This window comes from Ruegeria sp. G7 (genome assembly GCF_056535465.1).
The window spans coordinates 1,180,125-1,237,795 of the sequence record NZ_JBQFIL010000001.1; the positions used below are offsets into that span (position 1 = coordinate 1,180,125).

Below are 57,671 nucleotides of genomic sequence, written 5' to 3' on the forward strand. Positions count from 1 at the left end.
AGGTCTTGCAGCGTCGCGCCATAGGTTAGGATACAGGCGCGCAGCCCGTCCTTCTCCAGCTCAATGCGATAGACCTGAGCGCCGTTTGGCATCTGCCCGAAGGAGCTGACATTGGGGTGGTGCAACATGATCGGTCAAACCTGGTCGGGCGGGTTGGGGACCGCCAGATAGCGCTGGGCTGGGATGTGCACCATCCCTTGCAGCCCGAGCGCTGTTCGATCAGATGTCTGTAGCTGCTGAATGGCTGTCTGGACTGCGGCAAAGATCGCCTGCGCGTCATTGCCCTTGCCTGTGATCAGGGGCAGGCCCGGTGTGGGCGCGGTCCAGTCCAGAACACGCAGGCCCGAGGCCCAGTCTTCATGGGTGCGGATCAACCGCCATGACACCGCATCCAGCGCAGCGATATCCGCGCGCCCGTCGGTCACCTGGCGCGCCGAGGTCACATGCCCGCCAGTCTGGACACGGTTGCGGAACCAGAACCCTTTCGGTTCGAGATGCCAGTAGGGCGCGGCATAACCGGATTGCGAGAAGGTTTGGTTATAGGCGAACACCGCCTCTTGAAACGCGCTCAGATTATCGCGCGGATCGTCGGCCCGGATGACAAATGCGCTGCGGTAGTACCCCGGCGCGCAGCCCTCAAGTCCGTAGTCCGGGGTGCCGACCAGTGCCACCTTGTGGTGCAACCATGTGCGATAGGGCATGCCGCAGGTCTGGCTGAGCACCAGATCAGGCGCCTCCCAGACCGAGAATTCGTCTGCTTGCTGGGACAGACGCGCAGGGCTGTCGATCCCGGCGCGGTTCAGGTTTTCGCGGATCAGATCCCAATACCGGTCATGCGCGCCCTCAAGCTGGGGTCGGGCGTACATCATCAGGCTTGCGATCATTGCATTTGCCCGAACAATTCGTACAGCTCGATGGTGGTTTTCACCCCAACCTTCTGCTGAATCCGACCGCGATGGATTTCCACGGTGCGCGGGCTGATACCCAGCTCAACCGCGATCTCTTTGCTTGAGGTGCGGGCAGGATGGGTCAGGATATGATGCAGCACCTGCTCTTCCCGTTCGGTCAGCAGGGCGCGCTTGTCCGCCAATTCCTGCCGCCGGGCTTTTTCGGCACGTAGCCGGGCGCCGACTTCGGATGCGGCTTCGATGCGTTCGATCAGAACGGTCAGGTCAAAGGGCTTTTCCAGAAAATCAATCGCGCCCGCCTTGGTCGCCCGCACCGATTCCGGGATACCCCCATGGCCCGAGATAAAGATGATCGGCAGGGTCGAGTTTTGCCGAACCAGATGATCCTGCAGTTCAAGCCCGTCCATGCCGGGCATGCCATAGTCCAGAATCAGACAGCCCGCAGCATCGTCTTCAACCTTGTCCAGAAAGCTTTGGGCATCCGGAAAGTGGATCACTGACATGCCCCGCTTGCCAAGCGAGCGCGACAGGGCGATGCGAACATCGTCATCGTCATCGACAATATAGACGGTCAACGCGGTCATGACGTCCCCTCGGTGTTCTGGTCGCTGCGGCGCAGGGTGAAACAGAACCGTGCGCCCGCGCCCTCGGACGGGTCATGCCAGATCTGTCCTCCGTTGGCTTTCACGATGGTACGGCATATCGACAGGCCCAGCCCCATCCCATCGGTCTTTTGGGTGTCAAAAGTATTGAACAGGGTGACAGCGGGATCGACACCGGGGCCGTTATCCTCGACCCGGATCTCGACCATGTCCGGGGTGATCTGGGTTGAAATGGTGACCCGGCCTGTTTCCGATGGATGACGTGCCAGCGCGTCGATGGCATTGCGCAGCAGGTTGACCAGCACCTGCGCAATCTGCGTCCGGTTCCCGATAACAGGGGGCAGGGTGGCCTCGGCGTATTGCAGTTTGATGTCATGCAGCTTGGCCTCGGCCTCCATCAGGGTGACGGTTTGCCGGATCAAGCCGTTCAACTCGAACGGTGTCTGGCGCCCACGATCTTTGCGGACCACCTCGCGCAGGGCCCGGATGATATCCCCTGCACGACGCGATTGGCGGTCGATGTCACTGAGGATCTGGTTCAGCTCCGGGTCGGGATCGCCGATTTCCTCAAGCGTGATCTTGGCCGCATCCACATTGTAGGAAATCGCGCTGAGCGGCTGATTCAGCTCATGCGCCAGCCCCGAGGCCATCTCGCCCATCAGGTTCACCCGCGCCACATGCGACAGATCACGGCTGAGGCGGCTGGCCTCGTCCTCGGCCTGTTTGCGGTCGCTGACATCATCCACAATCGCAACAGCGTGGTCCGGCACACCGTTTTCATCGCGGATCAGGATCGCATTCACCCGCAACCAGATGGTCGAGCCATCCTTGCGGACAAACGGAGTTTCGGCGATGAACTCGGAATCCTGCAGCAGCGTTTCGCGGAACTTCACCGCGATTTGCTGGCCATCATCGGGCAGCGTGTCTGCCAGCGTCATTTGTTCCAGCTCACCGGGCTGATAGCCCATAATATCGCAAAGCTGTTCGTTGACCCTCTGGAACTTCCCGGTCTCGGGCGAGATCTGCGCCATCCCGCGCGAGGCAAGATCAAATGTACGCCCATAGGCGGTTTCGAACCGTTGCCTTTGCCGCACCTCCTGCGCCATCGCGGCACCGCTGTCCTCAAGCTCGCGATAGGGGTTGTGAACGCCTTCGTCAGGGGTGATCTCGCCGCTGGACAGGCGCTGTGTCTGGCTGGCGAAGTTGCGTACCGGGGCATAAATGCGGTCGGCCAGTGCCAGACCTATAGCGCCGGTCAGGATCGCGATCGACAGTGCAATCCAGATGCCCTGCACCCGGTTTTTCTTGATCTCGCCGATGAAATTGTCCTCGGCGGCGTAAAGTCCGATCAGCCAGTTCAGGCCGGGTTCCGACACGTCGATCAGCATTGCGACATAGTCCTGCCCGTCCAGTTCGAAATCCGTGTGAACCGGGCCGTCGACACCGGCGTTGTCTTCCCGCACTAACGTGCCAAAGGCCTGACGTGCCAAAGCGTCGTTGATCTGGTCCACCATCGGCAGTTCCGGATTGTCGAAATCCGCATCCTGATCGATCAGCACCAATGTCGGATGCGCCAGAACCGAGCCATCCTCGTTCAGCACCAGTGCCGCGCCACGCCGTTCCGACCAGATGTCCAGCAGAAAGCCCGACAGCGCATCGATCTGGATGTCGATGCCCAGAATGGCGCGGATTTCGCCCGCGTCGTCCAGCACCGGCACGCCATAGGTAATCCCCGGTTGGCGGGTCGTGTAGAAGATATAGGGCTGCGTCCAGATCGGGGCTTTCGCGGCATCGACCATCGTAAACCAAGGACGGGTGCGGGCCTCATAGGTGTCGGTCTGGGTCTCGGCGGTTTCCAACAGGGTAAAACGGTCGTTGCGCCATTGGAAATCCGCCGGGTGTTCGGTGATCTCGGGCGCAAAGGGCGGGATTGTCTTGGTGCGGTAACGGCCGGGTTCTTCGGTGCGCATGACGTAAACAAAACGCCCGGTGTCATCGGCCAGATAAATCCCGGCCAGCTGTGGGGCCACCTGCAATTGCTGAAAGAAATGGCTCTCCAGCGCGGCGGTATCGTTGATGTCCAGCACATCGTTTTCCGCCAGCCGCCGCGTGGCATCCAGCACCTGCCGCGCCGGGTTCAGAAAATTCTTAACCTGACCGATAACATTGACGCTGACCTCGTTCAGCGAAATGCGCGATTGCCGCAACAGCGCGTTTTCCGAACTGACAAAGGTCGACAATGTCACCGACAGCACCGCCACAAACTGCAGCCCCGCCAGACAAAGGGCCAGTGTAGCCCGCAGCGACCTGCGTCTGCGGGCGGGTTCGGCCTGATCCCGACGGAATTCCTGTTGCGCTGTGGTGTCCAATCTTCGGTCCAGATGGTGGTTGCGGATAGGCTCGGGTCATGATGCCCGCGTCCAGGCCCCCAAGCCTATACGTAATCTACCGTATAGACACGCGCCGATTGGTTTCGCTTTCATCTTTTGCATCTGGGTGGCTGATTCCAAAACCATGTTTTGGGTCGATCAGGCATTCCCATAAGGATCAAAAAAGACTGACAACAGGAGTGTCAAAGTGCTCAATAAATCTTCAATCACAGCGGCTGTAACCGCCGCCTTTCTCGCGCCGGCTGTTTATGCTGAGGAGTTTATTACGATTGGGACGGGTGGTGTGACGGGTGTTTACTATCCGACCGGTGGTGCGATTTGCCGTTTGGTGAACAAGGGGCGCAAGGAACATGGGGTTCGGTGTTCTGTGGAATCGACGGGTGGGTCGGTTTACAACATCAACACCATTCGCGAGGGCGAGCTGGAGTTTGGTGTGGCGCAGTCTGACTGGCAGTACCATGCGTATAACGGCACCTCGAAGTTCGAAGACGCGGGCGCGTTCGAGAATCTGCGGGCGGTGTTCTCGGTGCATCCCGAGCCGTTCACGGTTGTGGCGCGCGCCGATGCGGGGATTTCCAGCTTTGAGGACCTCAAAGGCAAGCGCGTGAACATCGGCAACCCCGGTTCCGGTCAGCGCGGCACGATGGATGTTGTGCTGGAAGCGATGGGCTGGACCATTGATGACTTTGAACTGGCATCCGAGCTGAAAGCGGCCGAGCAGTCGGCGGCGCTGTGTGACAACCAGTTGGACGCGATGATCTACACCGTGGGTCACCCGTCGGGCTCGATTCAGGAAGCCACCACCGCGTGCGACTCGGTTCTGGTGAACGTGACCGGCGATGCGATCCAGGGTCTGATCGACAACAACTCGTACTACCGCACCGCGACCATTCCGGGTGGCATGTATCGCGGCTCGGACGGCGACACCACGACCTTTGGCGTGGGCGCGACCTTCGTGACCTCGGCAGACGTGTCGGATGATGCGGTCTATGCGGTTGTCAGCTCGGTCTTTGAAAACTTCGACGACTTCAAAAAGCTGCACCCGGCGTTTGCCAACCTGCAGCCGGAAGAGATGATTGCGGATGGCCTGTCGGCACCGCTGCATCCGGGTGCCGAGAAGTACTACAAGGAAAAGGCTGGCTGCAGTAAGCCGGACCTGATGCGGGGCGCGCCTGTGACGGGCGCGCCCCATTCGCACCCGGGGTGCCGGGTGACAATGAGGCCGAAACGGCCCGCCAAGATCGCAGAGCGACGGGGAGACGCCAGATGAGTTCCGACACCCAATCCAACCGCCCGCTATCCGAAGAAGAGCTTCAGGATCTGGTGGCCTCGTCCGATGCGGGCGCGCGCAATCCGGCGGGCAATGTGGGGATCTTTCTGGCCATTGTCGCGGTCATGTGGTCGGTCTTTCAGGTGGTGCTGGCCTCGCCCCTGTCGAACGCCATTCTGCCGGGCAGCGTGGTGAACAACTCGCGCCAGATCCATCTGGCTTTTGCAATCTTTCTGGCCTTTGCAGCCTATCCGGCGCTGAAATCCAGCCCGCGCAATTATATCCCCATTCAGGACTGGATCATGGGCGTGGTGGGCGCGGGGATCGCGCTTTACGGCTATATTTTCTATGAAAACTGGTCGACAATGGCCTGCTGGCCGATGATGTCGACAAATGGGTGGCGCTGTTTGGCCTGCTGTTGCTGTTTGAGGCCGCGCGCCGTGCGCTTGGCCCCGCGATGGCGATCATTGCGACGATCTTCCTGGCTTACGTGTTCTTTGGCTCGTCCGACTGGGTGCCCGAGGTGATCCAGTGGAAGGGCGCCAGCCTGAAAAAGGCCATGAGCCATATGTGGATCACGTCCGAGGGTGTGTTTGGCATCGCGTTGGGTGTCTCGACCAAGTTTGTCTTCCTGTTCGTGCTGTTCGGCGCGCTTTTGGATAAGGCGGGTGCGGGCAATTACTTCATCAAGATGGCCTTTGGCGCGCTGGGGCATCTGCGCGGCGGCCCGGCCAAGGCGGCTGTGGTGGGCTCGGCGGCGACCGGCCTGATCTCGGGCTCGTCGATTGCGAACGTGGTGACCACCGGTACCTTTACCATTCCGCTGATGAAGCGGGTGGGCTTTAGCAGCGAACAGGCGGGCTCGGTCGAGGTTGCCAGTTCGGTGAACGGTCAGATCATGCCGCCGGTGATGGGCGCTGCGGCCTTCCTGATGGTGGAATATGTGGGTATTTCCTATGTCGAGGTGATCACCCACGCCTTCCTGCCTGCCGCGATTTCCTACATCGCGCTGGTCTATATCGTGCATCTGGAGGCGGTGAAGCGGAACATGCCGACGCTGGGTGACCGCGTGGTCTCGATGGGGCGCACGATTGGCGGCATGGCGGTGTTCTTCGTGGGCTTTGCCGGGCTCTGCTATGGCATCCAGTATCCGATCAAGGGCATCATTGCGCTGATCCCGGATGCCTCGGGTCTGGTGCTGTCGGGCCTGATCGTGCTGGCCTATCTGTTCCTGCTGAAACTGGCCTCGGGCGTCGAGGATCTGGTTCCCGATGATCCCAACGCCAAAGAGGTCGAGCTGCCGGTGATTGCCGATATCTACAAGGCCGGTCTGCATTACCTGCTGCCGATCATCGTGCTGGTCTACTTCCTGATGATCGAGCAGAAATCGCCGGGCCTGTCGGCCTTCTGGGCGACCTCGCTGCTGTTCGTGATCCTGTTGACGCAGAAGCCGATGAAGTCGATCTTCCGCGGCGAGAACAACACCGCAAACGCGTTCCGCGACGGGGTTGTTGACCTGTGGAACGGTCTGATCGACGGCGCGCGCAACATGATCGGCATCGCGCTGGCCACGGCCACCGCAGGCGTGATCGTGGGCACCGTGACGCTGACCGGTGTGGGTCAGGTGATGGCCGATCTGGTCGAGTTCCTGTCGGGCGGCAACCTGATCGCCATGCTGGCGCTGGTCGGCCTGCTCAGCCTCATTCTGGGCATGGGCCTGCCGACAACCGCGAACTATATCGTCGTCAGCTCGCTGATGGCCGGTGTGGTTGTCGAACTGGGCGCGCAGGACGGTCTGATCGTGCCGCTGATCGCAGTGCATCTGTTTGTGTTCTACTTCGGCATCATGGCCGATGTTACGCCACCCGTGGGTCTGGCGAGCTTTGCCGCTGCCGCCGTGTCGGGCGGCGACGCAATCAAGACGGGCTTCACAGCCTTCTTCTACAGCTTGCGCACTGTGGCGCTGCCGTTCGTGTTCATCTTCAACACCGATCTCTTGCTGATCGATGTGGGCTGGGTGCAGGGCATTCTGGTGGCGGTATCGGCGACCATCGCGATCCTGATCTTCACCGCCGGCACCATGGGCTGGTTCCTGACCCGCAACCGCATCTATGAAAGCGTGGCGCTGATCCTGATCGCCTTTGCGCTGTTCCGCCCGGACTTCTTCATGAACCGTATCGCACCGCCCTTTGCGCAGATCGACCCCGCACAGCTAGAGCAAGCCGTGGGCGAGGCCGCCCCGGGCAGTTCCCTGCGCATCGAGGTCGCAGGCCCGGACTTTGACACCGGCAACATGACCGAGACCACAGTGGTGCTGACCATCGGCGACGAGGCTGACGGCGCCGCCCGCATCGACGCCCTGGGCCTGATCCCGCTGGAAGAAGACGGCCTGGTCAAGCTTGACGAGCCACTGTTCGGCACCCCGGTCTCGGACGAGCTGTCGAACTTCGACTACTACGCCGACGAACCTGTCCGCATCACCACCGTGCAAGCGCCCCAGAACCAGCCCCCCAAAGAGCTGATGTTCATCCCCGCGCTCATCCTCCTCGGCCTCATCGCCTTCCTCCAACGCTCCCGCGCCGCACGCACCACACAACAAGAGGTAACACCATGACCAAATCCGTCCTTTGTGCCGTGGATGCCGGAAAACCCGAAACCGACGCCGAAGTTTTGCGGCAGGCTGGGCGTCTGGCCGAGCTGGACGGGGCCCAACTGGATGTTGTCACGGTATTGCCCGACTATGGTGAATCATTCGTTGGAAGTTTTTTTGAACCCGAACATCATGAACAGGCCGTCGCCAAGGCGCAGGCCGCGCTTGAGGCACTGGGCAAGTCGGTTCTGGGCGAATCGCGCAACGCCAAGGTCCGTCATGTGGTGGCGACCGGCACCGCCTATCAGGAAATCCTGCACACGGCACAGGAAGCAGGCAGCGATCTGATTGTCATCGGCGCGCATCGGCCGGACCTCAAGGACTATCTTTTGGGTCCCAACGCAGCCCGTGTGGTCCGGCATTCCGAGGTATCGGTTTACGTGGTGCGCGCGGCCAAAGCGGGGGCATAGCACGAGCCCGACCAGGGAACAGAAAACCAAAAGAGCAGAACGAACAGGAAACCCGTCAATCATCACCCGGAGGATTTAATGATGAGGACATTTCTAAGAACCGGCGCCGCGCTGGCCCTGGGGGTTGTCGCTGGCACAGCCAGCGCGCAAGACCCCGCGCCGGAATATGGCTACGGATGGGAGGACAAGGATTCGGTCACCGGCACCGAGTTCATGGTCTCAGCCGCCAACCCAATTGCCGCCAAAGCAGGCTACGACGTGCTGGCCGCCGGTGGTACGGCCGCAGATGCGATGATCGCCGTTCAGCTGATGTTGAATCTGGTCGAGCCGCAGTCGTCCGGCATCGGTGGCGGCGCGTTCCTGCTGTATTGGGATGCGGAATCCGAAACCCTGAACACGTTTGACGCGCGCGAGAAAGCCCCCGCCAAAGCCACGCCCGAACGGTTCCTGAATGCCGAAGGTGAGAAGATCCCGTTTGCCGAGGCGATCTCGGGCGGGCAGGCCGTGGGTGTGCCCGGCATCCTGCGTCTGATGGAAGTGACCCATAACCTCTATGGCAAGAAAGACTGGGCGTCGCTGTTCCAGTCGACCATCGAACAGGCTGAAAACGGGTTTGAGGTTTCGCCGCGCATGGCGAACTCGATCCAGTCGACCATCGACCGCGAACGTTATCTGGACGTCTTCCCCGGTGCCAAGGAATACTTCTTCAACGAAGATGGCAGCCCGCTGGCCGAAGGCACCCTGCTGAAGAACCCCGCCTTTGCCGAGACTCTGCGTATTCTGGCCGATCAGGGCGCGAATGCGTTCTATCACGGCCCGATTGCCGAGGATATCGTGGCTGCGGTGGATTCCACGTCGAAGGTTGAGAACAACATCACGCTGGAAGACATGGCCGCCTATCGCGTCAAGGTCCGTCCCGCCGTCTGCGCCGATTATCGCGGCTATGACGTCTGCGGCATGGGCCCGCCGACCTCGGGTGGTCTGACCGTGGGTCAGATTCTGGGTATCCTGAACAACTTCGACCTCAAGAGCACTGGCTGGAACGCCGAGCTGGCGCACCTGTATGCCGAGGCCGCCAAGCTGGCTTATGCCGACCGCGCGCTCTACATGGCCGACAGTGATTTCGTTGACGTTCCGGTCAAAGGTCTGCTGGACAAGGACTACCTGAAACTGCGGTCCGAAATGATCGATCCGGCAGCGGCCAGCGAAAAGCGCTCGGCCGGTGAGCCGCCGCGCGATCACACCGCGCTGTTCGCGCCGTCGCAGAACCCGGATCGTCCCGGCACCAGCCATATCGTGATCCGCGATCAGTATGGCAACGCGCTGTCGATGACCACGACGATTGAGACCTTCTTTGGCAGCCGTGTCTTTGTTCGGGGCTTCCTGCTGAACAACGAACTGACCGACTTTGACCGCGCGCCCAAAGATGGTGACCGTCTGGTGGCCAACCGGGTCGAGGGCGGCAAGCGTCCGCGCAGCTCGATGTCGCCGACCATCGTGATGAAAGATGGTGAGCCCTATCTGCTGATCGGCTCGCCCGGTGGCAGCCGCATCATCAACTATGTGGCCAAGACCATCATTGCGATCCTCGACTGGGACATGGACCCGCAGGACGCCATCGAGACTGGCCACTTCGTGCACCGCAACGGATCAAGCATGGAGGTGGAACAGGAAACCGCTGCCGCCGATTTCCTCGATGCGCTTGCCGCGAAAGGGCATGAGGTCAAGGCGGCCGACCTGAACTCGGGTCTGCACGCGATCCTGATCAAGGATGGTCAGCTGATCGGGGCTGCGGATCCGCGCCGTGAAGGTGTAGCGCTGGGGCAGTAGCAACGGGAACCGATTTCATAGAATGAAATCGGGCCGGAAACTTTCAAATTTTCCGGCTCCCGAGGCAGACAAACGCTCCATGCAGCAACACATATAAATCTGGGAAGGGCCGCGTGGGACATTCGGGATGTCCTAAGCGGCCCTTTTCACTTGCTTTACATATCCGCCCGTCCGATAGGGCGATATGTTCAAGAACCGCGCCATCGCCTTTATTCTGATCACTCTGATGATCGATGCCATCGGCATCGGCATCGTGTTCCCGATCATGCCGGACCTGATGGACCGGGTTGGCGCTGGCGATACCGGGCAGGGCGCTTTCTGGGGCGGGCTGCTGATGGCGGCCTATGCCGGGGCGTTGTTCCTGTGCGGCCCTATCGTCGGCAGCATCTCGGATGCCATTGGCCGCAGGCCCATCCTGATTGCCGCCTTGGTCATGCTGGCGCTGGACTATGTGATCATGGCGCTGGCGGACAGCTTCTGGTTGCTTTTGCTCGGGCGAACGCTGGCGGGTCTGGCAGGGGCGACCTATATCACCGCGACGGCCTATATTGCCGACATCTCGTCACCAACCGAGAAAGCCAAGAACTTCGGGTTGATCGGCGCGGCCTTCGGGATCGGGTTTGTCCTCGGACCTGCGATCGGAGGGCTTGCGGCCGAGATCAGTATCGCCGCACCGTTCTGGATTGCAGCCGCGTTGTCGGCGGCCAATGCTCTGTTCGGCGTGTTTGTCCTGCCCGAAAGCCTGACGCCCGAGAAGCGCCGCCCCTTTGGAAAACGCGATCTGAACCCGTTCAAATCGATCTTTGACGCCTTCCGGTTTCCGGGTCTGGCGGTGCCGCTGCTGTGCATCTTCATCTTCGAGTTCGCCAACATGGTCTACCCGACCCTATGGGCGTTCTGGACGCGCGAGGTGTTCGACTGGCCCACGCTTTATATCGGCCTGTCGCTTGCGGCCTATGGCGTATTGCTGGCCATCGTTCAGGGCGGGCTGATGCCGGTCTTCATCAGGTGGATCGGCGATTACCGGACCCTGATGCTGGGTATGATTTCGGCGCTGATCGGCATGATCGGCTTTGGGTTCACGGCGACGGTCACGGCCCTTGTAGTCTTTCTGTTGCTGGCCGCTTTGTCTGATCTCGTGCCCGCACTGATGACGGCGATGGCCTCGAACCAGGCGGACGAAGACCGACAGGGCGTGGTGCAGGGCGTCATCGCGTCACTTTCATCCGTGGCCGCGGTTCTGTCGCCCCTGGTGATGACCGGCCTGTTTCAGGCATCGGTCGATGGCGAGGGGATTTACTTGCCCGGCGCACCGTTCTTTTTCTCGGCCGCTCTGGTGCTGGCGATGATGCCTTTGGTGATCCGCTTGCGCGGGCACGCATCGGTCTGAAAAGAAAAGCACCCGCAGCGGACTGCGGGTGCGTTGAATTTCAGCTATGCTGGCGCGGTTTACTGGATTTCGCCCATGCAGAGATACTTGATCTCAAGGAAATCCTCGGTCCCGTACTTCGACCCTTCACGGCCCAGGCCGGACTGTTTGACGCCACCAAATGGCGCGACCTCGGTCGAGATCAGGCCGGTGTTGATGCCCACCATGCCGGACTCCAGCCCTTCGGCTACGCGCCAGACTCGCGCCAGATCGCGGCTGTAGAAGTATGAGGCCAGACCGAATTCACTGTCATTGGCCATGGCGACCACGTCATCCTCATCCTCGAACTTGAACAGAGGCGCGACGGGGCCAAAGGTTTCATCCTTCGCCACCACCATGTCGGGGGTCACGCCAGTCAGAACGGTGGGCTCAAAGAACGTGCCGCCCAGATCCGAGCGTTTACCGCCCAAAGTGACGGTTGCGCCTTTGGACACCGCGTCTGAGATATGTTCCTCGACCTTGTCAACGGCGGCCTGATTGATCAGCGGGCCAGTGGTTACGCCGTCGCCGAACCCGTCGCCCACGTTCAGCGCTTTGGTTTTCTCGGCCAGCTTTGCGGCGAATTCGTCATAAACGCCTGCCTGCACATAGATGCGGTTGGCGCAGACGCAGGTCTGGCCATTATTGCGGAACTTGGCGATCATCGCACCGTCGACGGCGGCATCCACATCGGCGTCATCGAAGACGATGAAGGGCGCGTTGCCACCCAGTTCCAGCGACATCTTCTTGATCGTGCCCGCCGCCTGACGCATCAGGATCTGGCCCACGCGGGTCGAGCCGGTGAAGGTGATCTTGGCGACCTTGTCATTGGTGCAGAGCTCATTGCCCACGCCGGAACTGTCGGTCCCCGGAATGACGTTGAGTACACCCGCGGGGATACCCGCGCGTTCGCCCAGCACTGCCATCGCCAGCGCCGACAGCGGCGTCAGCGTTGCGGGGCGCGCCACAAAGGTACAGCCCACCGCCAGCGCCGGGCCGACTTTGCGCGCGATCATCGCGTTGGGGAAGTTCCACGGGGTGATCGAACCCACCACACCAACGGGCTGTTTCAGAACCACGATGCGCTTGTCGCGCTGGTGGCCGGGGATGACGTCGCCATAGACGCGCTTGGCCTCTTCCGAGAACCACTCGATGAAGGACGCGCCATACAGCACCTCACCCCGTGCCTCGGGCCAGGGCTTGCCCATCTCGGCAGTCAGGATGGTGGCCAGATCGTCGGCGTTTTCAACCATCAGATCGAACCATTTGCGCAGGATCGCGCCGCGTTCCTTGCCGGTCTGCGCGGCCCATTCCTTCTTCGCAGCGTAAGCGGCGTCGATGGTCTGCGCGGTCCCTTCGATGCTGACATCGGTCACGTTGGCGATCAGATCACCCGTGGCGGGGTTGTAGACGGGGAAGGTCGCCTCACCCTCGACCCATTCGCCATTGATATAGGCGCGGGTTTCCAGAAGGCTGGGATCTTTCAGCTCCAGCTTGGTCACTTTGGTATCCAGCATATTCAGGCTCCTTTGACAGCGTCGATCGAGGCTTCGAGGATATCCATCGCCTCGGCGAAGATCTCGTCCTGCACCGTCAGCGGCGCGAGGAAACGGATTACGTTCCCATATACGCCGCATGTCAGCAGGATCAATCCACGCTTGAGCGCCTCGGCGCGCACGGCGTTGGCCATGTCGGGGTTCGGGGCGCTGCCGTCGGTGGTGTTGAACTCGGCCGCGATCATGAAGCCGGGGCCGCGAATGTCGACGATTTCGGGCGTGCGGGCGCGGATCGATTCCAGACGCTGTTTTAGGCGCGAGCCCAATTCGTTGGCGCGGGCGCATAGGTCTTCTTCTTCGATCACGTCCATTACCGCATGGGCGGCGGCGATGCCCAGCGGGTTGCCGCCATAAGTGCCACCCAGACCACCGGGCTGTGCGGCGTCCATCAGATCGGCGCGACCGGTGACGGCGGCCAGCGGTAGACCGCCTGCCAGACCTTTGGCCATGGTGGTGATGTCGGCGGCCACGTCATAGGCGTCCATAGCAAACAGATTGCCGGTGCGGGCAAAGCCCGTCTGCACTTCATCGGCGATCAACACGATGCCGTGTTCGTCGCACAGCGCGCGCAGGCCGCGCATCAGTTCGGCTGGCGCGGGGTAGAAGCCGCCTTCGCCCTGAACCGGCTCGATGATGATCGCGGCCACGCGGCCCGGGTCCAGATCGGCCTTGAACAGCTTGGTCAGCGCGCCCAGCGAATCTTCGGTCGAGGTGCCGTGCAATTCGACCGGGAAGGGCACGTGATAGGTGTCGGGCATCATTGCGCCAAAGCCAGCCTTATAGGGCTGCACCTTGCCGGTCAGGGACATGCCCATAAACGTCCGGCCATGGAAACCACCGCCAAAGGCAATCACGGCAGGGCGGCCAGTTGCGGCGCGGGCGATCTTGACTGCGTTCTCAACCGCCTCGGCACCGGTGGTCACAAAGACGGTCTTCTTGGTGAAGTCGCCCGGCACCTTCTCGTTCAGGCGCTCGGCCAGACGGATGTAGTTTTCATAAGGCAGAACCTGATGGCAGGTATGGGTAAAGTTCGCGGCTTGTTTTTGCACCGCTTCCATCACCTTGGGGTGGCAATGCCCGGTATTCACAACGGCGATGCCTGCGGCGAAATCAATATAGCGCTTGCCCTCGACATCCCACACCTCGGAGTTTGCGGCACGGTCCACATAGACCTGCGTCTGCATTCCCACGCCCTGCGCGATCGAGGTGTTGCGGCGTTCAGCAATCTGAGCATTCAGCATCTTGCGTCCTTTCGGGTTATCGGGCGCGTGCCCGCAAATCTGACCGCGCGACTGTAATGCCCACAGCCTCAGGCGAAAGCCTGTTTCTTGTGAATCATAAGCCCTTGATTTACGGTCCCGGCACCCCTCAAGTGATGCGGATAGTGAACATGAAGAACGCCAATCAGGATGATCTGACCCTTGGATTACGCCTGCGGACCCTGCGCGAACGCGCGGGCCTGTCGCAGCGGGCGCTGGCTAAGAAATCGGATGTACCGAACTCGACCATTTCGCTGATCGAGTCGGGCAAGATGAACCCCTCGGTCGGGGCGTTGCGACGGATTTTGCAGGGCATTCCGATCAGCATGTCCGATTTCTTCTCCTTCGAGATCGAAAGCGAACAGACCGTGTTCTACGCCGCCGAGGACCTGACTGAGATCGGCAAGGGCGGGCTGTCGCTGCGGCAAGTGGGGTCGAACCTTTATGGCCGCGCGATGATGATCCTGCAGGAGACCTATGATCTGGGCGCGGACACGGGCCGGGTGATGTATGGGCACGAGGCCGAAGAGGGCGGCATCGTGATCTCAGGCCGCGTCGAGGTCACGGTGGGCGATCAGCGCAAGGTGTTGGGGCCGGGGGATGCTTATTACTTTGACAGCCGCACGCCGCACCGGTTCCGGCAGGTGGGCCCGGAAAAATGCCGGATTGTCAGTGCTTGTACGCCCCCGACATTCTGACCTTCAGCACAGAAATCTCAGCACTATGCATCATAGTGTTGCAATATTTGCCGAGTTGATCCACAGTATGATGCATAGTGCGGGAGTTGCCCCGCATGTTCCAACGGGTGACCCCCGCCCAATTCGGAGATTTGAGCTATGAAAAAGAAGCCTGCCACCCTGCCCCGCGGCTATCGCACCTGCACCGCATCGCTTGCCGTTGCCGATGTTCCTGCGGCACTGGCCTTTTACGAAAAAGCCTTTGACGCCAAAATTCAGGCCTATGACGCCGAAGAGGCCCCCGGCTTTGCCGCCATCAAGATCGGCAACTCGATGCTGTTTGTCACCGCCGGCTGGGGCGCGCATGTCCCCACCGTTCCCGGCACCGTCATCCCCGTTGGCCATCACATGTATGTCGAAGACGCGGATGCCGCGCTGGCGACCGCGCTGGAAAATGGCTCGACCCTGATCGCAGACGCAAACGATACCTATTGGGGTGAACGTTGCGCCACCGTTGCCGACCCGTTCGGCCATATCTGGACGCTGGCAACCCGGATCGAGAACCTGAAATCCGAGGACATCAGCGAGCGTCGCAAGGCGCTGTTCCGTGCGATTCACGATCAGGATGCCGAAGCTGTGGTCGAAAACGCCGAAGTCACCGAACAGACCGAGGCCGCGTGAGCCCGTCAGAGGTTGATCAGAAGACGGATCGTGAGGTACCGGAATGGGTGTGTTCTTTAACAGGCAAATCATGAACGACGCACCCCTTCCCACTTTCACGATCCGCCAGAACGATCTGGCCATCCTCGCCGCTGAAAACCGGATCGGGGACTACCCGGTCGCCGTGCGCACCGCGCGCGAGGTGGTTAGCGGTGGCTTTGCCAACCAGTCGGCGCATCCCAACACCTGGACGGTCTATTTTCTGGTCGATGGCCAATGGGCGCTGGTCGAATCCACGCGTGGTCTGCGCCGGGAATGGTCCAGTCTGGACCGGCTGGAAAAATGGCTGCGCAGTTGCGGGTTCCGGTTCTTCTGGGTTCGTAACGACATCGACTTTGTGGAACCGCTCGGCGAGGACGTCGCCGAGGAAGAGGCCGGATAAATCAATCGCCTGCGGATAGCGGGCTTGCGCGAACACGCGGTTTTATGTTCCGATGAAGAACGCCGGATCACCACGGCAGTCGCAATCGGCAAGAAAAAAGAGAAGAAACGAAAAATGACCCCCTTTGCGATAACCGGAATCCAGATGCACGTTGGCGCGATGCATTCGAATGTCGAGGCGATGCTGCATCGGATCGACGTGATGATGGCGCGGTTTCCCTGGACCCAGATGGCCCTGTTCAGCGAACTGGCCCCTTATGGCCCGCTTGACCGTTTTGCCCAGCCCTTCCCCAACGATGACCTGTCACGCTTTCAGGACGCCGCGCGGCGCTATGGTATCTGGCTGATCCCCGGATCGATGTTCGAAAAGCACGAGGACGGGCGGATTTTCAACACCTCGGTGGTGATCAACCCGGATGGTGAGATCGTCTCAAAATATTCCAAGATGTTCCCGTTCAAGCCCTATGAGCAGAGTATCTCGTCGGGCACCGAATTCTGCATCTTTGATGTCCCGGATGTGGGCCGGTTCGGACTGTCGATCTGTTATGACATCTGGTTCCCCGAAACCACGCGCCACCTGACCAGCCAGGGGGTCGAGGTTCTGCTGCACCCGGTCCTGACCGGTACCACCGACCGCGAGGCCGAGTTGTCGATTGCCAAGGCCACCGCCGCGCAGTTCCAGTGCTATGTGTTCGACGTCAACGGTCTGGCTGCAGGCGGCGTGGGCCGCTCGCTGGTGGTCGATCCGTCGGCCACCGTGCTGCACCAGTCGGCCGGGCAAGAGGATATCTTCCCCATCGAGATCGATCTGGATCAGGTCCGCCGCCAGCGTGAGGTCGGGCTGAAAGGTCTGGGTCAGGTCCTCAAAAGCTTCCGCGACCGCGAGGCGGATTTCCCCGTCTATGATCGCAACAGCGGTGCGGATGCGTATCTGCACACGCTGGGCCCGCTGCGCATTCCGCAGAAAGGCGACGTGGCAGGCGTTGCTGCATCCGACCCCAGAACGGCGCTGGGATATAATGAAGACGCCGCGAAGAAGCCCGATAATCTCTATCTCTACAAAGGGCGCTCAGGGACAGACTGATACCGGGGCGGCTTTTCGGTATCGGCAGAAAGGAAAGAAATTTCATGCACGGCTTATCCGACAGCGAAAAGCTCCACACCATTTCGGACTATTACAGCGCCTCACAACTGAGGGCAGACCGATGGAGCGCGCTGCGGGAAACGGCGGAATCTCTGGACCAGAACGCCAGCGACAAGGATCGGGACCGGGCACGGCAATTGCTTAGGGCGCTGGCCCCGATCGAGGTGTATTTTGCCTTTCCCGGCGGGTCGGCTTTTGATTATCTGCGCCGGTTGCTGGATCACGGTAACTTCGCTGATTTCTCGACTGCTGTGCGCCGGGTGTCGCGTGCGCTGACCTCGGGGGCGTATCGCCGGCGGTCGATCCCACTGATCGCGGATGAAACCGAAGGAGATGAGTTCGAGGATGAAGCGGCCCAAAGCCACGAGGCCCGTGCGCTGGGGCGGCCTTATTTTGAGGTGATGATCGTTGACAACGTCAACGAACATCAGGAACGGTTCCTGCAATCCAGCCTGCAGCGGATGCGCCGCAGCGAAGACCCGTTCATCTACGAGACCGTTGTGGTCCCCAGTGTCGAGGACGCGTTGATCGGGGTCCTGTTCAACCAGAATGTGCAGGCGGTCATCGTTCGCCCGGGCCTCAGCCTGAAATCCAAGAACGAAACCAATGTGCTTGGGCGCTATATCAGCCTTTATGGCGAAGGGGCTGATCTGGATGCGCTGTCCCCTTCGGAATATGGCCCCGAGACCTGCCGCCGGATCGGCATGCTGCGCCCGGAACTGGATGCCTACCTGATCACCGACCGATCCGCCGAGGATATTGCGGGTCTTGATCTGGGTCTGTGTCGGCGGGTTTTCTACAATCAGGAAGACTTTCTGGAACTACACCTGAACATCCTGCGCGGGGTGCAGCGGCGGTACAAAACGCCGTTCTTCACGGCGCTGAAGGAGTATTCCAAGCAGCCCACCGGCGTGTTCCATGCGATGCCGATCAGCCGCGGCAAATCCATCAGCCGCAGCCATTGGATTCAGGATATGGGGGCGTTCTACGGCTCGAACATCTTCATGGCAGAAACCTCGGCCACCTCGGGCGGGCTGGATTCCCTGTTGGAACCGCGTGGTCCGATCAAAGAGGCGCAAGAGGCCGCTGCCCGCGCATTCGGTTCAAAACAGACCTTCTTTGCCACCAACGGCACCTCGACCTGCAACAAAATCGTGGTGCAGGCGCTGGTCCGACCTGGCGACATCGTGCTGGTCGACCGCGACTGTCACAAATCCCACCATTACGGCATGGTTCTGGCAGGGGCGAGCGTGGTCTATATGGACAGTTACCCGCTGCATGACTACTCGATGTACGGCGCGGTGCCGATCCGCGAGATCAAGCACAAGCTGCTGACTCTGAAGGCCGAAGGCAAGCTGGATCAGGTGCGTATGGTACTGCTGACCAACTGCACCTTTGACGGTATCGTCTACAACGTCCAACGCGTGATGCAGGAATGTCTGGCGATCAAGAAAGACCTTGTGTTTCTGTGGGATGAGGCCTGGTTCGGCTATGCCCGTTTCGCCCCCAACACCCGCGTGCGCACCGCCATGCGTTCCGCCAACCTGTTGCGTGAACAATTCCGTACCGCTGAGCACGCCGAAGCTTACGCCGCCCAGCAGGCCGAGTTGGAAGGCGCGGATGATGAGACATTGCTGAACACCCGCCTGATCGCGCCGCCGGACGCGCGGGTTAGGGTCTATGCCACGCAATCCACGCATAAGACGCTGACCGCGCTGCGGCAGGGCTCGATGATCCACGTCAACGACCAGCAGTTCAAAGGCGCGGTGGAAGAGGCCTTTCACGAGGCCTACATGACCCACACTTCGACCTCGCCGAACTATCAGATCATAGCCTCGCTGGATGTGGGCCGCAGACAGGTCGAGATCGAAGGCTATGAATTCGTTCAGCGTCAGGTGGAAAGCGCCATGGCGATCCGCCGGGCGGTGACGACCCATCCGTTGCTCAGGAAATACTTCCGGCTGGTCACTGCGGGCGACATGATCCCCGAGGAATACCGCGAAAGCGGCATGACCAGCTATTTCGATCCTGATCAGGGCTGGGCCGATGTCTGGGATTGCTGGGCCAAGGATGAATTCGTTCTGGATGCCACCCGTATCACCCTGCATGTGGGCGCGACGGGCTGGGATGGCGATACGTTCAAGACCAAGATCCTGATGGATAAATACGGCATCCAGATCAACAAGACCTCGCGCAATACCGTGCTGTTCATGACCAATATCGGTACCACGCGCAGCTCGGTCGCGTATCTGATCGAGGTGCTGGTCGAGATCGCCAAGGAACTGGACGACCTGATGGACGACGCGTCCAAGATGGAAAAGCGCGCCTTCGAAAAACGCGTCAAGAACCTCAGCGAACACGTCCCGCCGCTGCCGGATTTCAGCCGCTTCCACGACGCGTTCCGTTGTGTTGACGGCACCGAGGCCGGGGACATCCGCACCGCGTTCTTCCTGTCTTATGACGAGGATAATTGCGATTACGTGGAACCCGACAAGGACATGCTGGAGCGGCTGGAAGCGGGCGAGGAAATGGTCTCGGCCACTTTCGTGATCCCATATCCGCCGGGCTTTCCCATTCTGGTGCCGGGGCAGGTGATTAGCCCCGAGATTCTGAAATTCATGCAGGAACTGGACGTGTCGGAAATCCACGGGTTCCGTGCCGATCTGGGCCTGCGCATTTTTACCGAAGACGCTTTGAAATCAGTCAAGAAAACATAAGGGACTGGGAGGACCATATGCCAAAGAAGGTGCTGAAGAACATCTCGGAAATCCGCCGGTATTTCCACACCAACAAGGACCCGATCTATTTCGTGTCGGCGACCAATTTCAACCTGTTGGGGCTGGATGAATGGGTGATGAATTTCACCTATATCTGCTACATGGATTGCTTTGACGGGCGGCATCCGAACGTGTTCGTTCCTTCCGAGATGCCGCATGACGAATTCCAGTCGATTGAGGACATCAACAACTATCTGCTGCAGCACAAAGAGGTCATCGACCTGATCAAGCGACGCGGCGGCAAGCCCAAGTTTGTCTTCCTGATGTTTGACGAGACGACCGAGAAACTGGTCAAGGAACTGGGCGGACAGCTGTGGTTCCCCAAGGCCAAGCTGCGCACCAAATGTGACAACAAGATCGAAACCGTGCGCATCGGCAACAAGGCCGGTGTGCCGTCGGTGCCAAACACGCTGAGCGTGGTCAAAAGCTATGATCACCTGAAGAAAATCTGCGATAAGGCCGGGCTGGGCCACGATCTGGTGCTGCAATCGGCCTTTGGCGACAGCGGCCACACCACGTTCTTCATCAAGTCCGAGGCTGATTTCAACAAGCACAAGGACGAGATCGTCGGCGAAGGCGAGATCAAGATCATGAAGCGGATCGATTGTCGCGGCGCGGCGATCGAGGCTTGTGCCACGTCCGAAGGCACGATCGTGGGCCCGCTGATGACCGAGCTTGTGGGCTTCAAGGAACTCACCCCCTATCGCGGTGGCTGGTGCGGGAACGAAATCTTCTCGACCGCATTCCCGCCCAAAGCACGCGAACAGGCGCGTCAATTGACGTTCCAGTTCGGCGAGGAGCTGCGCAAATCCGGCTATCGCGGCTATTTCGAACTCGACTTCCTGATCGACAAGAAGACCGGCGAGCTGTGGCTGGGCGAGCTCAACCCCCGCATCACCGGGGCCAGTTCGATGACCAACCACGCCGCTTTTGCCCATGCCGACGCGCCGCTGTTCCTGTTCCACCTGCTGGAATTCACCAAGAAACCCTTCAAGCTGGATGTCGAGGAACTGAACGCCCGCTGGGCCGACCCGGACATGATCGACAGCTGGTCGCAGATGGTGATCAAGCACACCGATGACAGCGTCGACCGCATCACGCAGGCGCCGCAATCGGGCATCTACAAGATGCTGGAAGATGGCCGCGTCGTGTTCGACCGCTTCGACTATCACCGCCGCGCGGTTGGCGAAAATGAGGCGTTCTTCCTGCGCATCTCGAATGTCGGCGATTACCGCTATGAAGGGGCCGATCTGGGCATTCTGGTGACGCGGGGCCGGTCGATGACCAAGGGTTTCAAGCTGACCGACAAGTCACGCAAATGGATTCACGGCATCACCTCGGCCTATGCAGCCGAACCGCTGCCCGCGGCGCAACCGATGGAAGACCCCGCCTTCAAAATCATGTAGAAAGCCCCATGGCGCTTGTATTTCGCTCAATCGATGAGGCGCAGCCCGGTCCAAAGCTGGCCGGGCTGTTTGCCGAATACTGGCCCGCCTACCGTAAGTGGTGGGCGAAAGAGGGGTATTCGGCCCGCCCCACCTATCGCGAATGCCTGCGCGCGCTGGAACGCCACATGCCCGAGATCATGCCGCTCTATGAACAGGTGGTCGAACTGGTCGGCGGCAGCGACAGTCAGGCGCGGTTCCTCAGCTTCTATTGCCCGCCGAAATACCTGTCGGGCTGCAGCCAGGCGATCTGGCGCGGCAAGACGCCGTTTCTGGTGCGCAACTATGATTATCACCCGAAAACCTTCGATGCGGCGATGCTGAGAACCCGTTGGGACGGGCGCGGCGTGATCGGGATGAGCGACGGTATTCTGGGCCTGCTCGACGGCATCAACGATGCCGGTCTGGCCGTATCCCTGACCTTCGGCGGACGGCGCGAGGTCGGTGACGGGTTCGGCGTCCCCTTGATCCTGCGCTATGTGCTGCAGACCTGCGAGACCACGGCCCAGGCGGTTGACGCCCTCTGCCGCATCCCCTGCCACATGAGTTACAACGTCACCGTGCTGGACGCGAAATATAACCACAGCACGGTGTATCTCGCCCCCGACCGGCACCCGCAAATCTCGGACGTGCCGGTGGCGACGAACCATCAGGGCCATGTGGAATGGTCCAAGCACGCGCGGTTCACCGCAACAGTCGAACGCGAGCGATTCCTGCTGAACCGCCTGAACCAGCACCCCGAAAGCGAAAAGCGGTTCATTGACGCCTTCCTGCGCCCGCCGCTCTATTCAACCGCGTTCAAATCGGGCTTCGGCACGCTTTACACCGCCGTCTACCGGCCAGCGAAAAAGCAGCTACAACTGCTCTGGCCCGGGGCGGCATGGGATCTGTCCTTCGATGATTTCCCAGAAGGCGAGATGAGCCTGCTGCTGCCCGAAGCATCAGAGGCGGCGTATTGACGTGAGTGGAATGCGCTGCCTGATCGTAACCTCGATGCGTAATGAGGGGCCGTTCATTCTGGAATGGATCGCCTATCACCGCGCCATCGGCGTGACCGATTTCCTGATCTTCAGCAATGATTGCGACGATGGCACCGACGCCATTCTGGACCGTCTGCACGCGTTGAAGATCATCTGCCACAAGCCCAACCCGCGCAAGGGCAAGAAGACGGTGCAATGGCAGGCGCTCAGCCGCGCCTCGAACCACCGGCTTGTGGCGCAGGTCGACTGGATACTTGTCTCGGATGTGGATGAGTTTCTGTGCATTCACCAGGGCGATGGCCAGATCGCCGATCTGATCGCCGCGCGCCCTGACGCGGACGCCTTTGCGGTGCCGTGGCGTATGTTCGGGCACAATCAGCAGGTGGCGTTTCAGGATCAGCCGGTGACGGGTCTGTTCACCCGCGCGGCCCCCGAAACGCTGCTGTGGCCGTGGCGTGCGGTGCAGTTCAAGACCCTGTTCCGCGCCGACCACCGTCTGGATCGGCTGGGCGTACACCGGCCCCGATTGCAGGACGGGGCCGCCTTCACCATGGTCGACGGCAATGGCGACCCGGCGCCCGCCGTCCCCGGCACGGTCATCCCCAGCGTCGCCCCCCGATACGGGCTGGCGCAGCTGAACCATTATGCGCTGGGCGCGGTCGAGAACTATCTGGTCAAGGCCGAACGGGGCCGCCCCAATCACAGCGAGGATCCGATTGATCTGGCCTATTGGATCGACCGCGATTTCAATCAGGTCGAGGATACCGCGATCCTGCGCCACGCTGATGCCATTGCCCAAGGCATCGCCGAGCTGCGCGCTGACCCCGAGCTGGACCGGCTGCACATCCGGGCCGTCGCATGGCGACAGGCACGGATCCGGGCTCTGCTGCAGCAATCGGATATGTTCCACACCTATGCCCGCATCTGCCAGATCGGCCCCACCCGCGTACTGCCGATGGCCGCCCAGCGACGCATGTGGGGCCAACTGATGTCGATCCGTCAGGCGATCCACGCCGAGAAACAGCGTTAGTCGGCGACCTCGGCTTCGGTGCGTTCGGGCATGAAAATCGCGTCCGGCTGGTCGGGTGCGGAAATCTTTTCATAGAGCCGCGCATATTCGGGCAGCGCCTTCAGTTCCGCCACCTTGCGCTTGTGCGTCTCGACGCCGGACCGGTGTAGCGCCGCAACCTGCGGGTCCGCCATCATCCGGTCCAACTCCGCGCGGGCGCGCGGCACGTGCCGGCAGATACGATCATCGCGTTCACTGTTATAGTTCCGGCGATCCCAGTAATAGCCGCCCATGTCCTCATCCACATGGTTCACCCGGCCCCGATCCCGCTTGACCAAATAGCTGTCGGCGGATCGCAGGGTGTAATGGTTCAGCGTCACCATATCATAGCCCAGCGACCGCTTGGTCGACCGCCAACTGTTCGAGGCATGGACCTGCTGCGGCATCTCGCGTCCCGCGCCATTGACCCAGCGCACCTCAGAGAGGCGCTCGTGATCCGGGTCCAGCGGTCGGTGAACGCCGATCTTGCCGTAAGGCGCGGATTTATGGACCAGCGTTTTGAAGCCCCAGCCCATGCGCGGCTTCGGGATGAATTGCGGCGCGCAGCGATCAAAGGTCTCGATGATCCAGCTATCCTGGAAATCGGTGACGCCTGCATTGCCGAACAGCTTCCAGGTCATCGAGATCAGGTTGGGTTCGTTCATCGCGGCAAACAGGTCCGGCAGGGTGCCCTCGCCCACATGGATATTGATGAATTCGTCACAATCCATGCACATATACCAATCCGCCTCTGAGATCAGAGGATGAGTGATCGCATGGTTCAGCGCACCGCGCTGCGGCTTCTGTCCCTTGTCGGCCTTGAACGGATTGTCCAGCCGCGTCACATATCCCAGCGCCTGCAGCCGGTCCAGCAACGCGACCGTCTCATCGGTGCAGTCATTGGTGTAGATCAGGAAATCCGTCACTCCGATCGAGCGGTGATAGGCGACCCATTCCAGCACAAAGGGGGCTTCGTTCCGCATCGTGGTGACAAGGGTGATCCTGTCGCGCGACAGCGGGGTCGCGGGTGCAAGCGGCGAAAACAGTGTCTCGGCCCGTTTGCGGACACTTTCATAAGCCTCCTGCGCGTCGGCGCCCAACAAGATGGGATGAGACTGGGTCTGCGGAATATCCTCTTCCGGCATTGGCGGCTTGGGTACTTTGCTGACAAAGGGCTCGCCGGTCAGCGTGGCGGGCGTCAGCGGCGCAAAATCTGGCTGGACCTCGTCTGAAACGCGATGCGACAGGATATCCTGAGACAGGATTTGATAAAGCTGATTGTACTCGGGCAGGTCCTTCAACGCGTTGGCGCGCGCCCGGTGCCAGTTGCAGCTTGCCACGTGCAATTCGGCCAACCGCGGGTCCGAGATCAGGCTGACGCGCAGCGGCCGGGCCTTTTCGAAATGGGTGCGGATCGACCCGTCCTGTTCGTCATTTCGGTTATGGATGTTCCAATACCCGATACCCTGTTCGCGGTTGATATGATTGGTGCGCCCCCGGTCACGTTTCACCAGATAGCTGTCCAGCGAGCGGATCGAGTAATGGTTCAGCGTCACCAGATCATAGCCCCAGCTTTCCAGCGACGACCGCCAGCCTTTCTCATGATACCGGTCCGGCATCTGGGCGCCCGATCCGTTAACCCAGTGGGGCATGGTATCTGTGCTGGGGTTCAGCGGGCGGTGGATGCCGAATTTCGAATAGCTTGACGGCCTGCGCGCAAAGGTCTTGAAACCCCAGTTGTGATGGGGAAACCGCACTTTGAGCGGGGCGCAGCGGTCGAATTGCAGTGGCACCGGGCTGTCGTCGAAATCGGCCACGCCGGAACAGCCGAAGAATCGCCAGGTCATCGAGATCATCTCGGGGTTACCGGTGGCCTCCATCAGCGACCGCAACGTGCCCTCGGGCGTGTGGATGTTGATATATTCATCGACGTCGAACACCATGTAGGCATCCGCCGACTGGATCACCGGATGGTCCTGCGCCAGCGCCAGTGCCACGCGCTGCGGGCGCTCGCCCTTGTCGATGCGCGCGGGGTTGTCGACGCGGGTGACCAGCCCCTGTTGGGCCAGAACGTCCAGTATTTCGTTCGTGCCGTCCGAGCAGTCGTTGGTGTAAATCAGGAAATGGGTGAAGCCCAGCCACAGGTGATAGGCGACCCAGTCCAGAATATAGGGGCCTTCGTTCTTCATCGTTGTCACACCGACAACCGAGTTGAGCGGTGCCGCATCCCGGATTACAGGCGTGGTCGAGGCATATTGTTTGCCGCCGATTTCGTCCCGGAAGACCCGGGCAAAGGCGCTGTCGGGATCGGGGTTCGGATAATCACGCAAGGGCGCATCCAGCGGGTTGATCTTGTGCTTGATCAGCAGCTGTCCAAGCAGGCCGGTCGGATCGGGTAGGCCTTTGTATTGCTCGGCCAGAAACTTGCGCATCCGCCGCCCGTAAAGGTGCACCGAATAGGTGTTGTCGGTGACGTAGTCGCTGATCCGGTTGTTGGGCTTGACGATCTTGCGCCGGTCTTTGAACGTGTAGGGATACAGCCCATCCTGCGCGAACGCATAGCGATCCTCGCCCGTCTTATGCAGGAAATGCGAAACCGCATGAGGGCCCCAGACCCCCCAGGGCTGTTCGCCTGCGTGGACCGGGTTTCCGGCTGCCTTCTTCTCCTCCAGCTCTTTGACGTAGTCCGCGCCATACCATGTGGGAATGGCGAACTCGTCCGAGCAATGATCCAGCAGCAGGCCCAGCGCCTCGCTGTCGCGGGGCAGGCCCAACACGCCGCCATTGATGTGTTTCTTGCTTTCCCAGCCAAAGAAATGCCCGGTCTCGGTGACGAACGGCTTGCGACAATAGGCGTCCGTGTCGGCCCAGATCACCCGATCCGCGCCGTGCAGCATGTGATATCGGAACAGATCGGAATGCAGTGCTGGCGAGCCTGTGCGCTCATGCACCAGAAATCCGGTTTCCGGCAGGATGTCGGCGGCGTCGCGAAACTCGACCCCGTCTGGCACGCGATCGACGTCCTCGTAAGTATAGAGGATCGTGTGGTGCCCCGCATCGAGGAAAGACTGCACGCAAAGCTGCTCAAGAAAGCTCAGCGAGCCGCGCATCCACAGCATGCCGATTTGATGAAGCTCTGTCATGTCACGCTCTGAAACCTCGCCGCGGTTCGCTTTGGTAGACCTAAAGCGGTTTATTTTTTGAGAACTCTAGTGGATCGTGGCGGGGGCGTCCAGAAAGCCAGCCGGAGACGGAGGGAATAAAACGTCTCTGGCACAGGGTTGGCGTGATCTAAGGTACATACCGAACGCAAAGGCGTAGCAAGCTGGCACAGATCGACGCGCACCAAACTGAGTTGAGGGCGACATGATAAGACCAAACCACGCGCGGATGCGCGGCAGATCGCCGGAAAACTGGATCACGCATCAAGTGCCTGCTGCGCGCGAGTTTGAGACTAAACTGCGTCAGGACGCAGATCCTGAGTCTCTTTACACTCTTTGTGTCGGGCGCCAACGGGCATGTATTACTGACATTACAGATGATCCAAAGATGCGGCGTTGAGAGACTGGATAGAAGCTGAAGACATCTCCTCTGAGTTGGAGAGCTGACACGACGCGTCCGTTCAGTGGCGTTCCGGTACGCGGCGTCCCAAGTTCACCCCGCAAACGGCGGCTAAGTGGGTTGCGACTGCAGAACGGCTGCACCCGGTCGATTTGCCGCTTTGAGCCGCCCGATACAACGGCCCAGATCTGCTGATTTCGAAAGTTCATCGCACAACTTCACCACCAAACACCGTTCCGTATTCGGTGCGGATCAAACAACCTTGCGGGCGCTGACAACAAAGTGCGTCAGAGAGAAGAAGAATTGCCCAGTGTTGGCTAAGGCACGTTGCTCCTCGGCCCATTCTCTTGCTTCTTGTGCTGGAACAAGGTTCTTGGCCACGGCAAATCCACTCATCAGAACGATCATCATATTGGCCAAGCCATCAGGCTTCAGTTGCGTATCGCAAATCGTAATTGGATTGATCGAATCTACCAAGAAACCAGATTCATTCAAAATGGAAGGCAGTAGTGCAGGCACTCCGCGCTCGGAAAAATGGTGGTCCCAAGCGTCAATCATTCGAGCCATTCTATCTGGCTGATCGCTGTGCCAAACCAGACTGTCAAAATGAATGTCTCCGACGACCAATCTGCCTTCGGGCTTTAGAATTCGGCGGGCTTCGGACACAGCCGCCGGGATGTCATCCAGGTATTCGAAGACCTGAACCGAAACCGCCTTATCCGCTGAGCTTGCTTCAAGAGGGAGGCTGTCTGCCGAACCATCGATAATTTCGACCCAACTAAATTCCCGGCACCGTTCAAGTGCCGATTGCCGCATATCGTTGCTTGGATCGACTCCAACAATACGACCTGTGCTGCCCACGGCGCGCGCAAGCTCTGCGGTCAACAAACCATTGCCGCAGCCGATATCGACAATCGTTTCGCCCGGGCCAGGTCTGAGCGCATCGAATGAACCTTGGCGCCGTCTTGTGACGTCTGCCCCCAAATAGACGAAGTCCAGACGTCGAGTAGTTTCGGCATCAAAAGCAAGCATGAAAATCCTTCGAACCCTTCACAATGTGAAAGTTCTAGCACATCGGAGCAGAAAAGTCTGTTTCGGGCTCAAGGTCTAACAAAGCGCGTGTAGCTTACGCCCATTTGGTTCGCTGCACAAAACGGTTGTTAAGCTCGCTTGAGCGCCTAGCCGTCCGTGCAGATAATGGGGATTGGAGGGCAAATAGTGCCAACAGTCTAACCTCCCGCAGTCCATTCGAAGCGCAAGCCTTTGGCAAAGGGCAGATTGCCGGATGGAAACGTCCACTGCCGCCAAAACAGGTGTGAGCGATCTGTACTCGACGTGAACTTATGGGCAATCCACGCGGCCTTGCTTTGTTCAACTTCGCCATCGACTGTTGGCTTCGAGGCCGTCACCCTGTCCAGCCAAGCCACCTTATTGTTGAACTGGAAGATGCTCCGACCCGAGCGCAACGACACCCCTGTAATGCTGACAGAGTTAGCAAGTCACGTTAAGTATTGAGCGACGGGGGGGCTAAGAGTGGATACACGACTTACTACGGTGCTTGCGGCAGATGTTGTCGGTTACTCAGCGCTCATGGATCGAGACCGGCAGGGTACATTCGTTGCGCTAAGATCGTTCCGCGAAGAAACCCTCCAGCCATTGCTGGTAGCCCATAAAGGCAAATTGATCAAAAGCATGGGCGACGGATGGATCGCCGAATTTCAATCCTCATCCGATGCCGCAGAATTCGCGATCGCGATCCAGTCATCGCTGAAACCAAACAGCATAAAGCTTCGAATTGGTATTCATACAGGTGAAGTGGTGACTGATGGTGATGACATTTTCGGTGATGGAATAAATGTTGCCGCTCGCCTGGAAGCATTGGCCGAGCCGGATCAAATTCTGATGTCAGATACGTCGCATAATAGCCTCGACCGCACTGGCGCGTCGCGTTTCGACGGTGGAGAACAGGCCGAACTAAAAAATATCACGCGTCGTGTTGCGGTGTGGTGCTGGCCAAAGGGAACTTCAGCCAATTTATCAAAGAACGAGAAATTCAAACCCGGGATCGCCGTTCTTCCGTTCGACAATATGTCAGCCGATCCCGACCAAGAGTTCTTTGCGGACGGCATAACCGAAGACATCATTACAGAGCTGTCTCGCTTTAGCTGGATGATGGTCGTGGCCCGAAATTCGTCTTTCACGTTCAAAGGTAAAAGCACAGATGTCCGAGAAGTCGGTCGAGCGCTTGGAGTGCGCTATGTGCTCGAAGGGTCGGTCAGACGTGCGGGTCAGCGCGTCCGAATTACGGGCCAGTTGATTGATGCAGAAGACGGCAGCCATCTCTGGGCAGATCGTTTTGATGGCGTGCTCGACGACGTTTTCGACCTTCAGGACAGAGTTACGCTTGAGGTCGTAACGGCAATTGAACCGTCGCTGCGACAGGCAGAAACAAAACGCGCGCGGTCGAAACCAACCAACAATCTCGAAGCATATGAGCTTTACCTGCGGGCCCAATCGCATTTCCATCTTCTAACCGATGAAGACAACCGCGAGGCTATTAGGCTGACGACCTTGGCGCTGGATCGAGATCCTGACTATGCCGCCGCATCCGGGTTATTGGCCTGGCTGCATATTCAGCGGATGGTGCAAGGGTTGGAGCCTGTAGGTGCCGGTCCGCAGGACGCTGTGAAAGCCGCCGAACAGGTCCTGCATAGCGATCGGGCAGACGGTGTCGCTATGGCATATGCGGCGCACTCGATCTCAATGCTTGCGCGCGACCTGCCGCGTGCACGATTGGCTTTCAAGCAGGCGCTTGAACAAAACCCCAACGCTGCAACAGTTCATATGCTGGCATCGGTAAATCTTTTTCTTCTTGATCGGCCAGAAGAAGCGCTGAAACATGCGAAACACTCTGTCGAACTCAGCCCATATGATCCGTTGCGCTACGCTGGCTATGTTGCTCAAGCAAGTGCACTCTTCCATCTTGGCCAATACGAAAAAGCGGCTCAGGCGTGCCGCGAAGCCCTCGCAATTCGGTCAAGCTTTGTTATGAGCCACCTGATGCTGATTGCATCTTTAGGACAACTTTCCGAGGAGAACGCTGCCCAAAAGGCGGTTGCGGATCTGCTGGCATTGCGCCCCGAACTGACCGCCACCGCAGCACAGAGCCAAATGCCGCTTTTTTCGGTTCCTGCTTGTGCAAATGAGTGGCGTGAAGGGTGGTTAAAAGCAGGTCTTCCAAAGTGAATTCGTGACAGGATTGCTAAATTGGTCTTTTAAACCAACGTTAAATGAGCATCGTCAGACACAACTGGAATTGAGGTACTGAAACACCCAAGATACCTGTTCACATATGATCTACTTATTCGGTTTCCGCAGGAGCGAGTTGCACATGCGCAAAGCCATCTTTTTTGTTGCGATCTGTTTTTCGGTTTTCGCAGCGCTGCGCCTGGAAGAAATCATAGGTGTTGGGTATCCGATATTCAGGTATTACGACAACTTCACGCACCACGCTCTGGATGCCAAGAATATCTGTGTTTTTGTCGTTCATATACCGGCAGGGATAGTCACGCTTTTGTCTGGCGCTTTGGCGATTTCCATCGCGCCGGGGTCAAAGTGGCATATGCGGATTGGGGTTGTGTATGTGATCGCATCATTGATTTGTGCGATATGCGCGCTGATCATTACTATTGGCTATCATGTAACGCCGCTGATCGTATCGGCCTATGGAGCTGGGTCTGCGGTATGGATCTACTTTACCCTAAAGCTTGTATCCGCTGCCGCGCGGAAGCCACGCGGAGATGTATCCTACTATGCGATCATGAGCTATTCCTTTGCCTTTCTCTTTGTTACCGCGCGCTTGTCGCTGTTTGTAGCGTTTCTGTTCGGCGACCGGGCCTGGTACGATACATTTCCACTTGTCTATGGCTCAATCCTCTGGGCGCTTTTTTGGTGCCATTTGGCCGCGGGTGAGTATGCGGTCTGGCGTCTAAAACAGCCATCAAAGTTAAGGCCCAATCCGTAAAAGGTGATTACTGCTCACCAAAGCGTCGCAGATAGGGACACCTTTTGACGGGCTTAGAATTGAGCGAGTTTAACTGCGGAGCATTCCCAAATCGGCTGCCCCGCGATTTGCGGTCGGCCGGTTTCTTGTATTTGTGGACCAGTGGGGAATTTCCTGTTGCCTTGAAAGGCGCTTGTTGAATCCAGCATTATGTTGGCTTTGACCTCTGCTGAAACCTCAAGACGTCGCGAGAATCTCAACAGCGTTCAGATCCGAATGGAATTTGCATCGGCAAGATACGAAATGGGCGACCAGTGCCGCCTATCTTTTGTCTATAGCAGTTTCGGGTTACCGCCCGTTGAATTTATCAAGCGCCGATGGATAGTTCCTGTCGTTGCGCGAGCCGCCGTTCGTGCTCTTTGACGAACGTGTACCACCAGAAAAACTACCTGCGTTCGTGGTATCCGCGCCATTTCCCCAGCCGTTATCGCCTTTCTTGGTTTCAGACGGTGGGTCAGGATTGTCACTTTCATCCACAGCGTAAACCGGGGCTGTAAAAGCCAGAGATGCTGCAATGAAGCTGATGATCGCTAGTTTGGAATTATTCATAGTATTTACCCCCACAATTGTTGAACAACAGTGGCTCGAAACCGAGACCACGAATACAGTTTAACCGTTTACGGCTGAACTCCTCGAGAACGTGCCATTCATCTTGCGTTCATGTTCGCTGCGTTCAATTTTGAAACGCTTAACCAGATTGGGCCTATTTGTACCGGGCTATACTGGAACCAGTATTCCCACGTTCTTTTTGCTAGCTTCTCAACTTTAACGAAACCGCTCAGGAGGTTACTGGAACACTAGCAAGCCGTGCAGGGTCTTTATCAATGGGCTTTGAATGCACCCGTTTAAACCGAGACCTGGTAACGGACCTCACCTGAGCGCATCACATCTCTCTGTGCCACCACCCGGCCTTGGACCACTCATGCATCTATTGTAGGCTTCGCGTTTAGCCTTTTGTTGGGCGTCCCATTCTGACTGCGACACACCCGGAGGCGCGGTTCCAAAACCGTTCGGCCCGAGATCACAAGCTGACAGGAACGCTGAGATGACGACTGGCACACCTAGTTTAAAAACGCACTTCATGGATGAATTTCCTCCCTCAATGCCGTCTCCGGCCCAGACGCAATATTGTCCCGCACAGGTCCGCATATCGCAGATTGCTAGGCGGATGTGTCTGCGCACACTCAAAGCTCAGACGAGCGACAAGTTGTTGCACACGGAGTCAAATGGATATCCCGGCAGATTGCCGCGACACTGAATGTGAATGCTGGTAAGCTCCAGTTTAGTGAGAAGCTGGGAAAAGTTCAATTGATTTACAAACACTTATATCGGTTGGCTCCCAAATGGGGTTGAGCTTCAATTAACTGTCGGTTTCGAAGTCGACGTGAATGTGATTGCCGTCGAAGTCACATAGATTGACCTGTACAAGCTGCATCCCCGGTACCGGATCAATGGTGTGGGCAATACCAATCCTTCTTAGCTTATCAACGAAAGCTTCGAAGTCATCAGCCTTGAAAGCAAAGTGTTCCAGTGATGGGTTTGCTCCAACCGCAGGTTCTTCACCTACTCCGACCAGATGTACGACGGCTGTACTGCCCAGATACAGCCATGCCCCTGGGAAGTTGAAAGCGGGTCGTTTCCCAGGATACAGGCCCAGTACTTGCCCGTACCACTCAACCATATCCTCAAGGTGTGTGGTGCGCACGTTTACGTGGTCAAAAGCTAGCAATCCCATACCTATTCCCTATGACTCGTTCTGATCTCAACAGCCTAAGGCGAGTAACAGCTCGCTATACTGTCCCGCGCGGCTCGAATCTCGTCCCCGAATGCCGTGTACAATTCCAGATAAGGGCTGACGGTTCTGTTGTCCGAAACATAGCTTCGGAACTCAGGCAAGTTGGGATGGTCGCGCAAGGACGCTTGCAATTTCTCAAAGCGTGCCTCCTGGGCAAGGTTGCTTGGGTCCGCATCAAGCCACTGATCCATGTCATCTTCGCCCCATTCGAGTACCCAGAAGGCATCGGGCTCAGCAAACCTTTCAGGATCATTTTCCCAAAGCCAGACTATTCGAGAGAGTCGCATTGAAAAGCTAACTTTAGAAGCTTCCGCGCCCAATGATGCAACCTCAGCAAAATCTGGGCGCTCGACAGATACCGTCTCGGCAAAGTCGTCCTGGAAGTCTAACTTGAGGTCCAATTCATTTAGCAGTGCTGGCTCTATGCAGGTCCAATCAGGTGCACCTATCGCTACACTAGGCAGCAACAAGGCATACAGCATTGCGGTGTGCTTGATGGCGTTTCTAACACTCATTCGAAACCTTTCTTTGAAAGCACCACCCGACCCCATTGGCCGTGTCGCCTTAGCCCAGAAACTGAATGCCCTGGGCGTCAAGCGCTAGCCTAAGATGTTTAACAGTAGAGGCATTACCCTCGCCCTGATGGAGCTTGTTCAAGGTGTTTCAATGCAATCCGGTCATTTCGGCCAAATCAGGGTTGCTAAGGCCCAGCGCGGATTTTGCCATTTAAACCGCTCTGGCGCCATCACCGCCCCATTTTTTGCGCGATTTGTACTTAGTAGGTGCTGTCTGCATGAGCTGTATCTGCTGCCTGGTCCCTAGAAACGGAGTAATGCTCTGAGTGTCCACCAACCAAATCAGACATTCAATCAACAATGATTCGGGGGATAAATCAGTGGATGTCAGACGGCCACCCAAGAAAGCAAATAAATTCCGATGTCATAGGGAGAAACATGGTGCCCAGGAGAGGACTCGAACCTCCACGTCCATACGGACACTAGCACCTGAAGCTAGCGCGTCTACCAATTCCGCCACCTGGGCAGGTGTCGTGGGGGGCGTTTAAGCTGACTGGCGGGGGGCGTCAACCAGATTCGCGCCCGTTTTGAAAGTTTTTTGAAGCAGCCCGATCAGAACGGTCCCCAGGTCCGAATTTCACGAGCACGCGGCGTTATTGCGCCTTGTTCGCCGCGCGCTTGGGCGCTAGATCAAACCTGACCCAGACAGCAGGAGCACCATCATGTCCAAGTTGGTCACGATTTACGGTGGATCGGGCTTTGTTGGCCGCTACATCGCGCGCCGTATGGCAGCCGAAGGATGGCGCGTCCGCGTGGCGGTGCGACGCCCGAATGAGGCGATGTTCGTCAAGCCCTATGGCGCTGTCGGGCAGGTTGAGCCCATCTTGTGCAACATTCGTGATGATGCCTCGGTTGCGGCTGCCATGCATGGTGTTGATGCGGTGGTGAACTGCGTGGGCGTTCTGAATGAGCTGGGAAAGAACGCGTTCGATGCGGTTCAGGCCGACGGAGCCGCGCGAATTGCACGCCTTGCTGCCGCGCAGGGTATTGGCAGAATGGTGCATATTTCGGCGATCGGCGCTGATGCTGAGTCAGACAGCCACTATGCGCGGACCAAGGCACAGGGCGAAGCTGCCGTGCTGCAGCACATGCCAGACGCCGTTATTCTGCGCCCATCGGTTATCTTCGGCACTGAGGACCAGTTCTTCAACCGCTTTGCCGGGATGACTCGGATGAGCCCGTTCTTGCCTCTGGTCGGGGCCGAGACCCGGTTCCAGCCCGTCTATGTCGATGATGTGGCACAGGCCGCGGTGTTGGGCGTGTTGGGCAAGGCCCAGCCGGGTGTTTACGAGTTGGGTGGACCGGAAACCAAAACCTTCCGGGCTCTGATGCAGCAGATGCTGGGCGTTATCCATCGGCGTCGGATCATTATTGGTATGCCGTTCTGGATCGCCAAAATCATGGCGGGCGGTCTGGATATTCTGAAATTCGTCAGCTTTCAGCTGTTTCCCAATCCGATCCTGACCCGTGACCAACTCAGGAATCTGCGGCGCGACAATGTGGTGTCGGAGGGGGCCAAAGGCTTTGCTGATCTGGGGATCGAGCCTACGACGCTTGAGTCGGTTTTGCCGGACTATCTTTGGAAATTCCGCCCTTCGGGTCAGTATGATGAGATTCAAGATTCGGCAAAGAACCTGCGGATCTGATCAGCTGTAAGCGATGATCAGCAGAACCGCACCCAGTATGACGCGATATATAACGTAGGGCGTAAAGCTCACGCTGCGTAACAAGCGCATCATCAGGCTGAGTGCGATGAGCGCAGCGACAAACGCAAAGAGCGCCGCAATTGCGCTGTCTTTGAGCAGTTGCACATCGAATTGTCCGAGAACATCAACGGATAGCAACGCGCCCGAGGCCAGAATGGTCGGGATGGACATCAGCATTGCAATCCGCGCGGCGTCCTCGCGATCATAGCCCAGTTGCCGTGCACCTGTAATCGTGATGCCCGAGCGCGACGTGCCCGGTATCAGGGCCAGCATTTGCCACAGTCCCATGATGACCGCGTCACGCAGGCTCCAGTCGACCGCCTTTCTCGTCTGCGCCCCTTTTTGATCCGACCAATACAGTAGCAGGCCAAAGCCAAGCATTGCCCAGCCGATCACCGCAATCGAGCGCAGGGCGTGCTGCAACCCGGTCAAATACAGGACTGCACCAGCCACCACCGTCGGAATGGTCGCAACGATCAGGCCCAGGGCAAGCCGTGCTTCGGGCTGCTCGGAACGGCCCCGCAATGCGTCCGGCAATCCCGACAGGGCGCGCATGACGTCCTCTCGGAAGTACAGAACGACAGCCCCCAGCGTTCCGACGTGGACCGCGACGTCTATCGCCAGCCCTTGGTCATCGATTCCGGTGAGAAGCGGCAGAAGGATCAGATGGCCCGAAGAGGACACGGGCAGAAACTCGGTGACGCCCTGAATGATCGCCACGAGAATCAGGTGGAATAAGCTCATCTGCTCGGCTCTGCGCTATGGTCGTTTTTCTTATGAACTATGGGTATAAGTGCGGTGTGCGAAAGGAAAGAGTTCAAATAGGTCCGAATCGGAACTAAAAATCAGGATATCTGCTTATTTTGCATGCTGTTTCCTAGTGTTTCTTATATATAGGTCAATATTGCTGACTTTTAATCCCGAAAGGCTTCCCGTAAAGAAGCCGAACCTAGCCAATTCATGGAGTCCGACCCGTGGCCAAGCAACCGATGCTGAAATTTGTGCAGATCGACCGTGACATGCCCGAAAAGCGTGCCGCGGGTGACCGCAAGGAAGACTTTGATGAAATCTATGCAGAATATGCTGCCGAGAAAGCGGCTGAGCAAGCCAGCCGGTGCAGCCAGTGCGGTGTACCCTATTGCCAGTCGCATTGTCCGTTGCACAACAACATCCCGGACTGGCTGAACCTCACGGCGACTGGGCGGTTGGCCGAGGCTTATGCAACCAGTCAGGCCACCAATACGTTTCCCGAGATCTGCGGGCGTATCTGTCCGCAGGATCGTCTGTGTGAAGGCAATTGCGTCATTGAGCAATCGGGTCACGGCACGGTCACCATCGGCTCGATCGAGAAATACATCACCGACACCGCCTGGGACAAAGGTTGGGTGAAACCCGTCGTACCCGGTGTTGAGCGTAGCGAGAGCGTTGGTATCATTGGCGGTGGGCCCGGTGGTCTGGCGGCGGCGGATATGCTGCGCCGGGCGGGTGTTCAGGTCACGGTCTATGACCGCTATGACCGCGCCGGAGGGCTGTTGATGTACGGTATCCCCGGCTTCAAGCTGGAAAAGGACATCGTGCAGCGCCGCAATGATCTGCTGGCCGATGGCGGTGTGACGTTCGAGCTGAACTGCGACGTCGACGCCACGAAATTCGAAGAAATTCGTGCAAAGCATGACGCTGTGATCATCGCGACCGGTGTTTACAAATCCCGTGATCTGACCATGCCCGGCAGCGGGCTGGCAGGCATCGAAAAGGCCATCGACTTCCTGACCGCCTCGAACCGCAAAAGCTTTGGTGACGCGGTGGAAGATTTCGACAATGGCCGTCTGAATGCAGATGGCAAGAAGGTCGTGGTCATCGGCGGCGGCGATACCGCGATGGATTGCGTGCGCACCTCGATCCGTCAGGGCGCGACCTCGGTCAAATGCCTGTACCGTCGTGACCGGGCCAATATGCCGGGCTCGCAGCGCGAGACGCAGAACGCCGAGGAAGAAGGCGTGATCTTTGAATGGCTCAGCGCGCCCAAAGGGTTCACTGGCGATGACAAGGTGACCGGCGTGATGGTGCAGAAAATGCGTCTGGGACAGCCGGATGCGTCGGGTCGTCAGGCACCTGAAGTTATCGAAGGTGCCGATTATGTCGAAGACGCCGATCTGGTGATCAAAGCTTTGGGTTTTGAGCCCGAAGATCTGCCCACGCTGTTCGGTCAGCCCGACCTGCCCGTGACCCGCTGGGGCACCGTCAAGGCGGCATTCCAGACCGGCGAGACCGAGATGGATGGCGTCTATGCCATCGGCGACATCGTGCGCGGGGCCTCTTTGGTCGTGTGGGCGATCCGCGATGGCCGCGACTGCGCCGATGCGATCATCGACCGGTTCAATGCCAAAGCGGCTGTTGCAGCCGAATAAGCCCAGCGATCAGGAGCGACAGCAATGCCCGAATTGCAAGGCCAATGCATGTGCGGTGCGGTCACCGTGACCGCGACCCCTGCGCGCGATGCGCTGGGCGCGTGCCATTGTGATCAGTGTCGCAGCTGGACCAGCTCAATGCTGATGACCTTTCAGGCCGAACCCGGATATGCTGCGTTGGGCCCGGTGAAAACCTTCACTTCATCCGACTGGGCCGAGCGCGCCTTTTGTGCCGACTGCGGCTCGGCGCTTTGGTACCGGATCACCCTGCCTGGTGAGATGCACGGACACACACAGATGGCGGCAGGGCTGTTCGACGACACCCAGCTGCCGCTGCAAATTGAACTCTATATCGACAAAAAGCCCGAGGGCTACGCGTTCGCAGGCGAGCGCAGGCAGATGACCAAAGCAGAGGTCGAAGCCATGTATGCCCCCTCTGATCAAGGAGACAGCCAATGACCAAATATGATGCCGATTGGGTGCGGGCCGAAGAAGCCAAACGCCAGTGGATGACTGAAAACGGTCTCTATTCCGAGGAAGAAGAGCATTCGTCCTGCGGCGTCGGCCTTGTTGTCTCTGTCGACGGTAAGCCGTCGCGCAAGGTTGTAGATGCCGGGATTGACGCGCTCAAGGCGATTTGGCACCGCGGTGCGGTGGATGCCGACGGCAAGACCGGCGATGGGGCGGGTATTCATGTCCAGATCCCGGTGCCGTTCTTTTACGACCAGATCCGGCGGACCGGACACGAGCCTGATATGGACAATCTGATCGCGGTGGGTCAGGTGTTCTTGCCGCGCACTGATTTCGGCTCGCAAGAGCGTTGCCGTACCATCGTCGAATCCGAAGTTCTGCGCATGGGCTACTACATTTACGGCTGGCGTCACGTGCCGGTCGACGTCACCTGTCTGGGTGAAAAGGCCAATGCCACCCGGCCTGAAATTGAGCAGATCCTGATCTCGAACAGCAAAGGCGTCGATGAAGAGACTTTTGAGCGTGAGCTGTATGTGATCCGTCGTCGCATCGAAAAAGCCGCTGCGGCTGCTGGGATTTCCGGCCTTTATCTGGCGTCGCTGTCCTGCCGCTCGATCATCTACAAGGGCATGATGCTGGCCGAACAGGTTGCGGTTTTCTACCCCGACCTGATGGACGAACGCTTTGAATCGGCCTTTGCGATTTATCACCAGCGCTATTCGACCAACACCTTCCCGCAATGGTGGCTGGCCCAGCCGTTCCGCATGCTGGCGCATAACGGTGAGATCAACACGCTGAAGGGCAACATCAACTGGATGAAGAGCCATGAGATACGCATGGCCTCCGGAACCTTTGGTGACTATGCCGAAGATATCAAGCCGATCATCGCAGGTGGATCGTCGGATTCGGCTGCATTAGACTCGGTTTTTGAGGTTCTGGTGCGCGCGGGCCGCTCAGCCCCCATGGCGAAAACCATGCTGGTGCCGGAAAGCTGGTCCAAACAGGCGGTTGAGTTGCCGCAGGCATGGCGCGATATGTATTCCTATTGCAACTCGGTGATGGAACCCTGGGACGGGCCTGCCGCTCTGGCCATGACCGATGGTCGCTGGGTTTGTGCCGGTCTTGACCGGAACGGCTTGCGCCCGATGCGCTATGTGGTGACAGGCGACGGTCTGGTCATTGCCGGCTCCGAGGCCGGGATGGTGCCGATTGATGAGGCATCGGTGACCGAAAAAGGCGCGCTGGGCCCGGGTCAGATGCTGGCCGTGGACATGAAGAAGGGCAAGCTGTTCCGCGACAAGCAGATCAAGGATAAGCTGGCGCGCGCTTTGCCGTTTGGTGAGTGGGTTGGCAAGATCCACGATCTGGATGAAGCCCTTGCCGGTGTGGCCGAGACGCCCAAGTTTACCGGCGAAGAGCTGCGCAAGCGTCAGATCGCGGCGGGTTATTCGGTTGAAGAGTTGGAGCAGATCCTTGCTCCCATGGCTGAGGACGGCAAAGAAGCGCTGGCCTCGATGGGGGATGACACGCCGTCGGCTGTGTTGTCCAAGCAGTACCGCCCGCTGAGCCATTTCTTCCGGCAGAATTTCAGCCAGGTGACCAACCCGCCCATCGACAGTTTGCGCGAATACCGCGTGATGTCGCTGAAAACCCGGTTCGGCAACTTGAAGAACGTTCTGGATGAAGACAGCAGCCAGACTGAAATCGTGGTTCTGGGCAGCCCCTTCGTGGGCAATGCGCAGTGGGACAAGCTGGTCGAAAACCTCGATGCACCGCTGGTCGAAATCGACTGCAGCTTTGAACCCGGGCAGGGCGCCCTGAGCGCCGCTTTGTCCCGTGTTAGAGCCGAAGCGGAAGAGGCCGTGCGCTCGGGCGCGGGGCATCTGGCGTTGTCGGACATGAACTCGGGCGAGGGCCGTGTGGCGATGCCGATGATCCTTGCGACCAGCGCTGTGCACTCGCACCTGACCCGTCAGGGGCTGCGGACGTTCTGTTCACTGAACGTACGCTCGGCAGAATGTGTCGATCCGCATTACTTTGCCGTGTTGATCGGCTGTGGCGCGACCGTGGTGAACGCTTATCTGGCCGAGGATTCGCTGGCCGACCGCATTGATCGCGGGCTGCTGGATGGGACGCTGACCGAAAACGTCGCGCGCTATCGCGAGGCGATTGATCAGGGCCTGCTGAAGATCATGGCCAAGATGGGGATTTCGGTGATTTCGTCCTACCGTGGAGGCCTGAACTTTGAGGCCGTGGGCCTCAGCCGTGCGATGGTGGCCGAGTATTTCCCGGGCATGACCAGCCGGATTTCCGGCATCGGCGTCACCGGGATTCAGGCCAAGGCCGAGGAAATCCACGCCAAAGGCTGGGACACCGGTCTGGACGTGCTGCCCATCGGTGGATTCTACAAGGCACGGAAATCGGGCGAGACCCATGCATGGGAAGCGACCTCGATGCATATGATGCAAATGGCCTGTAACAGAGCCTCATATGAGCTGTGGAAGCAGTATTCGGCCAAGATGCAGTCGAACCCGCCGATCCACCTGCGCGACCTGATGGATTTCAAGCCGCTGGGTAAGTCGGTGCCGATTGAAGAGGTCGAATCGATCACCTCGATCCGGAAACGCTTTGTCACGCCGGGCATGTCGCTGGGCGCGCTGTCGCCCGAGGCGCACAAGACGCTGAACGTGGCGATGAACCGGATTGGCGCAAAGTCTGACTCGGGTGAAGGTGGGGAAGATCCCGCACACTTCGTGCCGGAGCCCAATGGCGACAACCCATCGGCCAAGATCAAACAGGTGGCCTCGGGCCGGTTTGGTGTAACCGCCGAATACCTGAACCAGTGCGAAGAGCTTGAGATCAAGGTCGCGCAAGGCGCAAAACCCGGTGAGGGCGGTCAGTTGCCGGGCATGAAGGTGACTGACCTCATCGCGCGTCTGCGTCATTCGACCAAAGGCGTGACGCTGATTTCGCCGCCGCCGCACCACGATATCTACTCGATCGAGGATCTGGCGCAACTGATCTACGACCTGAAGCAGATCAACCCGCGCTGCAAGGTGACGGTGAAGCTGGTTGCGTCCTCGGGCGTGGGCACGATTGCCGCCGGTGTGGCCAAGGCGAAAGCGGATATTATCCTTATTTCGGGTCACAATGGTGGCACGGGCGCATCGCCTGCGACCTCGATCAAATATGCCGGTCTTCCGTGGGAGATGGGCTTGACCGAGGCGCATCAGGTTCTGGCGATGAACAACCTGCGCGACCGTGTGACCCTGCGGACCGATGGTGGCCTGCGGACCGGTCGTGACATTGTCATGGCCGCGATGATGGGGGCCGAGGAATACGGTATCGGCACCGCAGCGCTTATCGCGATGGGCTGTATCATGGTGCGTCAGTGCCAGTCGAACACCTGCCCGGTCGGCGTGTGTACGCAGGACGAGAGCCTGCGCGCCAAGTTCACCGGTAACGCCGACAAGGTCGTCAACCTGATCACCTTCTACGCGCAGGAAGTACGCGAGCTGCTGGCCAGCCTGGGTGCTCGGTCCATTGACGAGATCATCGGACGCGCAGACTTGCTGGCTCAGGTCAGCCGCGGCTCGGCGCATCTGGACGACCTGGACCTGAACCCGCTGCTGATCACCGTCGATGGCGCGCATGACATCGTCTACAACCGCGACAAGGATCGCAATGCGGTGCCGGATACTCTGGATGCCGAGATCGTGCGCGATGCGGCGCGGTTCCTGAAAGACGGTGAGAAGATGCAGCTGTCTTACGCCATCCAGAACACGCATCGGACCGTAGGCACGCGTGTCTCAAGCCATATCGTGCAGAATTTCGGTATGCAGAACACCTTCCAGGACGACCACCTGCATGTGAAACTGCAAGGCTCGGCAGGCCAGTCGCTTGGGGCCTTTGCGGCACCGGGGCTCAAGCTGGAAGTATCCGGCGATGCCAATGACTATGTCGGCAAAGGTCTGTCAGGCGGTATGATCGTCGTGCGCCCACCTCAGGTCAGCCCGCTGAAGGCGGATGACAACACGATCATTGGCAACACCGTCCTGTACGGTGCCACCGACGGCCACCTGTTCGCGGCAGGCCGCGCCGGTGAGCGGTTCGCGGTGCGAAACTCGGGCGCCAAAGTGGTGATCGAGGGCTGTGGGTCCAACGGGTGTGAATACATGACCGGCGGGGTGGCCGTTATCCTTGGCGATATCGGGGCCAACTTTGGCGCCGGCATGACGGGTGGTATGGCGTACTTGTATGACCCGGAAGGCCGGGCGCAGGCGCTGATGAACATGGAAACGTTGGTGACCTGCCCGGTCAGCGTCGATCACTGGGAAGCCCAGCTGAAATCCCTGATCGAGCGTCACATGGCCGAAACCCATAGCCGAAAAGCCGCGGATATTCTGCAACATTGGGATGTAGAGAAAGCCCATTTCCTTCAGGTCTGCCCGAAAGAAATGCTCAACAAGCTTAGCCATCCTCTGACGCTTGAGGCGGCGGCGGTTCCCGCCGAATAGGCTCTGATAAAGGCGAAAAGACGGCCCTGCGTGCTCGAAATGACACGCGGGGCTTTCATTATGTGGTTGCATAAGAGGCTGATTTCTTGCCCGCGTCGCAGAAAACACCCAGCTTTGGTCATAGTTTGTTCGGGAATTGCAGGCAGTCTGCAGCCGTGTGGAGAGTGAGTTTGGAGTAGTCAGATGCCCACGACCTATACGGACCAGTTCTTCGTCCTTGACCCGGCCAATCCGGGCGCGAACGGGACGGTGGTTGGTTCAACACTCACGGTGCAGAGTTTTGATATCGTCGATCAGAACGACGACGACCTGATCAACCGGCTGAACGATGACTCGGTGGATGGTGTGGACATCACCGCATCCTACTTCAATGACATGGTGACGATCGAGCTGCCCGACGGCTCACAGGTGACCTATACCGGTGTCACCTTCTATCTCGCGGATGGGCGAGAGGTGTTTACCCCGACCGACGGGTCAGTCCTGCAACAGGGGACGTTTGTTTCATCTTCGGTGACGGATTTCAGCGATGATGGGGCGTCCTTCGGCTCGGTCAATATCGACAATGGCGATCTTGGGCCGCCGTGTTTCACACCGGGCACGTTGATCGCCACCCCGGATGGTCCATGCCCCATCGAAGACCTCAAGCCCGGCGATCTGGTGAATACTGCCGACAGCGGCGCCAAGCCTGTGCTGTGGATTGGGCGCACCACGGTTGAGGCCCGCGGCAAGCTGGCGCCCATCCGGTTCGAGGCCGGGATGTTCGGGCTCAGCCAACCGTTGTTGGTGTCCCCGCAGCATCGGATGCTGATCGACGATTGGCGGGCGCCCTATCTTTATGGTCATTCCGAAGTGCTGATAGCTGCCCATTGTCTGGTGAACGGCACCAGTGTGACGCGTGTTGAAGGCGGCGAGGTTGATTATATCCACCTGCTGTTCCGCCGGCACGAGATCGTATTTGCCAATGGGGCCAAAAGCGAAAGCTATTACCCCGGTCATGCCATCGCGCAGACCGAGCGTGATACGCAGGCCGAGGTCATTGGGCTGTTCCCTGAATTGCAGGCGCGTGGGGCGGTTGCCGCCAAAACCGCGCGCCCGGTGATCCGCCCGCGCGACGGGCGGCTGATGTCAAAATAATCCGTTTCAAATACGCCTGTCGCGGCGTATAGCAAGGCATGGCAAAAAAAGCAGGCCGCAAGACTCGCGGTAAGAAAAAACAGGCGACCAAGGCGAATACGGTATCAGGCGCAATCGCGTGGGTGCGACGCTGGGTGCTGCGTGCCGTGTTGGCGGTGGCGGCCGTTTTTGTGGCACTTGTGTTGCTTTACACGGTCGTGAATCCGCCGGTCACGCATACAATCTGGTCCGAATGGCGGCGGCTCGGGCAGATCGAGCGTGAGTGGGTTCCGATTCAAGAGATTTCACCCATCATGGCCCGGTCAGTGGTGGCGGCGGAGGACGCGAATTTCTGCCTGCATTGGGGGTTTGACGTCGAAGCGATCCGCGACGCGCTGGAGGATGGCGGCAGCCGTGGGGCTTCGACCATCACGCAGCAGGTGGTGAAGAACGTGTTCCTGTGGCAGGGGCGCAGCTGGGTGCGCAAGGCACTTGAGACCTCGATGACCCCGGTGGTCGAGATCGTCTGGAGCAAGCAGCGGATCCTTGAGGTCTATCTGAACGTCGCCGAAACCGGTCAGGGCGTGTTTGGGGTCGAGGCGGCGGCGCAGAAATATTATGGCGTCAGCGCCGCGAAGATGAGCCCCGTGCAGGCGGCGCGGTTGGCGGCGATCCTGCCCTCGCCGCGCAACCGCTCAGTGACTGATCCTTCGGTGCGCACACGCAGGCGGGCGGCGTCAATTCTGGACGGAGCGGCCACCATCCGCGCAGATGGACGCGCTGACTGTTTCGAGGATTGAAACCCCGCCCCCACTGGCGCTAAAGCTTTAAGCGTATTCTTTGTTTCGAATGGAAATCCATGGCGCGTCTGTTTCACGTTCCCCTCTCGCCCTATTGTCGCAAAGTTCGCCTGTCTCTGGCCGAAAAGAAGATCGAGGTTGAGCTGGTCGAAGAACGATACTGGGAACAAGACCCGGACTTCCTGCGCCGCAACCCGGCGGGCAAGGTCCCGGTGCTGCGGCTGGATGGGCAGATCATGGCCGAAAGCGCCGCGATCTGCGAATACATAGAAGAGACGCGCCCCGAGCCGCCATTGATGCCCAAAAAGCCCGAAGCGCGGTATGAGGTGCGGCGGCTTGTGGGATGGTTCGATGACAAGTTTCATCACGAGGTGACGTCGAAGCTGCTGTATGAGCGGGTGAACAAGAAGGTGACCGGTCAGGGGTATCCGGACAGCAAGAACGTCAAGGAAGGTGCGCGGGCGATCAAGTATCATTTGGATTACATGGCCTGGTTGCTGGACCACCGCCGCTGGCTGGCCGGGGATCAGATGACATTGGCCGATTTTGCCGCAGCGGCGCATCTGTCGGCGCTGGACTATATCTCGGACGTGGACTGGAACCGGAGTGCCGCGGTGAAGGATTGGTATGCGAAGATTAAGTCTCGGCCAGCGTTTCGGTCGATCCTGGCGGATCAGGTGCCGGGGTTTCGGCCGCCGGCGCATTACGCTGATCTGGATTTCTGATATCTAAAGTAGGACCGGGGCTGTCTGCCCCCGGACCCCCGAGGATATTTATGGCCAGATGAAGGACGGATCGGATTTTAAGGAGCGGGTGGTACAGCAGGCCCTTGCCGAGGGGTTTGTGGCTTGCCGGGTGTGCCGCCCGTGGGATGTGCCTCAAGTGGCCGGGCGGTTGGAGGCGTTTCTGCAGGCCGGGTATCATGGGCAGATGGGGTGGATGGCGGAACGGAGCCATTGGCGGGGCGATCCATCGGCGCTGTGGCCCGAGGCGCGATCGGTGATCATGCTGGCCGAGAGCTATACGCCTGAGCATGATCCGACCGAGGTTTTGGCGCATCCCGCGCTGGGGGCGATTTCGGTCTATGCGCAGAACAAGGATTATCATGATCTGGTCAAGAAGCGCCTGAAACGGTTGGCGCGGTGGCTGATTGCCAAAGCGGGCGGCGAGGTGAAGGTGTTTGTCGACACCGCACCGGTGCCGGAGAAGGCGTTGGGGCAGGCGGCCGGGTTGGGGTGGCAGGGCAAACATACCAATCTGGTCAGTCAGGATTGGGGCAATTGGGCCTTTTTAGGGTCTGTTTTTACCACACTGGACTTGTCCGTGGATGGGGCCGAGGTTGATCATTGCGGGTCCTGCCGGGCCTGTTTGGACGCCTGCCCGACGGACGCGTTTCCCGCGCCCTACCAGTTGGACGCGCGTCGTTGTATTTCATACCTGACGATCGAGCATAAGGGGCCGGTGGATGAGGATCTGCGGGGGCTATTGGGCAACCGGATTTATGGGTGCGATGACTGTCTGGCGGCCTGCCCCTGGAACAAGTTTGCGGTTGCGGCCAGTGATCTGCGCTACGCGGCGCGGGAGGAGTTGAAGGCTCCTCCGCTGGCAGAACTGGCGTCTTTGGATGATGCGGCGTTTCGGGCGATGTTTTCGGGCTCGCCGATCAAGCGGATTGGGCGGGATCGGTTTGTGCGCAATGTGCTTTATGCGATTGGCAATTCTGATCAGCCGGCGCTGAGGCCTGTTGCACAGGGTCTGACTGATGATCCTGATCCGACCGTCGCGGATGCGGCGCGCTGGGCGGTGGCGCGGTTGTCGTAAACGGGCTGGACGCGCCGCAGGAAAACGCTACACCCGATTCTGGCGAACAGATGGAGGACCCGATGGCGCTGGCTTTGGGGGTGGATACGGGCGGAACCTATACGGATGCAGTGCTGATCCGGGATGAGCGCGAGGTGATAGCCTCGGCCAAATCTCTGACCACGCGGGCGGATCTGGCGATTGGGGTGGGCCGAGCGGTATCTGCGGTGCTTGAGATAGCCAACATTGCGCCGGATCAGATCGGCATGGCGTCGCTGTCGACCACCTTGGCCACCAATGCGCTGGTCGAGGGGCAGGGCGGGCGCGTGGCGCTGATCTATGTTGGCTTTCGCGAAAGCGATTTGGAAAAGCATGGGCTGCGGGATGCGCTGAAGGGTGACCCGGCTTTGGTGCTGGCCGGAGGGCACAATCATGCCGGAGGGCAGGCCTCTGAGCTGGATATCGCGGGGCTTGAAGCCTTTTTAGACTCTCATACGGGCATCTCCGGCTATGCGGTTGCGGCGCAGTTTGCCACAAGAAATCCTGCGCATGAATTGGAAGTGGCCCGCGTGATTGCTGAGCGTACTGGTATTCCGGTCACCTGTTCGCATCACCTGTCGGCCAAGCTGAACGGGCCGAAACGGGCGGTGACGGCGGTGTTGAATGCCCGGCTGATCGGGATGATCGACCGGCTGATCGGGCGCGCGCAGGACCAGTTGCAGGCGCAGGGGATCACCGCGCCGATGATGGTCGTGCGTGGCGATGGTGCGTTGATGAGCGCAGAACAGGCGCGCGAACGGCCCATTGAGACCATTCTAAGCGGGCCCGCCGCATCAATTGTGGGTGCACGCTGGCTGACTGAGGCTGAGAATGCGCTGGTGTCTGATATCGGGGGCACCACAACCGATGTGGCGCTGATCCGCGATGGGAAGCCCGCCATCGATCCGGCAGGCGCGCAGGTGGGCGGCTTTCGCACCATGGTCGAGGCGGTGGCGATGCGCACCCATGGTCTGGGCGGCGACAGTCAGGTGCATGTGGTCACCGAAGGCCTGGGCGGCGGCGTCTTCCTTGGACCGCGCCGGGTGCTGCCGGTGTCGCTGATTGCAACCGAGGCCCCTGAGGTGGTGCATGCGGCGCTGGATGAACAACTGCGCGCCACGACCGTGGGGGAGCATGACACCCGGTTTGCCCGTCGAGTGCCGGGTATCCCTGCCGAAGGGATAGGCCCGCGTGAGGCCGTGTTGTTAGAACGTCTGGCAGACCGTGTGGTGCCGCTGAGCGGACTACTGCAGACCCGGATGGAACATGGGGCGCTTAGCCGTCTGGTGGATCGCGGGGTCGTGCAGGTCTCGGGCGTGACGCCGTCGGATGCCAGCCACGTTCTGGGGCGGCTTGCGGATTGGGACGTTGACGCCGCGCGCAAGGCGCTGGAACTGGTGGCGCGAAAGCGGGTTGGGTCAGGCGACCGGCTTGCGCAGTCGCCCGAGGCATTGGCGCAGATCATTGTGGATCAGCTGACCGAACAGACCGCTTTGACCTTGTTAGAGACTGCTTTTGCCGAGGAAAGCAACGGTTTCGACCTGCCTGCGAAAGAACTGGCGCGTCATGTTCTGACCCAACGCGGGCTGGCCAAGCATCGCGGGCTGGTCGCGCTGGATACAGCGCTGAATGTGAATGTGGTGGGTCTTGGGGCCTCGGCCCCCAGCTATTACCCGGCGGTCGGAGAGCGGCTGCATTGCAACATGGTGCTGCCGGAACATGCCGGTGTCGCGAATGCCATCGGTGCCGTGGTGGGGCGATTGACTCTGCGGCGGACCGGCACCGTGACCTCGCCTGCCGAAGGCCGCTATCGTGTGCATCTGGAAGAGGGGCCGCAGGATTTCTCGGATTCCAACAGCGCCTTGCAGTTGCTCGAAGATGTGTTGCGGGGTGAGGCTGAAGGTGCGGTGCGCGACGCCGGGGCTGAAGACATCCGCGTGACCGTCGACCGTGACATCCGCACGGCCAAGATCGAAGCACAGGAAGTGTTTGTCGAGGCGCTGATCACGGTTGAGGCCAGCGGACGGCCCCGCGTGGCGGTGGGGTAGCCCCAAGCGGGGCTACCGGACGGTTACTCTGCCGCGCTGGATCGTTTCGGCAGTACCCAATCCGGGCGCGGGAAATGGCAGGTATAGCCGTTGGGGATACGCTCAAGGTAATCCTGATGCTCGGGCTCGGCTTCCCAGAAATCACCGACGGGCTCAAGCTCAGTCACCACCCTGCCGGGCCAGATACCGCTGGCATTCACATCGGCAATCGTGTCCTCGGCCACCTGTTTCTGCGCGTCATCCACGTAGTAAATGGCCGAACGATAGCTCATCCCGCGGTCGTTGCCCTGACGGTTGATCGTGGTCGGGTCGTGGATCTGGAAAAAGAACTCCAGCAGATCGCGATAGGTGATCTGTGCGGGATCGAACCAAATCTCGATCCCCTCGGCATGGGTTCCATGGTTGCGATAGGTGGCGTTGGGCACATCGCCCCCGGTATATCCCACACGGGTGCGGGACACGCCCGGCAGTTTGCGGATCAGGTCCTGCATGCCCCAAAAGCAGCCCCCGGCCAGAACGGCGCGTTGTTCGGTCATCAGATATCCTCCACATGAATCAGGAATTCGCCATAGCCTTCGGCCTCCATCTCGTCGCGATGGATGAACCGCAGCGAGGCGGAATTGATGCAATAACGTAGCCCACCATGCTCACGAGGGCCATCGGGGAAGACATGGCCCAGATGGCTGTCACCATGTTTCGAGCGGACCTCGGTGCGGATCATGCCCAGCGTGCGGTCTTCCAGCTCTTCGACATGCTCATGCACGATGGGCTTGGTAAAGCTGGGCCAGCCGCAGCCGGATTCGTATTTATGGGTCGAGGCGAACAGCGGCTCACCCGAGACGATGTCCACGTAGATGCCCGGTTCATTGTTGTGCAGCAGCTTGCCTGTGCCCGGGCGTTCGGTTCCGCTGCGTTGGGTGACGTGGAATTCTTCCGGTGACAGGGCGGCAATGACCTCGGGGTCCTTGGTGTAACGGGACATGGCTCCTCCGGTGGTGGGTTGGTGATGTACTATTTGGGCGCATCTGAGGGGAAATCAAAGTCATATTTCAATCTGATCGCGGGCCCGTGCGGGTGATCCGGTACGCCGTTGATCGCGTATCTCTTACAACAGGAGGTGACAATATGTTTCGGATGGCTCTTCTAACGGCCCTGATCTTGTTGGGCAAAGCCGTGCAGGCCGCGCCGCTGACCGCCGAGTTTTCATCGATTGATGGCGGAACCCTATCGCTGGAAGACTGGCGCGGGCAACCTGTGCTGGTGGTCAACACGGCGTCGTTGTGTGGGTTCACCGGGCAATATTCTGACCTGCAGACCCTGCACGAAACCTATGAGGAACGCGGTTTGATCGTGCTTGCGGTGCCCTCGAATTCATTCAACCAAGAGCTGGAATCAGCAAGCGACGTCAAAGAGTTCTGCGAGTTCAACTATAACCTCACGTTGCCGATGACTGATATCACCGAGGTCAAAGGCCCAGATGCACACCCTTTCTACCAAGCCGTCGCTGCCGAGACCGGCTTCGTCCCGAGCTGGAATTTCAACAAGATACTCATTGATCCAGAAGGGGCCGTTGTCGCCACTTACGGGTCGGGCACCAAGCCGAATGCGCCCATCTTAATCAGTCAGGTTGAGGCTTTGCTGCGCTGATCAGGTTGCCGCGCGATTTGCACAGCGAGAATTCCCAGTGTCGTGACACCGACGCCCAACAGGTCCATGGGACCCAGCTTTTCGCCCAACAGGGCTGCGGCTATGGCGACGCCGAACACGGGGTTGAGGAAGTGGAACGTGGCCGCGCGGATCGGCCCGATGCGATCCAAAAGAAGGAACCAGATCAAAGTAGCCAACAGGCCGGGGAACAGGGTTGTATAGGTGAAAGCCAGCACAAAGGGCAGTGTTGGGTGGATGTAGATTGTCTCGAACACCGGCGCGGCGAGGAACAGGGCCGCCGAGCCCACCAGCATCTGCAGCCCGACCACCATCATGAAATTCCCGCCCGAGGTCGCACCGCGCACTGCCAGTGTTGCAAATGTCAGGGCCAAGGCGCCGATTCCGCACAGCAATACGCCAAACAGATCGACACCCGCGCTGATCCGACTGCTCATGATCAGCGCCACCCCGGCAAAGCCCGCCAGCAGCCCGAGGATGCCCAGCGGGCGCAGCCTCTCGGCCAATAGCAGCCAACCGGCCAATGCCACCAGCAGCGGCATGGTCGATGCAATGATCGCGGCAACCGAGGCTTCGACGGTCTGCATTGCGTAGAAGTTCAGACCCAAATACAGGGCATTTTGACAGATTCCGAACAGGATCGTTGCGCGCCATTGCGGCCGTGTCAGATGCCAGCTTTGGCCCATGGCGCGAGCGATTGCGACACCAATCAGCCCCGAAATCAAAAACCGCAGCGCCAGCGAAAACAGCGGTGAGGCATCGGCCACAATGATCCGTGCCGAGGTAAAGGCCGAGGACCAGATCAGGGCAAAGATAAGCCCCATGGCAATGGCGCGCAGATCCATTTCGGCCTCCTGATGACAACCGGGCGACTGTCCCCGGTTTTTGACCCGACCGCAAGAAAAAGGGGCCGCCTGTCGGCGACCCCTTCGATCTTGTGATCTGTCAGCGGCGGTTTAGCCGTTGACGCTGTCCTTCAGGGCCTTGGCGATGGTCATCTTGACCACTTTGTCGGCCTCTTTCTTGAACTGCTCGCCGGTGGCGGGGTTGCGCACCATGCGCTCGGGGCGCTCGCGGCAGTAGATTTTGCCAACGCCGGGCAGGGTGACGGCGCCACCAGCCGAAACTTCGCGGGTGATCAGGCCGGTCATGGCCTCCAGCGCGGCGTTCGCGGATTTCTTGTCAGTTCCCATTTCCTCAGCGAGAGCAGCAACCAGCTGAGTCTTTGTCATAGGCTTTGCCATTTCTTGGTCTCCTTAACGTGCCCGATAATTTGGGCCTCACCGCGTAACTGTAACGGGATATTGTGGGCGAACACAACGAATAGTAGCGCTGAAAACCCTAAAAATATGGGGAAATCGTTGCTTTTTTGCTTCAGAGAAAGGCCGTTTCGTCGAAGGAACGCAATTTCCGGCTGTGCAGACGCTCCAGCGGCATGCCGCGCAGATGCTCCATGGCGCGGATTCCGATGGCCAGATGGCGGCTGACCTGCGTTGTATAGAACGCCGAGGCCATGCCGGGAAGCTTTAATTCGCCGTGCAGGGGCTTGTCGGACACGCACAGCAACGTGCCATAGGGAACCCGGAACCTGTACCCGTTCGCGGCAATCGTCGCGCTTTCCATATCCAGCGCAATCGCGCGCGATTGGCTGAGACGTTGCACCGGGCCGGATTGATCCCGCAGCTCCCAGTTCCGGTTGTCCACCGAGGCGACAGTGCCGGTGCGCATGATCCGCTTCAGCTCATAGCCTTCCAGCTTGGTCACTTCAGCCACAGCCTGTTCCAGTGCGACCTGAACCTCGGCCAGGGGTGGGATCGGCACCCAGACGGGCAGGTCGTCGTCCAGCACCTTGTCCTCGCGCAGATAGGCATGGGCCAGCACGAAATCCCCCAACGCCTGCGTGTTGCGCAGCCCGGCACAGTGGCCGACCATCAGCCAGGCATGCGGGCGCAGCACTGCAATATGATCGGTGGCGGTTTTGGCGTTCGACGGTCCGACCCCGATATTGACCAGGGTGATCCCCGACCCATCCGCGCGTTTCAGGTGATAGGTCGGCATTTGCGGCAGCTTCAGGGGCTGCTCGATCGGAGTGTTTGGATCCGTGATCTCGACATTTCCGGTCGAGACAAAGCTGGTATACCCGCTGTCGGGATCAGCCAGCTGCGTGCGGGCGTAGTTTTCAAACTCCGAGACATAGAACTGGTAGTTTGTGAACAGGACGTGGTTCTGGAAGTGGTCGGGGTCCGTTGCGGTGTAATGCGACAGGCGCGCCAGAGAGTAATCGACGCGCTGGGCGGTAAACAAAGCCAGCGGCCCGGTGCCGTTGTCGGGTTCGTGCACGCCGTTGACGATGTCGTCATTGGTGGTGTTCAGGTCCGGTACATCAAAGGCGTCGCGCAGGGTGAACCCTGCTGGGCCTTGTTGCAGCGCGCTCATCTCGGCATTGTTGGCGACCGCAAAATGTACCGGGATCGGTGTGTCAGATGCCCCGATGGTCACGGGCTGGTCGTGGTTCTTGATCAACAGCGCGATCTGCTGGATCAGGTAGTATCGGAACAGATCGGGCCGTGTAACGGTGATCGCATGTGTGCCGGGTTCCGAAACGTGACCAAAGCTTAGCCGGCTGTCGACCTGCGCGTAAGATGACGTCTTGATGCGAATTTCCGGGTAGTAGGCTCTGAATCGTTCGGTCGGAGCGCCATCGCGCATGGCCATGGCAAAGCTGTCACACAGGAAGCTGGTGGCTTGGTTGTAAAGCTCCTCCAGCCGCGCAACGGCGGCTTCGGGGTCGGTAAATGTTTCGGCCAGCGGGGCCTCGGGCGTATTGATAATGGTCATGCAAGCGGTTCCAGAAGGTCTATCTTTTCGAATGTGCGCACATCTACCAGCCCAAGGTCCGAGATCCGCAGTTCCGGGATCACCACAAGGGCCAGCAACGAGTGCTGCATGTAAGCGTTGTTGAGCTGACAGCCGCAGGCCTGCATCGCCTCGACCATCTTTTGCGCCTTGGCGGCCACTTCGGTTGCCGGGCTGTCGGACATCAGGCCGGCGATGGGCAGTTCCACCAGCGCCAGTTCTTCGCCATCGCGGAAAATCGTGATACCGCCACCCACCTCGGCCAGCCGGTTCGCCGCCAGCGCCATCTGTTCGCGATCGGTGCCGACGACAATCATATGGTGGCTGTCATGCGCCACGGTCGAGGCCATGGCCATGCGTCCCTGATACCCGAACCCCGAGACAAAGGCATTGGTCACCCCGCCCGTGGCGCGATGCCGTTCCACCAGCGCGATCTGGCAGACATCGTCTTCGCCTTCGACCAGCCCGCCGATGATCGGCAATTCGGCCTTCAGCGCCTGCGTGGGGGCCTGATTTTCGACCACGCCGATGACATTGGCCCTGACGCGATTGGCCCCGGCGGGGGCTTTGATTTCAAAATCGGTGCCCGCCAACGCATGACCCAGATGCACCGTGTTGCGCGCAGTCGCAGGCCAGTTCAGGTGCGGGCACTCCACCGTGACCTTGCCACCCTCGGCCACGATCTGTCCGCGGGCGATCACCGTCTCAATCGGCAGCTCGGTCAGGTCCGAGGTCAGGATCACATCCGCGCGCCGTCCGGGTGTGATCGAGCCGATCTCGCGTTCAAGCCCGAAATGGGTCGCGGTGTTCAGCGTTGCCATCTGCAGCGCGACCACAGGATCGCACCCGCAAGCAATCGCATGCCGCACCACGCGATTCATGTGTCCGTCATTGACCAAAGTGCCCGAATGGCAGTCATCGGTGCACAGAATGAAGTTACGCGGGTCCAGACCTTTTTCTGTCACCGCCGTAATCTGGCTTTCCACATCGTACCAGGCCGAGCCCAGCCGCATCATCGACCGCATCCCCTGCCGCACCCGTGCGATGGCGTCGGCCTCGCACGTACCTTCGTGATCGTCAGCGGGGCCTCCGGCCACATAAGCCGCGAAATCAGACCCTAAATCGGGCGAAGCATAGTGTCCGCCCACCGTTTTGCCCGCCCGCTGTGTCGCCGCGATCTCAGCCAGCATCTTCGGGTCGCCATGGATCACACCGGGGAAGTTCATCATCTCGCCCAGCCCGATGATGCCGGGCCAGGCCATCGCCTCGGCGACATCTTCGGCGGTGATCTCATAGCCGGTGGTCTCAAGCCCCGGGGCCGAGGGCGCGCAGGACGGCATCTGGGTGAAGATATTCACCGGCTGCAGCAGCGCCTCATCATGCATCAGCCGCACACCTTCCAGCCCCAGCACATTGGCGATCTCATGCGGGTCGGTGAACATTGAGGTGGTGCCGTGTGGGATCACCGCGCGGGCGAATTCCGCCGGGGTCAGCATTCCGGATTCGATATGCATGTGCGCGTCACACAAGCCGGGGATCATGTAGCGGCCTTGCGCTTCGATGATCTGTGTCTCAGGACCCGTACAATGCGCGGCATCGGGTCCGACATAAGCCACCCGTCCGGCGGCAATGGCGACATCGTGATCGGGCAGCAGCTCGCGGGTATGCACGTTTACCCAGACGCCGCCACGTATGACCATATCAGCCGCCTCGCGACCTGCGGCAACAGCGATAAGGCGGGGGGCGGTGTCGGGCCAACTGGGGAAAGTCTTGTATTCCATGGCCCAACTTTCCCGAATGCGGCAGAAGGTGCAACCCCCGCCGCGCACCTATCATGAAATCATCACAATCCCTGAATAAGGCACCACCCTCAGCGCGTCAGCGCTGCCACCCCCAACCAGAGGAGAGGCCCCGCAGGGGCCGCGACGATGGGCGGGAGGGCTCCGTTCTAGGCAGACACATCCGCCGCGATTTCCGTTCGTATCCAATCGGCAAAAGCAACTGCACCGGGGTTTTCCTCGGCCTGAGGCGACAGCAGCAGGTAGTAAGCCTCGGGCATTTCGGCGCGATGGGGGAAGGGGGCGACCAGTTGGCCCTGGTCGATCAGGTGTCGGGCGATAGTGTCATGGGCCAGGCACAGCCCCCCGCCCGCCATGGCGACCGACAGGCTGACCAGATAGGTGGTGGAATAGGTGATTGGCGGATTTTCCCAATTTAGACCCTGATCTTCGGCCCATCCCGCCCAGTTCGACAGCAGGTTCGAGCAGTCGAACAGCAGTTGCCGTTGCAGGTCCTCCAGCGTCACCGTGAACCCCGGCGCGCAGACCGGATAATAGTGATCGGTCCGCAGCAACTCGGTCCGTACGGTGTCGGCGGGGCGCAGGGAATAGCGGATTTCGACCGCAGCGCCCTCGGCCATTTCGCGGGGCTCCCACAGTTCGGTGAAGATGTTCAGATGCACCTCGGGATGCTGCGCCCGAAACCGGGGCAGTCGTGGGGCCAGCCAGTTGACCGCGAAGGTGATGTTGCTTTGCACCTGCACCGCGTTTTGTTGTGCTCCGGTTACAGCCTGGGTGCCGCGTACAAGCGTACGAAAGGCTTCGCGCACGACGGGCAGATAGGTGATGCCGGCCTCGGTCAGTTCCAGCGCGCGGGGGCGGCGCAGGAACAGGGGCTGTCCCAGATACCCCTCCAGCGACTTGATCTGCTGACTGACCGCGCTTTGGGTCATGTTCAAATCTCGCGCCGCGCCGGTGAAAGAAAGATGCCGGGCCGCGGCCTCGAACGTGCGCAACCACCCCAGCGGAGGAAGCTGTTTCTGCATTTGCATAACCTTGCCATTAGTTTTACTAATGAAATAGGTGCAATTTTTTCGTTGGTCAAATAATCCCGGCGCAGGCACGATTTTCCAAACCTCGAAGGAGCCCGCCATGACCGTCACCAACCTGCGCCCCAACATGGATCACTGGTCTGAGCGCGTCGACATGGCCGCCGCCTTTCGCTGGACCGAGCGGCTGAACATGCATGAAGGCGTGGCCAATCATTTCAGTCTGGCGGTGAACCCGGACGGGACGCAGTTTCTGATGAATGCAAATCAGATGCATTTCTCACGCGTGACGGCGTCGAACCTGCTGCTGTTGGACGCTAATGACCCCGAGGTCATGGACCAGCCCGGCGCGCCGGACCCGACCGCCTGGGGGCTGCACGGCGCGATCCACCGCCATTGCCCGCATGCGCGCTGCGTCATGCATGTGCATTCGATCTTTGCGACGGTTCTGGCTTCGCTGGCGGACAGCACATTGCCGCCGATCGACCAGAATACGGCCACGTTTTACAACCGCTATGTCATTGATGAGGAATTCGGCGGGCTGGCCTTCGAAAGCGAAGGCGCGCGCTGTGCCGCGATGCTGTCGGACCCCAAAAGGAAGGTCATGATCATGGGCAATCACGGGGTTCTCGTGATCGGTGAGAACCCGGCAGATGCCTTTAATAGACTCTTTTATTTCGAACGCGCGGCTGAGACCTATATCCGCGCCTTGCAGACAGGTCAGCCCCTGCGCGTCCTGTCCGACGAGATCGCCGAGAAAACGGCGCAAGAGCTGGACGACTATCCAGGTCAGGCCGAGGCGCATCTGCGCGAGATCAAGGCCGTGCTGGATGCCGAAGGCTCGGACTACGCAACCTGAAGATCCTGTAAGGAGCATCTGCCATGACCGACGCTCATGACGCTGAGGCCGCCCGCTGGAACTATCGCCCCGAGGGACCGGTTGGGCTGAATCCGCTGTTCAGCTGGCCACCGCGCCCGATGGCCATCTTACGGTGGTACCGAGGCGCATGGCTGCCGCTGACGTCATTGACGTTATGCATGGCGCTGGCCCTGATCGCATATCTTGCATTTTTCCCAGCATTAGAGACGATGCAGAGCTTTGCACCCGGCTGGATGTTTCGCATCTGGCTGCTGAACATGGTGCCGCAAATCCTTGTGGCTGGAGGGCTGCACTGGTGGCTTTACATGCGCAAAGGTCAGGGCATGTACAAGAAGTTCGACCGCCGGGACCTGACCCGCGACAACGGAAATTTCACCTTCCGCAATCAGGTTTGGGACAACATCTGGTGGACCCTCGGCAGCGCCATGACGGTGGCGACGGTGTATCAATGGGTGATCTTCTGGGCCATGGCCAATGCCTATGTGCCGGTGATCACATGGGCCGCTGCTCCGGTCTGGTTCGTGATCTGGATGCTGTTCATCCCCATGTGGTCGGGGCTGCATTTCTACTGGGTGCACCGGCTGGAACATCACCCCAAGCTATATAAACACGTCCATGCCGTGCACCATCGCAACGTCAATATCGGCCCGTGGTCCGGCATATCGAACCACTGGTTCGAGAACATGCTGTATTTCACCACCTATTTCATCCACCTGATCGTACCCTCGCACCCGCTGCATGTGCTGTTTCACGTCTATTTTCAGCAGATCAGCCCGGTTCTGTCTCATTCGGGGTTCGAGAAACTCAGGGCCGCGGACACCGACGCCGCCCGCGCGGGGGATTTCTTTCATCAGCTGCATCACCGGTATTTTGAGTGCAACTATGGTACGTCCGAAATCCCGTTCGATAAATGGTTCGGCACCTATCACGACGGTTCAGCCGAGGCGACGGTGCGGACGCGGGCTTATAAGAAACAAATGTACACCTGAACGGAATAGCCGGATTAGTGTCTGATCAGGACTTTTCAAACAGGGCGACAAGGGCGCGATCATCTTTGTTCGGACCGGCGGCCAGCTCTCCGTAGATTCGGAC

General features: G+C 59.4%; 46 protein-coding genes, 1 tRNA gene and 1 pseudogene (2 of these 48 cut by a window edge). 27 read left to right on the top strand and 21 right to left on the bottom strand.

Annotated features, from left to right (window positions below):
- The 4 genes in view from ACR3EN_RS05940 to ACR3EN_RS05955 are tightly spaced (at most 42 nt apart) and all read right to left on the bottom strand, a layout consistent with a single transcriptional unit that may run on beyond the window.
- A protein-coding gene (locus tag ACR3EN_RS05940) for an aldose epimerase family protein (protein WP_480843508.1) crosses the window boundary here: on the bottom strand, nt 1-92 show its 5' portion. The gene continues 895 nt to the left of window position 1, outside the view; the window shows 92 of its 987 coding nt (coding positions 1-92); its start codon is at nt 90-92; the stop codon falls past the left edge of the window.
- Between the two features lie 42 nt (nt 93-134).
- Complete coding sequence (locus ACR3EN_RS05945) at nt 135-884, bottom strand: phosphate/phosphite/phosphonate ABC transporter substrate-binding protein (RefSeq protein ID WP_480823699.1); 750 nt, start codon at nt 882-884, stop codon at nt 135-137.
- Nucleotides 881-1,492 carry a response regulator transcription factor gene (locus ACR3EN_RS05950; protein ID WP_480823697.1) on the bottom strand — a complete coding sequence of 204 codons (612 nt, stop codon included), beginning with the start codon at nt 1,490-1,492 and terminating at the stop codon, nt 881-883. The genes ACR3EN_RS05945 and ACR3EN_RS05950 overlap by 4 nt, the downstream gene beginning before the upstream one ends.
- A complete protein-coding gene (locus ACR3EN_RS05955; protein ID WP_480823695.1) occupies nt 1,489-3,879 on the bottom strand; it encodes an ATP-binding protein in 2,391 nt (796 codons plus the stop codon). Before ACR3EN_RS05955 ends, ACR3EN_RS05950 begins: the two co-directional genes overlap by 4 nt.
- Before the next feature lie 208 nt (nt 3,880-4,087).
- Here ACR3EN_RS05955 and ACR3EN_RS05960 point away from each other — a divergent pair, with 208 nt between their 5' ends.
- From ACR3EN_RS05960 to ACR3EN_RS05980, 5 genes and pseudogenes are all read left to right on the top strand, one after another.
- Nucleotides 4,088-5,170 carry a TAXI family TRAP transporter solute-binding subunit gene (locus tag ACR3EN_RS05960; RefSeq protein ID WP_480918400.1) on the top strand — a complete coding sequence of 361 codons (1,083 nt, stop codon included), beginning with the start codon at nt 4,088-4,090 and terminating at the stop codon, nt 5,168-5,170.
- A pseudogene (locus ACR3EN_RS05965) lies at nt 5,167-7,784 on the top strand (TRAP transporter permease). Before ACR3EN_RS05960 ends, ACR3EN_RS05965 begins: the two are co-directional and overlap by 4 nt.
- Nucleotides 7,781-8,230 carry a universal stress protein gene (locus tag ACR3EN_RS05970; RefSeq protein ID WP_480825744.1) on the top strand — a complete coding sequence of 150 codons (450 nt, stop codon included), beginning with the start codon at nt 7,781-7,783 and terminating at the stop codon, nt 8,228-8,230. The pseudogene ACR3EN_RS05965 and the gene ACR3EN_RS05970 overlap by 4 nt, the downstream one beginning before the upstream one ends.
- A gap of 78 nt (nt 8,231-8,308) precedes the next feature.
- Nucleotides 8,309-10,060 carry a gamma-glutamyltransferase gene (gene ggt / locus ACR3EN_RS05975; protein WP_480825746.1) on the top strand — a complete coding sequence of 584 codons (1,752 nt, stop codon included), beginning with the start codon at nt 8,309-8,311 and terminating at the stop codon, nt 10,058-10,060.
- Between the two features lie 184 nt (nt 10,061-10,244).
- Nucleotides 10,245-11,450, top strand: coding sequence for an MFS transporter (locus tag ACR3EN_RS05980; protein ID WP_480825748.1), 1,206 nt, complete (start codon nt 10,245-10,247; stop codon nt 11,448-11,450).
- Nucleotides 11,451-11,509: 59 nt separating this feature from the next.
- On the opposite strand, the gene ACR3EN_RS05985 is transcribed toward ACR3EN_RS05980, so the two are convergent.
- Nucleotides 11,510-12,985: an NAD-dependent succinate-semialdehyde dehydrogenase gene (locus ACR3EN_RS05985; protein WP_480825750.1), complete on the bottom strand. Its 1,476-nt coding sequence runs from the start codon at nt 12,983-12,985 to the stop codon at nt 11,510-11,512.
- 2 nt (nt 12,986-12,987) lie between these two features.
- Nucleotides 12,988-14,265 (bottom strand): 4-aminobutyrate--2-oxoglutarate transaminase, encoded by a 1,278-nt coding sequence (locus ACR3EN_RS05990; protein ID WP_480825752.1) that lies wholly within the window; start codon nt 14,263-14,265, stop codon nt 12,988-12,990.
- Between the two features lie 149 nt (nt 14,266-14,414).
- Between ACR3EN_RS05990 and ACR3EN_RS05995 the strand changes: the two genes are divergently transcribed.
- The 8 genes from ACR3EN_RS05995 (at nt 14,415) to ACR3EN_RS06030 (ending at nt 23,437) form a co-directional block, all read left to right on the top strand.
- Nucleotides 14,415-14,981 carry a cupin domain-containing protein gene (locus ACR3EN_RS05995; protein ID WP_170674640.1) on the top strand — a complete coding sequence of 189 codons (567 nt, stop codon included), beginning with the start codon at nt 14,415-14,417 and terminating at the stop codon, nt 14,979-14,981.
- Nucleotides 14,982-15,119: 138 nt separating this feature from the next.
- The gene (locus ACR3EN_RS06000; RefSeq protein WP_480825754.1) at nt 15,120-15,641 is read left to right on the top strand and encodes a VOC family protein; all 522 of its coding nucleotides are present in this window, start codon (nt 15,120-15,122) and stop codon (nt 15,639-15,641) included.
- Nucleotides 15,642-15,711: 70 nt separating this feature from the next.
- Nucleotides 15,712-16,062, top strand: a complete 351-nt coding sequence (locus tag ACR3EN_RS06005) for a hypothetical protein (protein ID WP_480529864.1) — start codon at nt 15,712-15,714, stop codon at nt 16,060-16,062.
- A gap of 114 nt (nt 16,063-16,176) precedes the next feature.
- Nucleotides 16,177-17,145 carry a carbon-nitrogen hydrolase family protein gene (locus ACR3EN_RS06010; RefSeq protein WP_480825757.1) on the top strand — a complete coding sequence of 323 codons (969 nt, stop codon included), beginning with the start codon at nt 16,177-16,179 and terminating at the stop codon, nt 17,143-17,145.
- 44 nt (nt 17,146-17,189) lie between these two features.
- The gene (locus tag ACR3EN_RS06015) at nt 17,190-19,922 is read left to right on the top strand and encodes an aminotransferase class I/II-fold pyridoxal phosphate-dependent enzyme (RefSeq protein ID WP_480825759.1); all 2,733 of its coding nucleotides are present in this window, start codon (nt 17,190-17,192) and stop codon (nt 19,920-19,922) included.
- Nucleotides 19,923-19,939: 17 nt separating this feature from the next.
- Complete coding sequence (locus ACR3EN_RS06020; RefSeq protein ID WP_480825761.1) at nt 19,940-21,388, top strand: biotin carboxylase; 1,449 nt, start codon at nt 19,940-19,942, stop codon at nt 21,386-21,388.
- An 8-nt stretch (nt 21,389-21,396) separates the two neighbouring features.
- Nucleotides 21,397-22,386, top strand: a complete 990-nt coding sequence (locus tag ACR3EN_RS06025; RefSeq protein WP_480825763.1) for a C45 family autoproteolytic acyltransferase/hydolase — start codon at nt 21,397-21,399, stop codon at nt 22,384-22,386.
- 10 nt (nt 22,387-22,396) lie between these two features.
- The gene (locus ACR3EN_RS06030; RefSeq protein WP_480871199.1) at nt 22,397-23,437 is read left to right on the top strand and encodes a glycosyltransferase family 2 protein; all 1,041 of its coding nucleotides are present in this window, start codon (nt 22,397-22,399) and stop codon (nt 23,435-23,437) included.
- On the opposite strand, the gene ACR3EN_RS06035 is transcribed toward ACR3EN_RS06030, so the two are convergent.
- Entirely contained in the window at nt 23,434-26,598 is a 3,165-nt protein-coding gene (locus ACR3EN_RS06035) for a glycosyltransferase family 2 protein (protein ID WP_480825767.1), read from the bottom strand. The genes ACR3EN_RS06030 and ACR3EN_RS06035 overlap by 4 nt on opposite strands.
- Nucleotides 26,599-27,268: 670 nt before the next feature.
- The gene (locus ACR3EN_RS06040) at nt 27,269-28,048 is read right to left on the bottom strand and encodes a methyltransferase domain-containing protein (RefSeq protein ID WP_480825769.1); all 780 of its coding nucleotides are present in this window, start codon (nt 28,046-28,048) and stop codon (nt 27,269-27,271) included.
- Between the two features lie 501 nt (nt 28,049-28,549).
- Between ACR3EN_RS06040 and ACR3EN_RS06045 the strand changes: the two genes are divergently transcribed.
- Complete coding sequence (locus ACR3EN_RS06045) at nt 28,550-30,262, top strand: adenylate/guanylate cyclase domain-containing protein (RefSeq protein ID WP_480861352.1); 1,713 nt, start codon at nt 28,550-28,552, stop codon at nt 30,260-30,262.
- 145 nt (nt 30,263-30,407) lie between these two features.
- Nucleotides 30,408-31,040: a DUF2306 domain-containing protein gene (locus ACR3EN_RS06050; protein ID WP_480825773.1), complete on the top strand. Its 633-nt coding sequence runs from the start codon at nt 30,408-30,410 to the stop codon at nt 31,038-31,040.
- Nucleotides 31,041-31,367: 327 nt separating this feature from the next.
- Here the strand turns inward: ACR3EN_RS06050 and ACR3EN_RS06055 are convergent, their stop codons facing one another.
- From ACR3EN_RS06055 to ACR3EN_RS06070, 4 genes are all read right to left on the bottom strand, one after another.
- Nucleotides 31,368-31,628 (bottom strand): hypothetical protein, encoded by a 261-nt coding sequence (locus ACR3EN_RS06055; RefSeq protein ID WP_480825775.1) that lies wholly within the window; start codon nt 31,626-31,628, stop codon nt 31,368-31,370.
- 811 nt (nt 31,629-32,439) lie between these two features.
- Nucleotides 32,440-32,814, bottom strand: a complete 375-nt coding sequence (locus tag ACR3EN_RS06060; RefSeq protein ID WP_480825777.1) for a VOC family protein — start codon at nt 32,812-32,814, stop codon at nt 32,440-32,442.
- Between the two features lie 35 nt (nt 32,815-32,849).
- Complete coding sequence (locus ACR3EN_RS06065; protein ID WP_480871201.1) at nt 32,850-33,389, bottom strand: hypothetical protein; 540 nt, start codon at nt 33,387-33,389, stop codon at nt 32,850-32,852.
- Between the two features lie 439 nt (nt 33,390-33,828).
- A tRNA-Leu gene (locus ACR3EN_RS06070) sits at nt 33,829-33,915 on the bottom strand.
- A 196-nt stretch (nt 33,916-34,111) separates the two neighbouring features.
- Between ACR3EN_RS06070 and ACR3EN_RS06075 the strand changes: the two genes are divergently transcribed.
- Nucleotides 34,112-35,095 (top strand): complex I NDUFA9 subunit family protein, encoded by a 984-nt coding sequence (locus ACR3EN_RS06075; RefSeq protein WP_480871203.1) that lies wholly within the window; start codon nt 34,112-34,114, stop codon nt 35,093-35,095.
- On the opposite strand, the gene ACR3EN_RS06080 is transcribed toward ACR3EN_RS06075, so the two are convergent.
- Nucleotides 35,096-35,899 (bottom strand): undecaprenyl-diphosphate phosphatase, encoded by an 804-nt coding sequence (locus ACR3EN_RS06080; RefSeq protein ID WP_480825783.1) that lies wholly within the window; start codon nt 35,897-35,899, stop codon nt 35,096-35,098. It lies immediately after the preceding gene.
- 230 nt (nt 35,900-36,129) lie between these two features.
- On the opposite strand from ACR3EN_RS06080, the gene ACR3EN_RS06085 reads away from it, so the two are divergent.
- The 8 genes from ACR3EN_RS06085 (at nt 36,130) to ACR3EN_RS06120 (ending at nt 48,351) form a co-directional block, all read left to right on the top strand.
- A complete protein-coding gene (locus ACR3EN_RS06085) occupies nt 36,130-37,563 on the top strand; it encodes an NAD(P)-dependent oxidoreductase (RefSeq protein ID WP_480825785.1) in 1,434 nt (477 codons plus the stop codon).
- A gap of 24 nt (nt 37,564-37,587) precedes the next feature.
- Complete coding sequence (locus ACR3EN_RS06090; protein ID WP_480825787.1) at nt 37,588-38,022, top strand: GFA family protein; 435 nt, start codon at nt 37,588-37,590, stop codon at nt 38,020-38,022.
- Nucleotides 38,019-42,551, top strand: coding sequence for a glutamate synthase large subunit (gene gltB / locus ACR3EN_RS06095; RefSeq protein ID WP_480825789.1), 4,533 nt, complete (start codon nt 38,019-38,021; stop codon nt 42,549-42,551). Before ACR3EN_RS06090 ends, gltB begins: the two co-directional genes overlap by 4 nt.
- 183 nt (nt 42,552-42,734) lie before the next feature.
- Nucleotides 42,735-43,685, top strand: coding sequence for a Hint domain-containing protein (locus ACR3EN_RS06100; RefSeq protein WP_480825791.1), 951 nt, complete (start codon nt 42,735-42,737; stop codon nt 43,683-43,685).
- 38 nt (nt 43,686-43,723) lie between these two features.
- The gene (gene mtgA / locus ACR3EN_RS06105; protein WP_480825793.1) at nt 43,724-44,464 is read left to right on the top strand and encodes a monofunctional biosynthetic peptidoglycan transglycosylase; all 741 of its coding nucleotides are present in this window, start codon (nt 43,724-43,726) and stop codon (nt 44,462-44,464) included.
- A gap of 59 nt (nt 44,465-44,523) precedes the next feature.
- Complete coding sequence (gene fzlA, locus ACR3EN_RS06110) at nt 44,524-45,189, top strand: FtsZ-binding protein FzlA (RefSeq protein WP_480533865.1); 666 nt, start codon at nt 44,524-44,526, stop codon at nt 45,187-45,189.
- Between the two features lie 58 nt (nt 45,190-45,247).
- Nucleotides 45,248-46,285, top strand: coding sequence for a tRNA epoxyqueuosine(34) reductase QueG (gene queG, locus ACR3EN_RS06115; protein WP_480825795.1), 1,038 nt, complete (start codon nt 45,248-45,250; stop codon nt 46,283-46,285).
- Nucleotides 46,286-46,347: 62 nt separating this feature from the next.
- Nucleotides 46,348-48,351, top strand: coding sequence for a hydantoinase/oxoprolinase family protein (locus ACR3EN_RS06120; RefSeq protein WP_480825797.1), 2,004 nt, complete (start codon nt 46,348-46,350; stop codon nt 48,349-48,351).
- Between the two features lie 23 nt (nt 48,352-48,374).
- On the opposite strand, the gene msrA is transcribed toward ACR3EN_RS06120, so the two are convergent.
- Together msrA and msrB are read right to left on the bottom strand one after the other, a co-directional pair.
- Nucleotides 48,375-48,887, bottom strand: coding sequence for a peptide-methionine (S)-S-oxide reductase MsrA (gene msrA, locus ACR3EN_RS06125; protein ID WP_480825799.1), 513 nt, complete (start codon nt 48,885-48,887; stop codon nt 48,375-48,377).
- A complete protein-coding gene (gene msrB, locus ACR3EN_RS06130; RefSeq protein ID WP_480825801.1) occupies nt 48,887-49,333 on the bottom strand; it encodes a peptide-methionine (R)-S-oxide reductase MsrB in 447 nt (148 codons plus the stop codon). Before msrB ends, msrA begins: the two co-directional genes overlap by 1 nt.
- A gap of 143 nt (nt 49,334-49,476) precedes the next feature.
- On the opposite strand from msrB, the gene ACR3EN_RS06135 reads away from it, so the two are divergent.
- The gene (locus tag ACR3EN_RS06135; RefSeq protein ID WP_480825803.1) at nt 49,477-49,998 is read left to right on the top strand and encodes a glutathione peroxidase; all 522 of its coding nucleotides are present in this window, start codon (nt 49,477-49,479) and stop codon (nt 49,996-49,998) included.
- On the opposite strand, the gene ACR3EN_RS06140 is transcribed toward ACR3EN_RS06135, so the two are convergent.
- The 5 genes from ACR3EN_RS06140 to ACR3EN_RS06160 form a co-directional block, all read right to left on the bottom strand.
- Nucleotides 49,974-50,861, bottom strand: coding sequence for a DMT family transporter (locus tag ACR3EN_RS06140; RefSeq protein WP_480825805.1), 888 nt, complete (start codon nt 50,859-50,861; stop codon nt 49,974-49,976). The genes ACR3EN_RS06135 and ACR3EN_RS06140 overlap by 25 nt on opposite strands.
- A gap of 111 nt (nt 50,862-50,972) precedes the next feature.
- Complete coding sequence (locus ACR3EN_RS06145) at nt 50,973-51,260, bottom strand: HU family DNA-binding protein (protein ID WP_010442901.1); 288 nt, start codon at nt 51,258-51,260, stop codon at nt 50,973-50,975.
- 130 nt (nt 51,261-51,390) lie between these two features.
- Nucleotides 51,391-52,854, bottom strand: coding sequence for an AMP nucleosidase (locus tag ACR3EN_RS06150; RefSeq protein WP_480825807.1), 1,464 nt, complete (start codon nt 52,852-52,854; stop codon nt 51,391-51,393).
- The gene (ade, locus tag ACR3EN_RS06155) at nt 52,851-54,653 is read right to left on the bottom strand and encodes an adenine deaminase (protein WP_480825809.1); all 1,803 of its coding nucleotides are present in this window, start codon (nt 54,651-54,653) and stop codon (nt 52,851-52,853) included. Before ade ends, ACR3EN_RS06150 begins: the two co-directional genes overlap by 4 nt.
- Before the next feature lie 167 nt (nt 54,654-54,820).
- Entirely contained in the window at nt 54,821-55,696 is an 876-nt protein-coding gene (locus ACR3EN_RS06160) for a LysR family transcriptional regulator (RefSeq protein WP_480825811.1), read from the bottom strand.
- A gap of 106 nt (nt 55,697-55,802) precedes the next feature.
- Between ACR3EN_RS06160 and ACR3EN_RS06165 the strand changes: the two genes are divergently transcribed.
- Both ACR3EN_RS06165 and ACR3EN_RS06170 read left to right on the top strand, forming a co-directional pair.
- Nucleotides 55,803-56,558: a class II aldolase and adducin N-terminal domain-containing protein gene (locus tag ACR3EN_RS06165; protein ID WP_480825813.1), complete on the top strand. Its 756-nt coding sequence runs from the start codon at nt 55,803-55,805 to the stop codon at nt 56,556-56,558.
- Between the two features lie 23 nt (nt 56,559-56,581).
- Complete coding sequence (locus ACR3EN_RS06170; protein WP_480825815.1) at nt 56,582-57,568, top strand: sterol desaturase family protein; 987 nt, start codon at nt 56,582-56,584, stop codon at nt 57,566-57,568.
- A 25-nt stretch (nt 57,569-57,593) separates the two neighbouring features.
- Here ACR3EN_RS06170 and ACR3EN_RS06175 read toward each other — a convergent pair whose 3' ends face one another.
- Nucleotides 57,594-57,671, bottom strand: the final stretch of a protein-coding gene (locus ACR3EN_RS06175; RefSeq protein ID WP_480825817.1) for a class I SAM-dependent DNA methyltransferase. The gene runs 555 nt beyond the window's last position; 78 of the gene's 633 nt are visible here — the last part of the coding sequence; the start codon falls outside the window, past its right edge — the gene reads right to left on this strand; it ends in the stop codon at nt 57,594-57,596.

What these genes read in the sequence shown, in the direction of transcription:
- ACR3EN_RS06150 (WP_480825807.1), bottom strand. Translation starts at nt 52,854, where the DNA reads ATGACCATTATCAATACGCCCGAGGCCCCGCTGGCCGAAACATTTACC.
- msrB (WP_480825801.1), bottom strand. Translation starts at nt 49,333, where the DNA reads ATGTCCCGTTACACCAAGGACCCCGAGGTCATTGCCGCCCTGTCACCG.
- ACR3EN_RS05990 (WP_480825752.1), bottom strand. Translation starts at nt 14,265, where the DNA reads ATGCTGAATGCTCAGATTGCTGAACGCCGCAACACCTCGATCGCGCAG.
- fzlA (WP_480533865.1), top strand. Translation starts at nt 44,524, where the DNA reads ATGGCGCGTCTGTTTCACGTTCCCCTCTCGCCCTATTGTCGCAAAGTT.
- ACR3EN_RS06030 (WP_480871199.1), top strand. Translation starts at nt 22,397, where the DNA reads ATGCGCTGCCTGATCGTAACCTCGATGCGTAATGAGGGGCCGTTCATT.
- gltB (WP_480825789.1), top strand. Translation starts at nt 38,019, where the DNA reads ATGACCAAATATGATGCCGATTGGGTGCGGGCCGAAGAAGCCAAACGC.
- ACR3EN_RS06035 (WP_480825767.1), bottom strand. Translation starts at nt 26,598, where the DNA reads ATGACAGAGCTTCATCAAATCGGCATGCTGTGGATGCGCGGCTCGCTG.
- ACR3EN_RS06060 (WP_480825777.1), bottom strand. Translation starts at nt 32,814, where the DNA reads ATGGGATTGCTAGCTTTTGACCACGTAAACGTGCGCACCACACACCTT.
- mtgA (WP_480825793.1), top strand. Translation starts at nt 43,724, where the DNA reads ATGGCAAAAAAAGCAGGCCGCAAGACTCGCGGTAAGAAAAAACAGGCG.
- ACR3EN_RS06165 (WP_480825813.1), top strand. Translation starts at nt 55,803, where the DNA reads ATGACCGTCACCAACCTGCGCCCCAACATGGATCACTGGTCTGAGCGC.
- queG (WP_480825795.1), top strand. Translation starts at nt 45,248, where the DNA reads ATGAAGGACGGATCGGATTTTAAGGAGCGGGTGGTACAGCAGGCCCTT.
- ACR3EN_RS06015 (WP_480825759.1), top strand. Translation starts at nt 17,190, where the DNA reads ATGCACGGCTTATCCGACAGCGAAAAGCTCCACACCATTTCGGACTAT.
- ACR3EN_RS05995 (WP_170674640.1), top strand. Translation starts at nt 14,415, where the DNA reads ATGAAGAACGCCAATCAGGATGATCTGACCCTTGGATTACGCCTGCGG.
- ACR3EN_RS06090 (WP_480825787.1), top strand. Translation starts at nt 37,588, where the DNA reads ATGCCCGAATTGCAAGGCCAATGCATGTGCGGTGCGGTCACCGTGACC.
- ACR3EN_RS06120 (WP_480825797.1), top strand. Translation starts at nt 46,348, where the DNA reads ATGGCGCTGGCTTTGGGGGTGGATACGGGCGGAACCTATACGGATGCA.
- ACR3EN_RS06065 (WP_480871201.1), bottom strand. Translation starts at nt 33,389, where the DNA reads ATGAGTGTTAGAAACGCCATCAAGCACACCGCAATGCTGTATGCCTTG.
- ACR3EN_RS06025 (WP_480825763.1), top strand. Translation starts at nt 21,397, where the DNA reads ATGGCGCTTGTATTTCGCTCAATCGATGAGGCGCAGCCCGGTCCAAAG.
- ACR3EN_RS05980 (WP_480825748.1), top strand. Translation starts at nt 10,245, where the DNA reads ATGTTCAAGAACCGCGCCATCGCCTTTATTCTGATCACTCTGATGATC.
- ade (WP_480825809.1), bottom strand. Translation starts at nt 54,653, where the DNA reads ATGGAATACAAGACTTTCCCCAGTTGGCCCGACACCGCCCCCCGCCTT.
- ACR3EN_RS06005 (WP_480529864.1), top strand. Translation starts at nt 15,712, where the DNA reads ATGAACGACGCACCCCTTCCCACTTTCACGATCCGCCAGAACGATCTG.
- ACR3EN_RS06170 (WP_480825815.1), top strand. Translation starts at nt 56,582, where the DNA reads ATGACCGACGCTCATGACGCTGAGGCCGCCCGCTGGAACTATCGCCCC.
- ACR3EN_RS06055 (WP_480825775.1), bottom strand. Translation starts at nt 31,628, where the DNA reads ATGAATAATTCCAAACTAGCGATCATCAGCTTCATTGCAGCATCTCTG.
- ACR3EN_RS06000 (WP_480825754.1), top strand. Translation starts at nt 15,120, where the DNA reads ATGAAAAAGAAGCCTGCCACCCTGCCCCGCGGCTATCGCACCTGCACC.
- ggt (WP_480825746.1), top strand. Translation starts at nt 8,309, where the DNA reads ATGATGAGGACATTTCTAAGAACCGGCGCCGCGCTGGCCCTGGGGGTT.
- ACR3EN_RS06040 (WP_480825769.1), bottom strand. Translation starts at nt 28,048, where the DNA reads ATGCTTGCTTTTGATGCCGAAACTACTCGACGTCTGGACTTCGTCTAT.
- ACR3EN_RS06050 (WP_480825773.1), top strand. Translation starts at nt 30,408, where the DNA reads ATGCGCAAAGCCATCTTTTTTGTTGCGATCTGTTTTTCGGTTTTCGCA.
- ACR3EN_RS06075 (WP_480871203.1), top strand. Translation starts at nt 34,112, where the DNA reads ATGTCCAAGTTGGTCACGATTTACGGTGGATCGGGCTTTGTTGGCCGC.
- ACR3EN_RS05950 (WP_480823697.1), bottom strand. Translation starts at nt 1,492, where the DNA reads ATGACCGCGTTGACCGTCTATATTGTCGATGACGATGACGATGTTCGC.
- ACR3EN_RS06100 (WP_480825791.1), top strand. Translation starts at nt 42,735, where the DNA reads ATGCCCACGACCTATACGGACCAGTTCTTCGTCCTTGACCCGGCCAAT.
- ACR3EN_RS06135 (WP_480825803.1), top strand. Translation starts at nt 49,477, where the DNA reads ATGTTTCGGATGGCTCTTCTAACGGCCCTGATCTTGTTGGGCAAAGCC.
- ACR3EN_RS06140 (WP_480825805.1), bottom strand. Translation starts at nt 50,861, where the DNA reads ATGGATCTGCGCGCCATTGCCATGGGGCTTATCTTTGCCCTGATCTGG.
- ACR3EN_RS06020 (WP_480825761.1), top strand. Translation starts at nt 19,940, where the DNA reads ATGCCAAAGAAGGTGCTGAAGAACATCTCGGAAATCCGCCGGTATTTC.
- ACR3EN_RS06160 (WP_480825811.1), bottom strand. Translation starts at nt 55,696, where the DNA reads ATGCAGAAACAGCTTCCTCCGCTGGGGTGGTTGCGCACGTTCGAGGCC.
- ACR3EN_RS05970 (WP_480825744.1), top strand. Translation starts at nt 7,781, where the DNA reads ATGACCAAATCCGTCCTTTGTGCCGTGGATGCCGGAAAACCCGAAACC.
- ACR3EN_RS05945 (WP_480823699.1), bottom strand. Translation starts at nt 884, where the DNA reads ATGATCGCAAGCCTGATGATGTACGCCCGACCCCAGCTTGAGGGCGCG.
- msrA (WP_480825799.1), bottom strand. Translation starts at nt 48,887, where the DNA reads ATGACCGAACAACGCGCCGTTCTGGCCGGGGGCTGCTTTTGGGGCATG.
- ACR3EN_RS06080 (WP_480825783.1), bottom strand. Translation starts at nt 35,899, where the DNA reads ATGAGCTTATTCCACCTGATTCTCGTGGCGATCATTCAGGGCGTCACC.
- ACR3EN_RS06010 (WP_480825757.1), top strand. Translation starts at nt 16,177, where the DNA reads ATGACCCCCTTTGCGATAACCGGAATCCAGATGCACGTTGGCGCGATG.
- ACR3EN_RS06145 (WP_010442901.1), bottom strand. Translation starts at nt 51,260, where the DNA reads ATGGCAAAGCCTATGACAAAGACTCAGCTGGTTGCTGCTCTCGCTGAG.
- ACR3EN_RS05985 (WP_480825750.1), bottom strand. Translation starts at nt 12,985, where the DNA reads ATGCTGGATACCAAAGTGACCAAGCTGGAGCTGAAAGATCCCAGCCTT.